The organism is Clostridium bowmanii (assembly GCF_018861315.1).
Classification (GTDB): Bacteria; Bacillota; Clostridia; order Clostridiales; family Clostridiaceae; genus Clostridium_AD; species Clostridium_AD bowmanii.
Window position 1 is genome coordinate 57,672 of sequence record NZ_JAHLDL010000014.1, and the last position, 57,671, is coordinate 115,342.

Sequence of the window (57,671 nt, forward strand, 5' to 3'; positions counted from 1 at the left end):
GAATTCATCTAGTTTCGGATGTAAAAGTGGTTCTCCTTTAACATGAAAATATATATATTCCGTATGAGGTTTTATTCCATCTAATATTTTGCTAAAGGTTTCTAAGGTCATAAACTCAGGAGGCCTTCGAGTTTGTGGACAAAAACTACAAGAAAGGTTACATGCATTAGTAATTTCTATATAAAATTTTTTGAATCTTTTCATTTGTCATACTCCAATCGTAAATAAACTTTAGATGGTTCACAGTAAATATATAAATAGTAACATGATGATTTTAACATAAAATCGTTATAGATTGTATATATAGAAATTAAAGATTATTATGTATTACAAGAAAATAAATATAATTATTGATTTTAATAAGGCTCTAAGTTTATATATGAATAATAATTTACTATAAAGCTAAAAATATAATAATTTTTAAATTACATTATAGTTAGTCTTTGCCATCCCTTTGGATGGCATTTTTACTTAACTTGGTGGCTACTTGATCCAGCCTTATAGCTCTTTAAAAATAGATTGAAAAACTCATTTATTACTTGTGAACTTTCAATCTCTCCATTTATTTTCAATGCTTCCATTGCGACTTCTATTGTGCATAAGTTACCATCTACCACACCTCGTCTCAAATCATAATTAGACTTGAAATTTGGCTCTAATGAAATGATTGGTAGTTTTTCTAGGTAAGCACTTCTTCTAAATATTTTTCGAGCCTCTTTCCAGGTACCATCTATAATAATAAATGCGGGTATTTTTCTTGTATTCTTATATTTAACTTTACGGCTTTTATTCTCATTATTTTCTATAGGAAAAAGTAAGAAAGGTTCATATATTTCATTATTTAAATTTGATATTAACGTCTCAGGTGTTTTTGTTCTTTCCCAAAGAAAAATTTCAGTGGAATTTGGATTAACTAGCTCTAATAGCCTTGCAGTATTAGAAGGTCTGTAAAGTTCTTTTTCCGTTGACAGAATCCAAATTTTCGCATCAGTTTTTATCTTAGGCGCACTATCACAAAGGCAATTTATAATTGGTAAGCCGCATGTGTTACAACTATCATATAGACTTGTTATTTGTTTTACTTTGTAAATTGAATTCATAGTTCAATCATTACCTTTCTTTAGTACATTTATATTTAAAATCTACTCGTGATTATCTCAATTTGAATAAAACAATAACTTACATTTGAGATCCGTAACCCATTCTATTAACAAGTCCTTGTATGGATAATAAATTTTCCTTTTGTTTTTTAATTCCCATACAAACTTTGTTGGCCTTCAATTTTAACTTTGTACCATCTTCCAAAGTGAAATACAGTTTTTTTCCTATTCCAAACATCCAATTAGATACTTTTGTTGATTTAACATATGACCTTGGTACAATGCTAGAACCATTTGGTTTGCCTGACATACTCAAATTTATTAGTACTAACTCGTCTTCATTAAGACCCACAATATAAGATTTATTTGCTAATCCCGCCAGGCTTCCAAGAAGCATTGTCTTGGTAAAGTTAGCAGTTATAACACAATAAAAATAGTAGTAGGGTTTTAGTTTGTACCCCGTGCATTCAGATAACATTGCTTCAATCTTTTCATCATTTAACATATATAATTCTCCTTTATATTTTTTAGTGTTTAAAGTTAATAACAGGATTTTAGTTAAATCTATTACTTTGTAACCACTGTTTTGCAAAATCAACCCCTATTTTCATAGGAAACAACTTACATTGGGCCTTACCAACATTACCAAGTATTACGTTGTCTGTTGCTTGCAATGCCTTGCCTAGCTTCTTAAAATCATCATCAGAATTATAATCGAAATCTTCAAACCACTTCCAAGTTCTTTTATTATTTTCTATAATTGCCGCCCCCATTTTTGTTGTTGGCATTTTTTTATTTAGTGCTTCTGCAAGATGAAAGCATGTACAAGAATCATATCCTACTCCTAGTAAAAGTACTTTTGCTTTTAAATTATACATTTTACCTAAGGGGGATTCCATTCCAAATTGAGGTGTCAATTTATGATTATTTGTAATATCCTTGGCGAATTTTCCTTGAGATGCAAATGATACCTGTGGGTGATTGTACCTATATACCTCAGGTAAGGTTCTGAATAATTCAGCAACACTACCCATTCCCCTAGTTTGTGTGAGATTTACATCAAAGGCTGGCATGCTATCATATATTGGTTGTAACCATTCATTAGGAACTGGTGGATTTTCCCATTCTGCTGGATCAGAGATTTCTCCGCTATGAGCAGGCATTATTAATGTTCCATTCTCATTAAGAACTTGCCGAAGTGCAATTATAACTGCTACAACAATTGTAATAACTGCTACAAACATCATATTATAGTGATGGCTTCTTGCTGCTTCTTCAGATGCCCATTTTACTTGTGCCATATTAAAGATCATAAATATAAACATAGAAATAATACTTATTGCCACATGTATTAATAATGATTTTAGATTGTTTTTTACCAAGAAAAGCTCCCCCTAAACAATTAATTTTTAATCAAAGAAATTTTTGCTATAATGAGAAAAATTTTAATTTTATATAACTGTATTCAATTTTTCAGATGGATTAGCTATGGTCAGTCCAAATTCATAGGAATGAATAAGTTCAATACACTTTCTGGTGTTCCCCAGTTTTTCTTCTAAGTGAATGTATGGATCACTCATTGCCCCAGTTCCTATCATACACTTCTTTCTTTTCCTTCGGAGCCCATCCTCTAAAACCTTTGGTGCATTAAGCTTTACTGCTATATCTTCAAAATCATGATGCAGCTGATAGCATTTGCTCCTTGAATCGCAATAAATACAGCCATGAGTACAGCCACGGTATATATTATTCCATTTTGAGCTGATAAGATACCTTTTACCTCTGTTTCATGCATAATGTTCTCCTTGTTGCTGAAATAATTTTTGTTAAATATACTTATTATAGGTACTGTTTAATACCGTAACATACTACTTTAGAATGGCATCTCAGGAAAACAATTTACTTGAATATTTTCACTACCACAATTAGCATATGCCATGACGATTTTCGCCTTGAAATTCCATTTTATATAGAACTATTCTACAAATAGTAAAAAAATCCTTTGTAATTCTCCAAAAGAGATATGCTTTAATGAGATAGCGAGCATTCAAAGTCATTATGCCCCGAGATAAAGGTGACATCTTAAAATCTGCTCAGTATAAAGAATAGATAGAAGGTTTTATAATTAAAACAGAACATAACAATACTTATCTTCATAATATACATAACGTATTTATATTATGGAGGGAATGTTTTGAAAAAATTAAATTCTGAAAGTTTAAACGTTAATTTTGGAATTGGGACAAGTAAGACAGAACCAATTATTCCTAGAAAATATACCCTTACTCATTCAGATATTACTGGAGAGTTATTTTTGACTATTGAAGCAAGATATGATTATGAGAAAATCACTGATATGAGGGATGAAGTGCTAGCAGAGTGGACTATGACCAGTGAAGATTATGCTTTGATGGTTTATGTTATGGTAGATAATGAAAAGAACCCAGTAATGTCAGCTATCCGTAATGATATCTTTGTAAAAGAGCTCCCCTTAGCATTAGAGGCAATTGTTTATGGTGATAGGGAGCTTTTAAAGACTAACCGACATTTATACAAAGCACCTATTTATGTTAAATTTAATTCGGCTTATCCTGTGTTTAATCGTCTAGAGCTATGGGGCACACTTTCAGATTATAAGTAAAAATTGTATTCTCAAGAAAGCAGTCTTGAAATGCGTAGGAAATAATTTAATTCATCATCCATATAGCATAATTTAAAACTCCAGCAAAGGATACCCAGGCTATATAAGGAATCATAAGATAAGCAGATGGTTTATCTATCCTATAAAATTCAAAAGTAGTTAAAAGAATGAATACTAATAATAGAAGTAATTCTAAGAAAGCTATTGCATATAGTCTAAATCTGAAAAATACAATGGACCAAAGAAAGTTTAAAAATAGCTGAGAACAATATAAAATTAATGCTTTTGATACATCTTCCCCTGCTTTGCCTTTCATCCAAGTCCGATAAGCAGCTACACCCATTAAAAAGAATAGTATTGTCCATACTACAGGAAAAACTAAGCCGGGGGGTGAAAAGGGTGGTTTATTGAAATTTTTATAATCACTAGAGGCGGTCATACTCAAAAATCCACTTAAAAAACCTACACCTTGCGTCAGTAGAATGCTAATAATAAGAGCGATAATGTTTTTTTCTCCGTTTACTTTGAAAATATTAAACATAATTATCTTCCTTTCTAATAATATTTTAATAGAGTTCTTAGTCGAAAAAATATTATAACTATATATTTTATAATATATTTATTTAGGAGCGATTTTATACCTAAAGGGTTTTGGTAATTGGTGAAGTGTGTCACTCTTTTGTATTATAAAAACTAGGCATAGAAAAAGTGTTGCTCTAAGATATATTAAAATCTAACTTAGAGCAACACTTTATTTTTTAGAATTCTTTGTAGCAGTTCTAGGTGGTTTTACAGTTTTCCATCTTTTTAATTTACAAGTATTTCTTGTTAAGAATTTTGCCACAAATTTGGGAAGCTTCATTTCTATTATTTTATTAGTTACCATTTCTTTCATTTCAATTACAGTTATATCAGGTAAAGTAAATTCACCATTTTCATAGCAATGAAGGCAATACATTTCATTTAAGCTACCATCAGCTTCAGTTCCTGCATATTTTTCATCCTTATTTAAAGGCATTCCACAACTTTGACAATTAACATATTTCTTCATAATAGTTCACACTCCATCTCTAATATATAAATTGAATTTTTAATTACATTTTAACCTATAATATGTAACTTGAACATATAAATTCATAGAATTTTATGATTTATTAGAAAATAAGCTACATATCAAACCATCCTTTACGTTTAAACCAAAAAAACATCTCTATTGCAATAATAGCCATGATTAATAAAATTACTAAATAACCATATTTCCAAGTAAGTTCAGGCATGATTTCAAAATTCATACCGTAAACCCCGACGATAAACGTTAAGGGTATAAATATACTCGATATTACAGTTAAAAACATCATATGTTTATTCATTCGAGATGAATTAATGGACAAGTAATTATCACGCATATCAGAGGTTAATTCCCTATTAGAAGCTATCATATCCGATAGTTTAACTAAGTGATCATAAATATCAGAAAAATATAATTTATGTTCATGGAATCCTATTAGCCTTTCAGAGTTTGTTATTCTATATAATAAATCACGCATAGAATTTATAGTTCTACGCATCTTTAACAAGTCGCTCCGGATCTCAAAAATTTCATCCATAAGGCTTCGAATATGCTTTCTTGAAGCGTTATTTTCGATTTCATCTAATTTGTCTTGAATTTTATTAATAGCGGGGAAGAAGTAATCAACTATATTATCTAATATTTTATGGGCAATATAAGAAGGACCTTTATCCCAATTTTTGTTATCTGTTTTTACACTTTTCCAAGCTTCATCTAGTTCATTTAATTCAGTACTATGATAAGAAACGATGTACGAATTGTCTACAAAGAGCGAGATTTCTAATGGATCTAAAGTATCTTGATTTAGCGCATTAAGCACAAAATAATTATAATTATCATAATAATCTAGCTTTGGGTTATTGAATGAAAAAACACAATCTTCTATGGATAACTGATGAAAATGAAAATGGGTAGATAATAAGGATATTTCCTCTTCAGTAGGATTATTAAAATCCATCCAATACCACAGTATGTTATCTTTTGATAAATCCTCTAAAGGTAAATCATAAACTATCTTTAAATCTTTTGTAATGGCTATTACGCGAATCAAATAAATCCATCCTTTCTATAGTGCTTTTATTACTAATACAAATATTTATACATATTAAAACTGAATTTTTTAGTTATGAGATAATAAGCACATAATTAATTCATGACAATTTAATTATAATACAATAAGTACTAAAAACAATTAAAATATTAAACCAATAAATAATTTTAGAAACATAGTAAATACTAAGAAGTATGGAAAGATAAAACTCAATTATAATAAAATTTATAAAGATAGTTATAAAATACTTTTATCTTGACATATACTATAAAAATATATATACTTTGACTATCAAACTATTTGAAAATCAAAGCAAAGGGAGAGGATAATTATGAAGTTACCTCCTTTAAAAATTGGAGAATTAATAGCACGTGTTCCTATAATTCAAGGTGGTATGGGCGTGGGAGTGTCTCTTTCCTCATTAGCATCAGCAGTTGCAAATGAAGGTGGAATTGGGATAATATCTACTGCTCAAATTGGGTATAGGGAAAAAGACTTTGGAACTAATGCAAAGCAGGCAAACAAAAGAGCATTAAGAAATGAAATTATAAAAGCTAGAGAGTTAAGTCCTAAAGGTGTTATAGGAATAAATATTATGGTAGCTATGAATAATTATGAAGAATTAACAACAGTTGCTTTAGAAGAAGGCATAGATATAATAATATCTGGTGCAGGCCTTGCACTTAATTTACCTAAAATAGCTAAAGGATTTAAAACGAAACTTGCGCCTATAGTATCCTCAGCAAAGGCAGCTACAGTTATATCAAAAATGTGGGATAGAAAAGATCAATGCGCCGCAGATTTAATTGTTGTAGAAGGGCCAGAAGCTGGTGGACATCTTGGTTTTTCTATGGAGTCACTTATAGAAAACAAAGCTCAAGACCTATTGGACATAGTTAAAGAAGTTATTGAAGCAATTAAGCCTTTTGAAGAAAAGTATAATAAAAAAATCCCAGTAGTAGCTGCTGGTGGAATTTATACTGGAGCTGATATTGCAGAACTTATAAAAATTGGTGCTGCAGGGGTACAAATGGCTACTAGATTTGTTGCCACTGATGAATGTGATGCTAGTTTAGCATTTAAAATGGCATATATTAATTCGAAAAAAGAAGATATAAAGATAGTAAAAAGCCCTGTAGGCATGCCTGGAAGAGCTATTAATAATAAATTTATGAAGAGTGTTCAGGAAAATGGTTGTAAGGTAGATAAATGCTATTTATGTATTAAAGACTGTGATCCAAGACAAACCCCTTATTGTATTACAGAAGCGCTCATACAAGCAGTAAAAGGCAACTTAGACAGGGGACTTATTTTTGTAGGAAGTAACGCGGCAAAGGTAGATAAGATTGTTTCTGTTAAAGAACTTATGAGTGAACTTGTGGCAGAAGCAGAAATTAACCTTTAACAATATATCTGCAGAGAGAGATTAAAATTTTGAATAATTGGGAATGTTCTTATGTTTGAAGTGAAAATATTGACAAATAACTGGTACACAGATATACTTTGATTATCAAAGTATATGAAAATCAAAGTATAGGAAATGGTGATAAACATGAGTAAATGTGTTGGAGTTGTCAATGAACTTCTAGTAGAAACCTTTAATGACATAATGCAAATAGAACAGAAGGCTCTTAAAGAAGGGGTACTTAATGATCTATCAATAACAGAAATTCACACTATTGATGCTATAGGAATGTACCAATTTAGAACTATGACACAAGTATCCCAGAATCTTAAAATAACTTTAGGTACTCTTACTACAGCTGTAAGCAAACTTCTGAGAAAAGGTTATGTAGATAGAAAAAGAGGCGAAGAAGATAGAAGATCAGTAATGATTGCTCTTACTAGAAAAGGAAAACTGGCCTATAGAATACATGAAAAATTTCATTCACATATGGTGCTCGCAACTATAGACGGTCTTAATGATGAAGAAGAAGAGATATTAATAAAATCTCTTGAAAAATTAAATAATTTCTTTAAAGAAAAATATAAATTAGAAGGTTAATGAAAGGAGCGCTAGTAATGAATGAGGTACAAATAATTGGTACAGGAAGTTATGCTCCTCTAAACATAATGACTAATAAGCAGTTATCAGAAATTGTAGAGACTTCTGATGAATGGATAATTTCAAGAACTGGTATCAAGCAAAGACATATATCACAAGGGGAGAATACTTCAGATTTAGCTACAGAGGCTGCATTAGAAGCATTAAAAGATGCTAATATTAAAGCCGAAGATATAGATTTGATAATTCTTGCAAGCACATCGCCAGATCAATTTGTTCCAGCTACTGCATGCATAGTTCAAGGTAATATAGGTGCTGTTAATGCTATGGCCTTTGACATATCAGCAGCTTGCACAGGGTTTATATTTGGACTTAATATAGCAATGCAATTTTTAAAAACAGGTAACCGAAAAAGAGCCTTAATAATAGGTGCTGAGGTATTATCAAAGATCGTTGATTGGACAGATAGAAATACTTGCATACTCTTTGGAGATGGTGCAGGAGCAGCAGTGCTTGAAGCAGGAAGCACTAGAGGAGTTATTTCTGTGGATTCAGCTTCAGAAGGACAAAAGTCTCATTTTTTAACTTGTCCAACTGTAGATGTAAAAAATACTTTTACAAGTGGAAATGAAGATTTTAAAGCAACAATAAGTATGGACGGCAAGGAGATTTTTAAGTTTGCAGTAAATACGATAGTGAAAAGCATAAATAAAATTTTGACTGATAATAATTATACTTTAGAGGATATTAAGTATGTAGTTTGCCATCAAGCAAATTTCAGAATAATAGATTTTGTTGTTAAAAGATTGAAGGCTGATAAAAATAAGTTCTTTGTAAATTTAGATAAGTATGGAAATACTTCAGCAGCAAGTATAGCTATAGCATTAGATGAAATGAATAAAACAAATTTACTTACAGTTGGAGATAAGATTATACTTGTAGGCTTTGGCGGTGGATTAACCTACGGAGCTTCATTAATAGAATGGACAATTAACAAATAAAATATTAGGAGGAATTAATAATGGTATTTGAAAAAGTTAAAAAGGTAATAGTTGAGCAATTAGGAATAGATGAGGTAGAGGTTACAATGGAGGCAAATTTTGCAGATGATTTGGGAGTAGATTCTCTTGAAATATTTGAAATTGTAATGTCACTTGAGGAAGCTTTTGAGATTGAAATACCAAATGAAGATATAGAAAATATTAATGATGTAAAGGGAATTGTTAAATATATAGAAGCAAAACTTAAATAGTACAAATTGTGGGTTAGATGATTAGAGAGCTGAACTACTAAGTAAAATAAAATTTAGTTTTTTTCAGTATGTTAAAAAGTATATATTACAATAAGTGTAGTCCAGTAATATATACTTTTTTTCTATAATTATCTAGCCCTAACTATATGGGTTTAAGGAATCAAAGGAGGGGTAAAATGTTTAATTCTGTATTTTTTGAAGATTTAGGTATAAAGTATCCAATAATACAAGGCGGAATGGCTTGGGTTGCAGATAGTAGCTTAGCATCTGCAGTATCTAATGCAGGGGGTCTGGGTATTATAGCAGCAGCAAATGCGCCCACTGATTATATAAGAGATGAAATTAGAAAAGCAAAGAAGTTAACAGATAAACCTTTTGGTGTTAATATAATGCTACTCAGTGATAATGCAGAAGAAATTGCACATCTTGTATGTGAAGAAGGGGTTAAGGTAGTTACTACAGGGGCAGGGAATCCAGGTAAATACATGGAACTTTGGAAAGAACATGGGATTAAAGTAATACCAGTAGTAGCTTCTGTGGCACTGGCTAAGCGTATGGAGAGAGCAGGAGCGGATGCAGTTATTGCAGAAGGTTGTGAATCTGGAGGACATATTGGTGAACTTACAACTATGGCACTAGTTCCTCAAGTTGTTGATGGAGTTAATATTCCGGTAATAGCAGCAGGTGGCATAGGTGATGGACGTGGTGTGGCAGCAGCATTTATGCTTGGAGTGCAGGGAGTACAAGTTGGAACAAGGTTCTTAGTAGCAAATGAATGCACAATCCATGAAAATTATAAACATAAAGTAATATCTGCAAAGGATATAGATTCAGTGGTTACAGGAAGATCCACAGGCCATCCTATTAGAGTTTTAAAAAATAAGTTATCAAGACAATTTCAAAAGCTAGAGAAGGAAAATGCTCCAGTGGAGGCTTTAGAGGAACTGGGAAGAGGCTGTCTACCAAAAGCAGCAAGAGAAGGCGATATAGACATGGGATCAGTTATGGCAGGACAAATTGCAGGTCTTGTAAAAAAAGAACAAAGCTGCAAAGAAATTATTGAAGAGATGTTTACGCAGGCTGAGGAAACTATAAAAAAACTAAGATAAAAAATAATTATATTATTTCACATAGATGATAATAAGGGAGGAAAATTATGAGTAAAATTGCTTTTATTTTTCCGGGACAGGGAGCCCAATATATTGGAATGGGCAAGGAATTATTTGAGAATATAGAATCTTGCAAAAATATATTTAATATAGCAGATAAAGAGCTTGGTTTTAAATTAAGTGAAATGTGCTTTGAAGGTGAGCTGGAAGAGTTAAATATTACGGAGAATACTCAACCAGCTATTTTAACTACTAGTATTGCAGCTTTAATGGCATTAGCTCAGCGCGGAATAAAATGTGATGTAACTGCAGGGCTTAGCCTTGGAGAGTACTCAGCTCTTGTTTGTAGTGGAGTTATGGATTTTAAGGATGCTGTAAAGCTTGTAAAAAAACGTGGAAGATTTATGCAAGAAGCAGTGCCTGTAGGAATAGGAACCATGGCTGCTATCATAGGACTTAGTGCTGATTTAGTCCAGGAGGCTTGCAGTGAGGCAAGAAGTTCTGGAATAGTAGAAATCGCTAATTTAAATTGCCCAGGTCAAATAGTAATTGCCGGGGAAATAGCATCGGTAGAACTTGCATGTATGAATGCTTTGGAAAAAGGTGCAAAAAAAGCAATGCGTTTATCGGTAAGTGCACCTTTCCACACATCAATGTTAAAACCGGCAGCGGAAAAGTTAGAGATTGAACTTCAAAATATAAAACTAGATGATATCGCTATTCCAGTATTGACAAATGTTACTGGTGATTATATAAAGTCGAAAAATGATATAAAAGCTAATTTAAAAATTCAAGTTATGACTTCTGTCTTATGGGAGACAATTATAAGAAACATGATAAAAGATGGAGTGGATACCTTTGTAGAAATAGGACCGGGAAAGGTATTAAGTGGCTTTGTTAAAAAAATAGATAGAAAACTTACAGTAGTGAATGTAGAGGATATGGCGTCTTTAGAAAAAGCAGTACAAATACTCAAGCAGTAAAAGCTTCTTAAGAAGCAAGGTCGCTATAAAAGATGTAAAGGAGTACGGGTATATGTTAAAAGGAAAAACAGCAGTAGTTACAGGAGCTAGTCGTGGCATTGGAAGGGCGATAGCATTAAAGCTGGCAAAACTTGGAGCGAATATAGTTGTTAATTATAGAAATAGTATAGATGCGGTTCAGGAAGTAGTTAAAGAAATAGAAGCTTTAGGAGTTAAAGCTCTAGCGCTTCAGGCCGATATAAGTAGCTATAGTGATGTAGAGTTTATGATGAAAAAATGTATTGAAGAATTCGGAAGTTTAGATATTCTAGTTAATAATGCTGGTATAACAAAAGATGGCCTTTTGATGAGAATGAAGGAAGAAGACTTTGACAGTGTTATAGATATTAATCTAAAGGGCGCTTTTAATTGCACAAGGCATGTATCAGCCATAATGCTTAAACAAAGAAGTGGAAGGATAATAAATATATCCTCAGTATCTGGGCTTACAGGTAATGCTGGTCAAGTAAATTACTGCGCTGCTAAGGCAGGGATAATAGGCATGACTAAGGCCGTGGCTAGAGAATTTGGGGGTCGTGGAGTAACTTGTAATGCGGTAGCACCAGGATATATTCAAACAGACATGACTAAGGCTTTGCCTGCGAAAGTAAAGGATGTTATAATGAACACTATTCCACTAAAGAGACTTGGCATGCCAGAAGATGTAGCAAATGCAGTAGCATTTTTAGCCTCAGAGGAAGCGGCGTACATAACAGGTCAGGTTATAAATGTAGATGGCGGAATGGTAATGCAATAGAAAAAACAGTTAATATAGCACTTTTAGGTGACGAAGCACTTTTATGTGATTGTTCACTTCTAGGTGATAATTAAAGGAGGTTTTATTTTATGAAAAATAGAGTTGTTATAACAGGAATGGGAGCTGTTACTCCTATAGGAAATGATGTAGTGAATTTTTGGAATAATGTAAAACTAGGCACTTGTGGCATAGATATAATTAAGTCTTTTGATATTTCAGAATATAAATGTAAACTGGGTGCAGAAGTCAAAGACTTTGATGTAACTGTTGCACTAGACAAAAGAGAAGCTAGAAAAATGGATAAATACTGTCAGTATGCAATGGTTGCAGCTGATGAAGCAGTTAAAAATTCTGGACTTGATCTGCAAGCTATAGATAGTGAAAAATTAGCAGTAATAGTTGGATCAGGAATAGGCGGAATTGGAACTATTGAGAAAGAGCATGCAAAGCTTATGGAAAAAGGACCTAACAGAGTATCACCATATTTAATACCTATGATAATAGGCAATATGGCAGCTGGAAACATTGCAATAAAGTATGGTGCCAAAGGTATGTGCTCAAGTGTAGTTACCGCTTGCGCTACAGGAACTAATGCAATAGGAGATGCTTTTCACCTCATTCAAGATGGAAGAGCAGATATAATAATAGCTGGAGGAGCAGAAGGATCAATAACACCACTGGCACTTGCGGGGTTTACTTCTTTAACAGCTTTAACTAAAAGTGAAAATCCACTAAGAGCATCTATTCCTTTTGATAAAGAGAGATCTGGGTTTGTTATGGGAGAAGGAGCGGGTATAGTTATACTTGAATCTTTAGAGCATGCGAAAAAAAGAAATGCAAAAATATATGCTGAGATGAAGGGTTATGGTGCAACTTGCGATGCCTATCATATTACTTCACCATCACCAGATGGGGATGGTGCTGCAAGAGCAATGATAATGGCGCTTAAAGATGCAGATGTTAAGCCTTGTGAAGTATCATATATTAATGCACATGGAACAAGTACTCCATACAATGACAAGTTTGAAACTGTAGCTATAAAATCTGCTTTTGGACAATCTGCATATAAAATACCCATAAGTTCAACAAAATCTATGACTGGACACCTTCTTGGAGCATCAGGAGCAATAGAAGCTATAGTATGTATAAAAGCATTAGAAGAGGGTTTTATACCAGCTACTATAGGATATAGTGTCCCAGATGAAGATTGTGATTTAGATTACGTTCCAAACACTGGAAGAGTGCAGAAGCTTAAATATACAATGTCAAATTCACTAGGCTTTGGCGGTCACAATGCTTCAATATTACTTGAAAAATGGGATGGTAAATAATTATGGATTATAAAAATATTGAAGAGTTAATAAAGACTGTTAGTGATTCAGAGCTTACATCATTTGAAATTGAGACAGAGGGTATTAAAATAAAGATGGAGAAAAAAGAGAAGCAGGTAGTACTAGAAAGAGTGCCTGCACCTGTATCACCTGCTGAATCATTTGTTGGGGACTCATTGATTAGCAAAAATATAGCTACAAATCAAGTGCCAGCAGAAAATCTAGACAGCAAAATAGTTAGTGCTATTGAAAATGTAGCTGAGATAATACCAGAAGAAAATATATTTATAGTTAAATCACCTATTGTTGGTACTGTGTACTCTTCACCTAGCGCCGAATTACAAAATTTCGTAAAAATTGGTTCTCTTGTTAAAAAAGGAGACACTCTTTGTATATTAGAAGCTATGAAGCTTATGAATGAGATTGAAAGTGAAGTAGATGGAGAAGTTGTAGAGGTGTTAGTATCAAATGAAGATATGGTAGAGTACGGACAGCCATTATTTAAAATACGTAAAAAATAAATCCTAAAGTCAATTTAAAATATCAAGCGTCCATTGATTTAATTGTTAGAAAGGTGGAAGAATGTATATGGAAGATATAAAAGGTACTACTTTAAATATAAAACAAATACAAGAGATTATTCCTCATAGATATCCATTTTTATTTGTGGATAAAATAGAGGAATTAGAGCCAGGAAAAAGAGCTGTAGGATATAAGAATATTACTATGAATGAGTATTTCTTTCAAGGTCATTTTCCAGAGGAACCAATACTACCAGGAGTCATAATTATTGAAGCTCTAGCACAGGTTGGAGCAGTAGCACTTTTAAGTATGGAAGACTATAAAGGTAAGATTGCTTACTTTGGTGGTATAAATAAAGCTAGATTTAGAAAAAAAGTTGTTCCAGGAGATGTTCTAAGACTTGAAGTAGAAATAATAAAAATGAAGGGACCTGTTGGAATTGGAAAAGCAGTAGCTACAGTAAATGGAGCAAAGGTTGCAGAAGCCGAAATTACGTTTGCAGTAGGGATTGAATAATAATTTTGAGTGCAGGGAAGGTAAATAATATGTTTAAGAAGATATTAATTGCTAATAGAGGCGAAATAGCAGTAAGAATAATCAGGGCTTGTCATGAAATGGGTATTCAAACTGTGGCAGTGTATTCTGAGGCCGATAAAGCTGCCCTTCATATACAAATGGCAGATGAGGCTGTATGTATTGGACCTGCTAAATCTAAGGATAGTTATTTAAACATGCAAAATATTTTAAGTGCTACTGTGCTTACAGGTGCAGAAGCAATTCATCCGGGTTATGGGTTCTTATCTGAAAATAGTAAGTTTGCACAGATGTGTGAGGAGTGTAATATAAAATATATAGGGCCGAGTTCCGAGAATATCGATAATATGGGCAACAAGTTAAAGGCAAGAGAAATTATGATAAAAGCTGGAGTGCCAGTAGTGCTTGGATCAGATGGAGCCGTTGCCTCTGAAATAGATGCAATAAGTTCTGCGGAAAAAATAGGATACCCTGTAATGATAAAGGCTTCAGCAGGTGGAGGCGGACGTGGGATAAGAGTTGTTACAAAAGTAGAAGACCTTATACCTGCCTATAATACCGCAAGAGCAGAGTCGAAAACAGCTTTTGGTGATGACACGATGTACATGGAAAAATTCATTGAAGAGCCAAGACATATAGAGTTTCAAATACTTGCAGATGAGCATGGGAATGTTGTTCATCTTGGAGAACGTGATTGTTCTGTTCAAAGGCGGAATCAGAAGGTAATAGAAGAGGCGCCAGGAGCTGCAATGACGCAGAAACTTAGAAAACAGATGGGTGAGGTTGCGATTAAGGCGGCTAAATCTATTAATTATAAAAATGCTGGAACTATAGAGTTTTTATTAGATAAGCATGGAAAATATTATTTTATGGAGATGAATACACGTATACAGGTGGAGCATCCAATAACAGAAATGATAACTGGAGTAGATTTAGTTAAAGAACAGATAAACATTGCTTCGGGACAAGTGCTTACTTATAAACAGGAAGACATAAAAATTCAGGGGCATGCTATTGAATGTAGAATAAATGCAGAAAATCCTCATAGGAATTTTATGCCTTGTCCAGGTGAAATAAAATTACTTCATCTTCCTGGAGGAAATGGAGTAAGAATTGATAGTGCTGCATACCAAGGATATAAAATTCCTCCTACTTATGACTCTATGATAGGGAAGCTTATTGTTCATGGAAGAGATAGAAATGAGGCGCTATGTAAAATGAGAAGAGCTTTAGGAGAGTTTATAATAGAAGGTGTGGATACTAATATAGATTTCCAATTTAAAATAATAAATAATGAAAACTTTATCAAAGGCAAATTTGATACTAGTTTTATAAGTAAAGAATTTAAGAATCTTTAAAAAGTAGCTAAATGCATATATCCACTGTAGGTAGTGTAGTGTGTTTTTAGAAAGGGGTAATTATATGTTTGAGTTTAACCGTATATTTAAAAAGAGTAGATATATTGAGGTTAAAAACACAGAAAATGAAGATGGTGAAAAAAAACCCAATATTCCTTCAGGAATGTGGGTTAAATGTGAAACTTGCGGTAAGATACTTTACAGCAAGGATTTAGAAATCAGTATAATGACCTGTGAAAATTGTAGAACCCACTTCAGAATTGGTTCTAGAGAAAGAATAAATTACACCATAGACAGTGGAACTTTTATAGAATACGATAAGAATATGATTTCAGATAATCCTATAGATTTTGAAGGATATGAAAAAAAACTTAAAGAGTTAAGAGATAAAACATTATTAAATGAAGCTGTAATAACTGGAGAAGGAAAAATAAATGGTCAGGATACTATAATTGCAGTAATGGATAGTAATTTCATGATGGGAAGTATGGGATCTGTTGTTGGTGAAAAAATTACAAGGGCTATTGAAAAAGCTACGGAAACCAAAAAAACAATTATTATATTTACGGCCTCAGGGGGGGCTAGGATGCAGGAAGGCATATACTCTCTAATGCAAATGGCGAAAACTAGTGCAGCTATTGCAAGGCATAATAAAATGGGTGGCCTTTATATAACTGTTCTTACAGACCCAACTACCGGAGGAGTTACAGCGAGTTTTGCAATGCTTGGAGATATAATAATAGCTGAGCCTAATGCATTAATAGGTTTTGCAGGTAAAAGGGTTATTGAACAAACAATAAAAGAGCAATTGCCTGAGGGCTTTCAAAGGGCAGAATTTTTGCTCGCAAAGGGTTTTATAGATAAGGTGGTTGATAGAAAAGCTATGAAGGATACTTTAACGGAGATACTAAAAATTCATTCATAGTTAATAGTAACGCGTTGGGAGTGAAATTTTATGGTAACTTTACCTTTTGAAAAGCACATGTACGAACTTAAAAGTAAAATAGATGAATTAAAAAATTTAGCAACAGACCAAAACTTGGATTTAGAAAAAGAAATAAGACAGATGGAAGTTAAGCTCTATAATATGCAAAAAGAAGCCTATAAAAATTTAACTGCTTGGGATAAGGTAAGCATAGCAAGACTTGTGGAACGTCCTACTGCTCTTGATTATATAAACCTTATCTTTGACTCTTTTATTGAGCTACACGGAGATAGATATTATGGAGATGATTCTGCTATTGTAGGTGGAATTGCATATTTAAATGGTATTCCTGTAACTGTTATAGCTCAGCAAAAGGGAAATAACACAAAGGAAAACATAAAAAGAAACTTTGGTATGCCTAGTCCTGAAGGATATAGAAAAGCTTTAAGACTTATGAGACAGGCAGAAAAATTTAGCAGACCCGTTATTTGCCTTGTGGATACTCCAGGAGCATATTGTGGACTTGGTGCAGAAGAAAGAGGCCAAGGAGAAGCAATTGCTAGAAATCTTATGGAGATGTCAACACTAAAAACTCCAATAGTATCAATAGTTATAGGAGAGGGTGGAAGTGGTGGAGCTTTAGCCTTGGCAGTAGCAGATGAGGTCTGGATGCTAGAACATGCAATTTATTCTATTTTATCACCAGAGGGTTTTGCTTCTATATTATTTAAAGATGCCAGTAGATCTAAAGAAGCAGCTAATGTAATGAAAATAACAGCTCAAGATTTAATTGAATTTGGAATAATAGATAGAATTATAAAAGAACCGCTGGGTGGAGCCCATACTAACGTAGATGAGATGGCGGCAAGTATTAAACGTAATCTAGAGGAGTCAATTAATAGATTAATATGGGAACCTATAGAATCATTACTTACTAAGAGATACTACAAATTTAGAAAGATTGGCAAGGTTGTAGAATAATTAATAAGATTAAAGGTTGAATAAAAAGTTTAATTTTGAGGTGTTTAAGAAAAGTATATATACTTTTCTTTTTTTTGGTATTGAAGTGTATGTATAAATCATACATAATAGAGGGGAGAATAATATTTATGAGAAGGGTAAAGGGGAATTAAGTTATGAGTAAAACACTTAGTGATACAATTTTAGTAATAGATTCAGGATGCGATTTACCTTTAGATTATATAAGGCAAGAGAATATAGTACCCATAGGTTTAGTATGCAATTTTAAAGGTGAAGCAATAGAGGATGACTTTGGTAAAAATTTTATTCGTAAGGATTTTTATGATGCTTTAAGGCAAGGAGAAATGCCCACTACCTCACAGATAAATAGCCAAAGATATGAAGACGTTTTTAGAAAGTATGTTAAGGAAGGAAAGTCTATCATATATATTGTTATGTCTTCTGGAATATCAGGAACTATAAATAGTGCGAATTTAGCAAGAGAAACTATACGTGAAGAGTTCCCAGAGGCTAATATAAGTATAGTTGATAGTAAATGTGCAAGTCTTGGGCAAGGACTTTTAGTTTATTATGCTTATGAAATGTTAAAAAAAGGAAAATTAAAAGATGAAATAGTTACCTGGCTAGAGGAAAATAAACTTAGAATTAACCACTGGTTTACAGTTAATGATTTAAACCATTTAAAAAGAGGTGGGAGAATATCTAGTTCTGCTGCAACGGTTGGTACTTTGCTTAATATAAAACCTGTTTTGTTTATGAACAATGATGGGAGACTAATTCCTTTTTCTAAATGTAGAGGAAGAAAAAGGGCAATACACACCTTAGCTGAAAAATTTATAGAAAGAACAGATCCAAATGTAAAACAAGTTATTGCAATAGGCCATGGGGATTGTATTGACGATGCATTAGCTTTAGAGGCCTTGGTTCGCGAGAATGGAAATGTGGAAGACGTTATTTTAAACTATGTAGGAACAGCAATAGGATCTCATACAGGACCAGAAATACTAGGATTATATTTTATAGCAGATGAAAGATAGGGACCATTATATTGAGGGTAAGAATATCGCAATTATAATTTTATTTAATAAAGTAAAGGGAGATGCCAGCGAGACATCTCCCTTTAAAACTATTTTGTTTCTTTTCCTAATTTCTTAGATTCTTTAGAAACTCCTATTTCATTGGCAGTTTCCATTTTCATTTTAGATAATTCCTGTTTTGTTTTTGGGTTAGCCTTTTTATTATCTTTGCTGTTTTTATTATCTTTATGTGACATTGAATAAACCTCCTTGTATCGTTTAAGGGTAGTAAACAATTATTAATTGTTATTTCCCTTTTTATTTTACATTTCAATAATAATATAACCAAATTTATGATAAATATACAAAAAAATATGCTTTAGTAATAATTTAATAGATAGATTATTTTGATGATTTATTATTTATTTAAATGTACTATTTAATGATATAATTAGTATTATTTTGAAAAATTAGTTAGGAGGAAGTGTTTATATGAACAAAACAATAGGATTTATTGGCTGTGGGAATATGGCGAGAGCTATGATAGGTGGGATAGTAAAATCGAATTTAGTTTCTAGTGAAAAGGTAATAGCAAGTAATCCATCAGATAAGAGCTTAAATAAAGTAAAAGAAGAATATAATATTTTAGTAACTAAGGATAATGTAGAGGTAGCAAAGTATGCGGATATAGTAATACTGGCTATAAAGCCTGATAAGTATTTTCAGGTTATTGATGAAATAAAACCATATTTAAAGAAGAATGTAATTATAGTAACTATAGCTGCAGGGATAACACTAGAACATATGAGTAGTAAGTTGGGAGACGGGGCCAAGGTAATAAGAACTATGCCAAATACTCCTGCGCTTGTAGGCGAGGGAATGAGTGCACTGTGTGCTAATAATAATGTAACTAAAGAAGAATTACAAGAGGTAGTAGATATATTTGAAAGCTTTGGTAAAATAGAAATATTAGAGGAAAATCTTATTGATGTAGTTCCTGCGGTAAGCGGTTCATCTCCTGCCTACGTGTATATGTTTATTGAAGCATTAGGCGATGGCGCTGTGCTTCAAGGTATGCCAAGAGATAAAGCATATAGAATGGCAGCCCAAGCGGTGCTAGGGGCAGCTAAAATGGTGCTTGACACTGATCAGCATCCAGGAAAACTTAAAGATAATGTATGCTCACCAGGGGGATCTACTATAGCTGCAGTATATACTTTAGAAAAAAATAATTTTAGGGGCTCAGTAATTTCAGCTATGGAGAGTTGCACTGAAAAAGCAATTAAAATGGGAAAAAAATAATATTACATAACCCAAAATTTAGAGGTGTAATAAAATTATTACACCTCTAATATATTGAAAAGGCTATTTATTTTTTGCCATTTAATTGCTCTGCAATAATTCTTCCTAAATACTTACCGGTATTTTCCACTTCCACAATATCATTAGTATAAGTGCCTACTTCAAGTAGCACTGCATTATCACTTTTATTCTGACTATAAAAGTCTATCCCCCTATGATAAGCGAATATCGGGTGGTCTCTTAAAAGATTTGGATATAATTTATTTGATATTCCTATCATAGAATCGATTAATTTCTTCTGCTTAACGTATCTAGGGTTTGCATCTGTTACTACAAACTGAAACTTAGCAACATTTTCACCATTTATTTTAGTCGTAACTAAATTCTTATTATCTACACTATCTCGATGTATATCTATAATTAAATCAAAATTTCCATATTCCTTTAAATACTTATCTAAAGTAACTCCAGATTTTTTGTAGGCATTATTATAATCTCCTTTATCATGCACAGTCTTATCGTGCAAAACTGCAATTCCATATTTACTTTCTAGTTCCTCAGATATTACATCGCCTACAGCACATACACTTCTTGTTTGATCTAAACTATTGGTAGTTTTAAGCGTTTCCTTGTCTGAGGTGCGATAAGCTTCGCAGGTATGAGTATGATATATAAGCACTCTTGGACTAGTTTTATTTAGAGTTTGTTTTAACTTAGGATTATAGAGGTCGGAAGTAACATTAGGATCTTCAACTTTATCTTCAGATTTACTTACCTGCTTATCATCTAAGTTAAAGGGGTTAAGAATAAATGTTTTTATTTTTTCTATACCATTGCTATGATCGGCTACACTTATATCAATACTGTCTTCATTATTATCTAAATATGCAATCTCTTTTATTATTATTGATATAGGATTCGAAATGTCTATTCCTAAAAATGATAAAGCAGCTATTTTCATGCTATTTTCATTGCTTCTTGACTGAGCTTCTTTGTTTGAGCATTTAATTACAGATAATACATTATTAATGACATTAACATAAAAATAATTTAGATAGGTTCCTTCACTATTTGCATTTGCTCTTTTAGGTAAAATAACGCCGAATAAAAAAATAATGAGTAATGTGAAAATAGTTAAAAACATTCTACTATTATTATCTTTTTTAATAGTGTGCTTAGGCATAGTATTATTCATGCCTTTAAAACCTATACCTTCATTACTCATCTTATCCCCCCTAATGATACAAGATATTGCTAATAATATTTGTTTTTATATGATTCGTATTGATAGATTACAATTAGTTAGGTGAACTCTTTTGAGTACTCTTTAATGCAGAAACCAGTGCATTTATAGAAGCTTGAATATCACTGTCACTAGATTTATCATTTCCAACCTCAATAAGCGCTGAATTGTTGGATAAATCTTGATTGTAATAAGATATTCCAAAGGTATACAAGTATATGTCTGATTCAATTCCGTTTGTAGTTTTTATATTGGCCATTAGGCTGTCTACTAATTTCTTATTTGTTTTATAGTGAGGGCTCTTTTCAGTAAGGACAAAAAGTATTTTTCTTGCATTGGATTTGTCCTTTTCTGTTATTTCACGATGTATGTCTAATAAAATAGTATTTGAATATGACTTTACATTTTTTATTATTAAATCACGTGAAGTTTGATATGATTTATTATATTCTGTAGATGGGTCAATTTTTATGAAATGGCTATTAAAACCTTCTTTAACAAGCTTATCATTGAGTAAAGCACCTACATCAGTTACTTTCATTCCAGAGGGGTAACCTTCATCAGCGTGACTATTATAAATCACTATGTCAGATGAAAATGGTACTATAGGCTTTATGTTAGCATTTGATGATTTTTTTATAGTAGTTGTTGCTGCATTTGGTGTACTATTAACTGTAATTTTAGAAGGCACCAATGGTGTTTCCACTTTTGATACTGTAGCTTTAGTAATATTTTTATCTGAGCTTACATTTGAAGTGTTTAGTGCAATTCCCAGGCTTCCTATAATGATGACAACTAAAGTGCCAAGTAATATACCCTTAATATTTATTTTTTTATACTTTGAAATCATAGTAATCCTCCTTTTTATTTCCGAACTATTCATAACCATTGGAGTAGTCCCAACAAGTCTATTACTGCTGCAAGCCAGCTCCAATACTCTTATTAATGCATTTCCATATTCCAGGTGACCACCTTGATCTAAAAGTGAAATCACTCCACTATCACAGGAAAATTCACAGTCTTGTCTCATTCTATTAAAGCCATAGAGTAAAATTGGATTAAACCAGTGAAAAATCGATAACAAAGTTATAACCCAATTTATAAACAGGTCTTTGTTTTTCAAATGGGTTAATTCGTGCATTACTATATACTTAAATTCGTCATCACAAACATTAACCGCTACACTCAATGGAATTAATATCTTTGGTTTAATTAATCCACATAAGGAAGGACTGACTATTTTTGCAGAATATGATAATGCTACCTCAGTTCTTATATTCATAGTTTCCATGCAGTCATATAGAATTTTTTTATGCGCGCTAGTTACATTTTTTATAGACGTTCTAATGATTTTTCTAAGCTTTTGATGCCCTGCAAATAATATACCTAGTAATAAGGCAATCCCAAAGAGCCATATTGTACAAAATAATTCCTTAATATTATTTTTTGTGTTTGAAGGTATATTTATAGAACTCTTAATTACACTTTTATTTGAAGTCGCAGAAGCACTTATTGATATTGAATCTCGTAAATTAGAATTAACAAATTGCTCTGAAGAATTAATTTGTGTTTTCTGTGTGCTTTCATTTATTGTGGACTGCACATAATAATTTTTATATAGATTAGAAATATTTAAAGGTGTTTGTGGTCCAAGAGGGATAATTAATTTTATGAGCAATATTAACCACATATAATAATGATAAGTGGAATTTAATTTATTCCTAAATATTGTTTTAGTAAGTAATATCAATAGTACAATTACACTGCCAGTTAAAGATGAAAGTGTAATTATCTTAAAAATATTTAATAAATGCATACACATCAACCTTTCGTTTTTTTTGATTGTTCTAGTATGTTTTTTAATTCTGCAATATCTGTTTCAGATATTTCTTCAGATTGGGCGAAGGTTAAAAGCATAGATTTAATAGAACCATTAAATACCCTATTCACAAAGGACTTACTTTCTAATTTTATACACTCATCTTCTGATACCAAAGGAAAATAGAAATATTCATAACCTAATTTGTTAAATCCAATTACATTTTTATTTAATAATCTGTTTATCAGACTCTTAACTGTTGCTGGTTTCCACTGGGATTTATCTTTTAGCTGCTGTATAATATTGATTGATGAAATTTCACAATTACTCCATATTATTTTCATTACTTCCCATTCTGCATTTGATATTCTAGGGATTTCAGGCATTGTTATACCACCTTCCATTTAAATTACGGTTGTAATTTGTATTATTTCTATACTATATTCTTGAATATAGTAATTATTACATTTTTATTTAAATCCATACTTTATATTTTTTTAAATTATTATTTAGAATATTTATAAAAGGAACTAGAGTTCCTTTGCTATAAAGGAGAACAAAGTTTATACTTTGTTTATAATTTGTTTATGAAAAGTAGAGACATGCACCTTAAAATAGAACTAGGAAAGACTTTCCTGCTAAAAAGAAAATTAAAATAAAAAGGAGTTTTTATAAAATGAAATTAAATAAAAAATCTGCAATAATTATAAGCTTTGCGTTAGGTACGGTAATGTTTACAACAACAGCTATTGCTCAAGTAGTAGCTAAAAGTGGATATGACCAGCTTAAAGATTCTGTAAAATATACAGCAGAGAATTGCACAACTAAACTTTCAAATTATACTATGGATACATCATTTAGTCTTAAGGACAATGGCACTGTTATTTATTCAGGGAATTCTCTTAATAAAGTAGATGTAGCAAGTGGAGCTAAGGAAGATGTGTCAACTAGAATAGAGGGGTCAACTAAGTCAGAAAATTATAATTACTCTGACAAAAAAGGTTCTATAAATAAAAACAGTGAACAAAACATTTATTATGTAAGTGAATATGCAAGTCCGCTTGAAAATACAGCTACTAGCAATCCTTTTAAAGAAGAAGGAGCTGATGATATTGAAAAAATTGCAGATGCTCTTGTGGGCAATTTAAAAGATGCTGTTGTAGTAGCCGAAAATTCAGATGGAACAAAAACACTATCTGGTTCACTAAGTGAATCGCAAATACCAGCATTAATTAATGCAGTTGTCTCTTTTCAATCAAAGAATGAATTTGGTAATAGGTCTAATAATCCTAATGGAGAGAGTAGCTTGCCCAAAATAACAAAAGATGTATTTGTAAAAGAAGTTAAAGGAAATATGGTAACAACTAAAGAGGGCTTTATACAAAGTGTTCTCGGCAGCGGAATGATTTCTGGTAAAGATGAAAGTGGCACAGAACATAAACTAACCTTTGAGTTATTAGCAAAAATAACTAGTGTTAATTCAACTAAGGTTAGTAAACCTGATCTTACTGGTAAGAAAGTAGAGAAAAATGTACAACAAAATTACAGCAAAATAACTAATCCTGGAAAATATATAGGAAAATATAAAACTGATATCTTAATAGATAAAGGCGGAAAATTCGAGAAAATAGGTGAAAGATTCATAGATGTTACCACAGTAGATACCAAGAGTATTAGTGGAAGATTTTATGAAGAATATGCTGTGGGATATGAAGAATATGCAACAAACAAGAAGGACTTTAAATTTAATGCAAAATTTGAAAAAGATGGGTTAAATGCATCTATAAATGCTGCAAACTCTTCCAATAATGTGACCCAAGGTAATATATCTATAAACCCAGGTTCAGCAAAAATATACTTTAACACAGGTGAAAATACAAACGGAAATATGATTTTTGATGATCAATATAGTAAAATATTTAACTAATAATAAATAAGATTATTAGTATTAAAGGTAGGGACCTTATGATAACTTTTGCAACTATGAATCTATAGTTGTAAGAGTTATTAAATTAAATTTGGGGGTATACAAATGGAGAAAGCTATTGAAATTAAAAACCTTTCCAAGGTATATAAAAATGGAAGAGGTATAATGGATATCAATATTGACATACATAAAGGCGAAATTTTTGGGTTTCTAGGACCTAATGGTGCTGGTAAGACTACTGCTATGAAAGTTATGGCAGGACTTATAAAACCAGACAGTGGAGATGTTAGAATCTTAGGACATAGTATCACGCAGGAATATCAAAAGGCTATGGGAAAAGTAGGCTGCATTATTGAAACCGCAGAATCCTATCTTTATTTGACTGCCTTCGAGAATTTAAAACAAGTTTCAAGATATTATAAAAATGTTGATGATGCGAGAATAGATGAAGTACTAGAACTTACCGGAATGTTAAAATATAAAAGTGAAAAACCAAGAAAATTTTCTCTTGGAATGAAACAAAGACTAGGAATTGCTGCTGCTATTTTATCAAGGCCAGAAGTGATTATTTTAGATGAACCACTAAATGGGCTTGACGTTGAGGGCATGATTTCTATGAGGAATATAATAAAAGACTTAGTAGAAAAAGAAAATACTACATTTTTCATCTCTAGCCATCTTATTCACGATATTGAGCTTACCTGCACCAATATTGGAGTGCTATACAATGGGAAGATGCTTAATGTAGATACTATGAAAAATATATTAAATAATTATGCCACACTGGAAAATTATTTTGTTAGCGAGGTAGAAAGAAATGGTAGAATTTAAAGCTGCTTTAACAAATGAAGTCGAAAAATTGTATAAAAGAAAAAAAGTTTTAGTTGCTCTGACTATATCACTTATTTTCATCATAATAGGACAGTTATCTATGGTGGTACTACGATCTGGCTTTGGACTACGTGGGGTTTCTAGTATGGATTTTCCTATACTTGTGCTTTCAGTAGTTGTAAATACCATTCTGCCACTATTTACGGCGCTTGTTACTATAGAAAGTTTCTCAGGAGAATTTTCGCAAAATACTATGAAGATTGCACTTACTAGGCCTATCTCAAGACTTATGTTTTACAGCGCAAAGTTGACTGCCATTATGTTATTTATACTTTCTAACCTTTTATTTGTAATGATTTTTTCAATACTTGCTGGTTGCCTTTTTAATGCAAATTCATTTACTTTAGCAAGTCTTTTTAAAATCTTACTTTCTTATGCGGTAACACTAGTGCCTATGGTGATATTATCAATAATTATTGCATTTTTTACAATGATAATTAGAAGTGGAATAGGGGTGTTTTTTCTGTCCATTTTTGTTTTTGTTACACTTAAAGGACTAGGAATTCTTTTTTATAGATATGCTGGAGTATTTATTACATCTATGATGAGCTGGTATACACTATTTCTTATGGAGACTATTCCTACTTTTAAAATATTTCTTCAGTTTATGATGATGCTCAGTTATGCTATAATATTTTTTACAGCAGGATATTACTTATTTGATAAAAAAGAATTTTAAGGGTAGTACTTAAACGAATTTAATGGATTTCTGGGGTGATGCAGTTGAATATAAAAAAGCGGTTAATTCTATCTAATACTATAACTATAGTGATTCCATTCGTTGTTACAATTATAGCATCTTTCTTATTTGTTTTTGTTTGTTCAACGATTTTTAATAAGGATGTAAGTTATGATAATTTTAAAAAATTTATGTTTATAAAAACGGAGCTGTCTAATACTAAAAGTACTATATGGAAACAAAATTCTGAGGATATGGAAGATCCAGTCTATCAGAAGTATTTGTATCAAAAGCTGTCCAATATAGATGGAGAGCTCATAATTCTTAAAAACAATACTGTTATTTTCACATCTAAGGATATAAATAAAATAGATATAGAAAAATGTTTATTAGAATCTAAAGTTAAATCCCAAAGAAAAGTAGTTGAAATTGATACTTTAGACTACATAGTTGAAGTAGCACCACTTAGGTTCAAGGATGAAGCTTTAGGAAGTGCCATACTATTGGCACCAACTTTTGAGTATGCAGGTATTCTTGAAAAACTTATTATATTTATCATTGGGGTATTCCTTATTACTTTTATAGGAGTTAACATATTTATGTCCTATCTATTTTCAAAAAGAATAATAAAGCCCTTGTCACTTTTAAAGGCAGCGGTTGGAGATATTAGTAAGGGGGATTTAAGTCTGGAAATAATTGAAGCTGGAGACCAAGAAATTGTGGATTTATGCGCTGATTTTGAAAAGATGAGAATACAACTTAAGGATGCTGTTAGTTTGAAAAAAAAGTATGATGATAATAGGACAATGTTAGTTTCTAGTATATCCCATGATCTTAAAACACCTTTAACTTCGATAAAAGGCTATGTTAAAGGTGTTTTAGATGGAGTGGCAAATACCCCTGAAAAAGCAGAACGATATTTAAAGACTGTTTATTCTAAAGCGGAGGGTATGGATGTTATGATTAATGATTTGCTTTTATACTCCAAATTAGATTTGAGTCAGCTTCCTTTTAACTTTGAAAAAACAGATATTATAGATTACTTTAATTACTGTATTCATGAAAGTACAATTGAACTTGAAAAATTTAATATAAAAATTTCTTTGATAAATGACTTGAAAGGATCAAAATACATTAAGATTGATAGAGAGAGACTTATGAGGGTTATACTAAATATTATTGATAATGCTCGTAAATATATGGATAAAGAGAAAGGCGAAATTACTATACTGCTTAGGGAAACTAATTCTAGTATCATTATTGAAATAAGAGATAACGGCTGCGGCATTGATAATAATGATGCAAATAAAATTTTTGACAGGTTTTATAGAGCAGATTCTGCAAGGAGTGAAGCTAAGGGGAGCGGACTTGGGCTTGCCATTGCAAAACAAATTGTAGAGGGACACAAGGGCAAAATATGGGCTATAAGTCATGAAAGCAAGGGTACAAGTATTTTGATATCATTCGGAAAAATATCAGAAGGGTAGAGGATTAATATGAAGAGAATTTTAATAGTCGAAGATGATGAAAGTATTGCTGAACTTGAAAAAGACTATCTAGAGATTGAGGGATTTGAAGTTAAAATATGTAACAATGGTGTGGATGGGTTAAATGCATTAAAAACAAACAAATTTGACTTGTTAATTCTTGATGCTATGCTTCCTAAAATTGATGGATATACTATTCTGCGTAGTCTTAAAGATGACAAGGACATTCCGGTTTTGATGGTTTCTGCAAAGAAAGAGGATATTGATAAAATAAAGGGGCTCAGTCTTGGTGCGGATGACTATATTACAAAGCCATTTAATCCCAGTGAATTAGTTGCTAGAGTTAAGTCACATCTTCGAAATTATGAAAGAATAAAAAATAAATTTAAGAGTGGAGCCCCCAATAGCACAGTTATAATAAGAGGTCTGGAAATAAGAAAAGATTGCAGGCAGGTATTTATGAATGGTGTTGAAATAAATTTAACACAAAAGGAATTTGAGCTATTACTGTATTTAGCTGAAAACCCTAATAGAGTATTTAGCAAAGAGGAATTATTTGAAAAAATTTGGGGATTTGATGCTATAGGAGATACTGCAACCGTTACAGTACATATTGGTAGAGTTAGAGAGAAAATTGAGGTATCTACATCTGTTCCTCAATATATTGAAACCGTTTGGGGAACTGGGTACAGGCTTAGGGTATAAAACATACTCTAAACCTGTACCCATTAATTTTCATTCACTATTATTTAAAAATTTATAAAATCTATTGACTTACGAACAAACGTTCGCTATAATATAAATATAGTATTAAAAGTAAAAATACCTGTAAAGTATTTTAAATATATAGATATTGTATTTTATAGTAGCTTGAATTTACAGAGAAGCTGTATTTTTAAAAGTACCACTTTAGTGGATTATTTAACTGGGGGTAAAACAATATGGAAACAAAGGATTTATGGGTTAAGATAAATTATTCGCAAGAGGGTAGTGATAGTTTATCAATAGCATATACTGCGAGTACTGATAAGGTAAATCATTCTTCTAAGTATTTAATTTGCGGGGGAAGGTACAATAAAAATGGTGGAACTATAATGTTTAAGGCCAAAAATATGGAAGAAGCCACGGAAATAGCTAATAATAATTTAGTAGCTAATGCAGGTACTAATAAATATGAGTATCTTAAAAGAATTATATAATCAATGGTATATAGTAAAGCAAGTTAATTAATGATTTTTAATATTATAGAGGATATTCTGAAGTATCAGAATATCCTCTATAATATTAAATGACAAATTCAATATTTTCGATTACAATATCTAACTGTTTTATCAATGAAACAGTTTCACCAATCTCTTGTGTATTGACAGTGGTTCCTTTCTTTATAATTTTAACTTGAGGTCTTAAAGCAAAGTTAGGGAATATACCTGTTACCACGCCTATATCACCAGTACTTAGTCTTACCAGTGTTCCAGGTGGGTAAGGAACAACTGCCTTTGAAAATGCTTTAACCATTTCATAATCAAATTGAGTATCACCATGGGAAAGTATGTATTCTACAGCATCATTAGGATTCATGGCTTTTCGATATGGACGGTCTGAAGTAAGCGCATCATAAACATCTGCAATAGCAACAATTCTCGCAAATCTGTTTATAGATTTATTCTTTATATTTTCTGGATATCCGCATCCATTCATTTTTTCATGGTGTTGAAGCGCCACGATTCTAGAGGGGGCAGATATATCTAAGCAACCTTTTAAATAATCGTAGCCTTTTGTAGTATGTTCTTTTATTATTTCAAATTCTTCATTTGTTAAGGGGCCGGGCTTTAGTACTATATCTATTGGAATAAGAACTTTACCTATGTCATGTATTAATGCACCCATGCATAAAGTGTAAAGATCATTTTGATTTAGCTGTAATTGAACACCTAACACTAGAGATATTACAGCTACATTTACACTATGCTGATAGGTGTAATTATCCATACTTTTAATGTCTACTAAACTAATCATTACATTTTTCTTACTTATAATTTCGTCAATTATATCTCTGGCAATACTTCCTATAGATTCAAAATAGGCATGGTTTTCTTTCGCAAATTTTTTTTCGTTGAAATTTATATTATTTGAATATAAATTATATTTTTCAAAACTATAGAAGGTTTCTTTTATAGCTTTTATAGCATTTTGACGTAATTCAGGTTTTATAACATCCTCAATTATAATTTCACTATACTCATCACTAATGTATATAGAACAAATTCGTAAACGTTTAATTCGTATTAAAAAAATTTCGGTTAGTACAACACCTTCTCTTAATAAAATTCGTCCATCATTATCAAATATAGTTTTGGCCAAATAATTTCCTGGTTTTGCAAATTCAATTGGTACAAGCCGCATAAAATATCACACCCTCAACATAAATAATTAAGTCACTTAAATGTATTTTACACTATTTAGACTGAAAATTACACTATTAATTACAAATAGAATACATAAAATATATTTAAAACAAAAAATGTATTTTATAGTAAAAATATATACAATACTGTTTTAAATATGAAATAAATGTATTTATAAAAATAATACATTTATTGTATAAAATGGTATAATATTGATTATAACTAATTTTCATTTAATTAATTTGTAAAGTGGTGATATATTATGAAAAAATCAAGTCAAATACTAATAATTATATGCATCTTTGTAGCTTCGGTTATCAGTACATTAATTATTAACATCCAAGGTGATAATTATAAAATTAGCAAAAACCAGGATATTAAAAAGCAAGAGATTAAAGAGAATTCAACTACAAGTGAAAATTTAGAATACAAGGAGGCAAACATTGTAGCGGTAGGCGATATAATAGTTCATGAAGACCAGCTAAAAGCACAATTAAATGAGAATACGGGGGAATACAATTTTTATAATAATTTTAAATATGTAAAGTCACATATAATTTCGGCGGACATTGCTCTTGCAAATTTAGAAACTACATTAGCTGGAGAAAAGAATAAATATACAGGATATCCCACCTTTAATTCGCCTAGCAGCTTAGCAGATGCAATGGTAGACAGTGGCTTTGATATTTTGTCTATAGTTAATAATCATACTATAGATAGGGGTAGTGCGGGTGTTTTTAGCACTATGTCAGAGATTCAAAAGAGAAGCCTTAAAGAAATTGGAGCAAGGGAAAATGTAGATAAAAAGCCCTACCTAATACAAGATGTAAAAGGGATAAAAATGGGCTTTATAAGCTATAGTTATGAAACACCAAGAAAGGGAGCAAGTAAGACATTAAACGCAATAGAAATTCCTAGTGATGTTGTAAATCTATTAAATACTTTTAGTTATGAACATATTGATGAAGATCTAAATAAAATAAAAATACAAATTGATGAAATGAAAAGTGCGGGAGCTGAGGCAATTGTATTTTTCATTCATTGGGGAAATGAATACGAGAGAGTACCTAATGTTCATCAAAAGAGTATTGCAAGGGCACTATGTGATTATGGAGTAGATGTAATTTTAGGAAGTCATCCACATGTAGTTCAAACTATGGAATTTATAACTTCTGAAAAAACAGGTAAAAGATCCTTGGTTGTATACTCAATGGGTAATTTTATTTCCAATCAGCAATATGAAAGAACAAATAATAGATACACTGAGGATGGGGTTATTGTAAATATACAAATTAAGAAGAGTAAATTATCTAAGGATATCACAATAAGCGATGTTTCCTATATACCTACTTGGGTACACAGATATACTGATAATAATAAGTTCGTTTATGAAGTTTTACCCTTAACGGATGCACTAGCAAGCAAAGGTAAATATAATCTTAATGAGAGCCAATCGGCATGGAGAGCTGAAAATTCTGAGAAGAGTACCAGAATGCTAATGGGGGGCAGTAAGGAAATATTAGAGGCAGGCGCAAAAGAAGTTATGAATTAAATAGCGCATTTGTAATTGTATGTTAAGTTAATTGCGGTGGCGGGTTTATCATATTTGTTCACGTTTCTAAGTTATCTTAGGGTGAATTATAAATAAAAGTTAGAATAAGGTTGAATACTTGCAATTATAAACTATAATTAAGGGTGAGAATATCAATATAGCATAAAATCTTGAAATTTGTAATTGCTTAGAAATAAGCATATTTAATAGTATATAAAAATAAATGTAGTTGAAATTGATATTTTGAATAATTTTAATTGGGAGGAAATATAATGACTAGTTTAACACGAAATGATATTTGTTGGTGTGGCAGTGGTAAAAAATATAAAAAATGTCACATGGATCAGGATATATTTATAAGTAATATAGAACAAAAAGTAGGTTATAAAATACCTAGGGATATCATGAAAACAGAGGAACAAATAGATGGTATAAGAAAATGTTGTAAACTAACCCATGAGGTACTTGACATGGTTGGGGAGAAAATAAAAGTTGGAATAACTACAAATGAGATAAATACTTGGGTGCATGAGTATACTGTTGAGCATAATGCATATCCAGCACCACTGGGCTATGGTGGTTTCCCTAAGAGTGTATGTACGTCAATAAATGATGTAATATGCCATGGCATACCTGATGACACGGTTTTAAAAGATGGTGATATAGTTAATGTAGATGTGACTTGCATACTAGATGGCTATTATGGGGATGCCAATAGAATGTTTATAATAGGAGAAGGTTCTAAAGAAGCGATAGATTTAGTCCGTGTATCAAAGGAATGTTTAGAACTCGGCATGGAGCAGGTAAAACCTTACAATACTCTTGGAGATATAGGAAATGCCATTCAAGAGCATGCAGAGAGCCTTGGATATTCTGTAGTATATGATTATGGCGGACATGGAGTTGGGGTTGAGTTTCATGAAGAACCTTTTGTACCTCATATAGGCAAAAAGGGAGAAGGCATGATAATATTACCTAATATGACCTTTACCATTGAGCCAATGATCAATATTGGCGGTCCAGAAACTGATGTACTTGAAGATGATTGGACAGCGGTTACAGCAGATGGTTCATTATCATCTCAATGGGAACATACCATACTTGTTACTGAAACTGGATATGAAATACTAACATAATTCAGCATTACATATTAAAACACCTCCGTTATTGGAGGTGTTTTTAGTATATTTATGGGTGCTAAATTCGTTATATGAAAAAACATTTGCTAACAAATGTTTTTAGTAGCAAAGAAGAATATATGTTTGAGCGAGGCAGCGAGTTTATATTTTTTAGCGGAGTGAATGCATTAGTCGTATTGCAATACGCGTAATATATACTTTTTTTCTTTTTTATTCATGTAACAATATCATTGTAAATGTTGTTTTAGTATTGATATTTGACGTTATATAATAAAAAAAGATAAAGTACATAGTAATTTGGTATAATGATAGATAAGTACAAATTTTAAAGAGATTATAAAATATAGAAAAAAATAGAATGTTTTTATTTTAATTTATAATGAAATACAAGGAATATGTTATATGTTAGCTTAGTCCATTAGATGTATTTTTTGAATTAATGTAAATATTTAATTGATATTGAGGAAGTGATTGAAATGGAGATTATTAATAATAGGTACAGAGTAGTGAGATGTATAAAACAAAACAGAGTAGTTTCCAGTTATGCAGTTAATGACATAATAAAAAATTATGATACTATACAATTAAATATTCTTAATTCAGAATATTTGCAAAAGGGATTAATAGAATTCTATACCAAACAGTTTATGAGCTTAACTAACCTGACCTGTGAAAATATGATATCAGTGTATGATTTTGATTTAGTTAATCTTTTAGATAATAAAAAATTGAACGATAAAGTGTATTTTTATACAAATGAATACGTGCAAAATAACACTAGTATTTTGGATATTGCAGGGCACATGGGAAGTGAAGAATTATTAGATTTATTTATAGAGATTTGCCAGAGTATAAATTATATTCATTTAAAAGGTTTTATTTATGGAAATATTAATTTATCTAATATTATAGCTTCAAATACAGCTTTTAATAAAAAAATTTCTATTAAATTCAAAGATTTCGCAACAGTTGAACTTGAAAATCAGGAGTTCTGGAAGAATGAAAATAAGGTGGATTATTTTAAGGCACCAGAAATATTACGTGGGGAAATATGTAGTGTTTTTAGCGATATATATTCTCTGGGAATATTATTATTTGTTATGTATATGAAAAATAGAGATTATAACATCTCTGTTAATGATGAAATTAAATCTTTCGATGATGTAAAACTTGAAGAAATATTTAATAGTAATGAAGATTTCAATGTGAATTTTAAAAAGATTATTGAAAAAATGACTTATAGTGATGCAGACAAAAGATATAGATGTATTTCAGAACTAGTAATGGATATAAATACTATTTTTAATAAACAGTATGTACCACATAGAAAAGAAGAAATAGAAAAATTGAATTTCAATTTGAAAATGATAGGCAGAGATGAAGAAGTTAATAAAATTATGGACATTTACCAATCTATTAAAAATAAAAATAATTATAACTCTACTATTTTAATCCATGGAGAATCAGGTATTGGTAAAACTCGTTTTCTTGATTCGCTAAAATATCTTTTTTCTTTAAAAAAAGTAAATGTTTATAGCAGCTTTATTTTAGATGCATCTACTAAAGATAGTAATAAGGCTTTTATAGATATATTAAAGCAATTTATTTCTGAATGTCCAGGGGAAGTGTTAGAAAGATATGAGTCGGAATTAGTTAAATTTATACCTGAACTAGGTGGTAAAAAAAACATAGTTCCATCTGAACCATTAAGTGGTGATAAAGAAAAATTTAGACTTATACATTCAGCAACTGGATTTATAGAAGAGTGTATAAAAAGTAAGCCTATAGTTATAATTATTGATAATTTTCACTTAGCAGATGATTTTACTATAGAACTAATGGAATATCTTATAAGAAAAACATTATCCAATAAAAATATAATGGCCATATTATCCTATTGTGATGGAGAGTGTTTAGTAAATAAGAAATTTATAGAATTTACAAAAAATATAGCTCATAATAGTGGCGAAACAAATGTTTTTTTAAAAGAACTAGGTCAAAAAGAAGTAGGGAAGATGATTCAAAACATTTTATGTATGCCTAAGATACCCTATAAATTTGCAGATAGTATATACGAAAAGACAAAGGGAAATCCATTATTTGTGCAAGAAATTATAAAAAGTTTTTTTAATGAAAAGTATATTTATGTAGATAGTGAAGAGGGAAATTGGAGTAGGGATTATGAATATTCTAAATTCATAGTACCAACAGATATGCATGGTGTATTATTAAACCAAGTTAAAGAAATGGGAGAAATGAATTACAATATTTTAACAGTAATATCAATATTTAATAGTGCTGTGTCTTTAGAAGTAATTAAGAGCTTTATTAAAAATGATAATAATGATTTAGAGAAAGCTATCGAAGGGCTTATTTCCTCAGGAATATTATGTAAAAAAATAGAGGACAGAGGCTTTGTTTTTGATTTTTACAATAAATTTCTTAAAAGCCTTATGTATGAGAAAATCAGGTCTGATGATAGAAAGGTTATGCATAGGTTAGCCTCAGTAGCAATTGAAAGTCAATATAAAGAGGGTGGAACAGAATATGTTGACGAATTGATTTATCATTTAGAAAAATCGAATCAAGAGGGAAAAATTATTGATTATTGCATTGAAAATGCTGAAAAAATGAAACTTCTAAAAAACAGAAGTGATGCAATAAAGAATTTAACTAAAGCTGAATCTATATTAGACTATTCTTTTGATTCAATTAAAAACATAAAGCTTATTATGGATCTTGCCAATTTACACGAACAAGAAGGACATATTGATTTAGCTATAAAATACTATTTATCAATAGGAAAGTATAAGCAGCATGCAGCGCTATATAAATATATAATAGATAGCTTAATTAAAGTAGCAAAAGTATATTTAAATAAAAATGATATAGATAGTACTGTATATTATATTGAAGAAATTCAGGTTATGCTTTCCAAAGTAGATTATGTTTCAGGGATGCTCAGATGTGAAGGAATCCTAGCTGCTGTATATGACATAAAGCAGGATTATAAAAGCGTACAAACTATCTGCAACACTTGTTTAGAGCTTTGCACTGGGGAATATGAAGAACTGAAAACTAAATTTTACAACTATAAGGGCTTATATTATTTAAGAAGTGGTAGAGCTGACAAGGCATTGAAGATTTTTGAAGAAAATATAGAAGTATGTAATAGATATAATAATATTAGGGGGATAATAAAATCTTTAAATAGAATAGGGGTTATTTATGGGGATTATTATCAAGATGATAATAAAGCCATAAAATATTTTATAAAGATGAAGGATATCTGTGAAAAAAATAATATGAGCTCAGAGGTCGTACTTGCTTTGATAAACATAGGTGCTACATATTTTTCAATGGAACAGTATGAAATATCTTTACAGTATTTTATGGAGACACTAGAAACATGCAAAAAGTATGATGATGAATTCCATGTTTTTTATTGTTATAGTTCAATTTGTAGTGCAAATTTAAAATTGGGTTATTATGACAATGCATATAAATATTATAAACTTTGCCTTAAAGAACTAGATGATTATCCAAATCAAGGAAAAGAAATAGGTGAATTTTACTTAGGAGCTTCCCAGATTAACTATAAGTTTGGGGATTTGAATAAGGCCCAATTTTATATAAATAAGACATTAGATATATATGGTTATGATGAATGTATTTTTAAATGGAATGCACAGGTTTTAAATGAATATATAAAATTTCATTTAGAAGAAAATGATGAAAAACTAATTGAAAATCTCGGAAATATTATAACTATAGCAGGTAAAATAGCCTCATTGAGTAGCAGACTTAACATATTCTACGAGGTAGTAATTTATTTATATGAAAATGACAAACAAGAATATGCGCCTGTTTTTCTTAGTGAAATTAAAAAAATTGATATTGATTTAAAAGATAGTAGAGTTTACGTTAAAAAATTATATGTTGATGGGTTAATTGAAAAGAAGAAGAAGAATATTAAATTTTTCAATGAAGCCTTAGAATATTCGAAAAAATACAAAGAATTAGATATATATTGGAGAATATACACTTCAATGGGGGATTACTATTTTGATAAAAAAGATTATTTGTATGCAGTAATTTACTATTTTGAGGCTTGCGGTATATTAAAGGATATAATTCTTAATCTACCAGTAGAATATAGATTAACTTATGTTAACCTAAATAATGCATTGAGGCCTTTCAATAAATTTTTAATCATTAATAATTATTATAAGAGTAATAAAGATAGTTCAATGCTAGAATTTGAACCAGTTAATGTAAGTGATGAAGGTGGGTTATTGGATTTATTGGAGCAGGTAAATCATAAAGATATTTTAAAAAATAAAAACTTCATAAAGTCTATAAAAAAAATATATTCTTCTTCCCTTCAAGAAGATATTCATGACATAAGTGATGTGCTAGAAAATTTACAAGGGGATAATTCGAAAAACTTAGAGCTTATACTGGATTATTTATCCTATATAACCCTAGCAACAAGGGGAACTATTATTATAAATGATGATGACAAGGATAAAGAGTATAAAGTTATTGCATCTAGTGATAGAAGATATGAGTTGCCACAAGACCAAGAAGGATTATCTAAAATTCTAAGTGTGCAGACACCAGTTCTAGTAACGGACTATTCTCTAGAGAGAAATATAAATGGCCATATAAATAATATTCATAATAATTTAAAAGCTTTTATTTGTATTCCTATTGTTATGGAAAACACCAATGAAAAAGGGTTTATTAAAAATGAAAGAAGAAAAAACATGCAGGATGGTAAGCATGTAATTGGATATGTATATATAGAATCGCAAAGGGAATTAAATAATCTTAATAAGGATAGCATGAAAAAATGTATGGAGCTTAGCAAAGTTATAGGTATAATAATTGAAAAATACAAGTTTAAATTAAGTGCGTCTATTGATAAATTGACAGGAACTCTTACTAGAAAATATTTAGAGGAGGCCCTATGCGAACAAATTGAAGTATCCAGCCAAACAAGCAGTGAATTTTCTCTTATTATGTATGATTTAGATCATTTTAAATTAGTAAATGATAAGTTTGGACATCGCACAGGAGATTATGTATTAAAAAGGGTTTGTGATGTTGTTATGAGCAATTTAAGAGAAACGGATATTGTAGGTAGATATGGTGGCGAAGAGTTTATTGTCATTCTTCCAGGGACGGGTATTTGTGATGCCCAGCTTATAGCTGAAAAACTACGTCGCAAAATTGAAGAAGAAAAAATACTAGACAATAGGCGAGATGTGACAGTAAGCTTGGGGGTTGCCACCTACCCCCTTCATGGTGAGTGGCAAGAGGAATTAGTTGAGCGAGTTGATCAATCCCTATATGTGGCAAAGGAGCAAGGAAGAAATAGGTATGCTGTTTGGAACAGTGAATATTCCAAAAAGGCTAAAAGAACAGATAAACTTACTGGAATAATATCTGGAAATGCGATTCAAGATCATAGAAATGTACTTGCCATGATAGAATTAATTGAGCTTATAAATATAAAGGGCGAAAGAGAAGATAAAATATATAGCTTACTAGGGAGAATTATTGAAATCACAGAAGCACAAAAGGGCACTTTGTTTATTATGGACAATGAGGAAATTAAAGATAAATACTCAAGAAAGATTTTCAGAAATGAATGGATGGATATAGATGCCTATAATGAAAAAATAATAAAATTTGTAATTAATAGTAAACAGGGAGTATGCAAGATAGATTGGGATACAATAACTGAGTATGATACAGTTACAGGTGTTCCAAATTGGCAGTCGGTTATAGCTATCCCATTGATTCAAGATGATGTAGTAAAAGCAGTATTATACTTAACAGAATCAACGGTTACAAAAGAGTTTGGATTTGAGGACTTTAATTTTGTAAATACTTTGGGAAAGATAATAGTTCAAATACTATAGTATAGACAGAATAAAAATGAGGAAATATAGATATACGAAAGTATTCATGTTGTTAGTAGTATGGAATAAAGTGGTGTATAATGATTATTAAATGATAGTTGTCACCCAGGTGGCAAGTTTGGTATCGGTAGGCATCGTTCATGTGGCATATGGCAAGTTCAAGTTTTAGGAGATGAAACACATAATAAGTGTTTCATATTTTCAAAGGAAATATAAGGAGGAGAAAAAAATGAAGTTTACCATTGGCAATATATATCATGGCTTTAAATTAATCCAGGAGAAAAAAATAGAAGAGTTAAATTCAGTTACAAGAGTATTCGAACATGAAAAAAGTGGAGCTAGACTAATGCATTTAGAAAATGATGATGATAACAAAGTGTTTTCTATTGGATTTAGAACCCCACCCAAAAATAGTAATGGACTTCCACATATTCTTGAGCATTCAGTACTTTGTGGATCAAGAAAATTTCCAACAAAGGAACCCTTTGTTGAACTCATAAAGGGTTCTTTAAATACATTTTTAAATGCTATGACTTTTTCTGACAAAACAATATATCCTCTAGCTAGTAAAAATGAGAAAGATTTTTTTAACCTTATGGATGTATATTTAGATGCAGTTTTTTATCCTAATATTTATTCTAAACGGGAAATATTAATGCAAGAGGGCTGGCATTATGAATTAGAAAAAAAGGAAGATAAACTAACTTATAAAGGTGTAGTTTATAATGAAATGAAGGGTGCTTTTTCGTCTCCTGAGGGGTGCCTTATGCGTAAGGTTCAAGAATCCCTATTTCCAGAAACCTCTTATGGTGTAGAATCCGGTGGAGATCCAGAGTTTATACCAGATTTGACTCATGAGGAGTTTTTAGAGTTTCATAAAAAATATTATCATCCTTCAAATAGTTATATATTCCTATATGGAGATGGAGATATTGATAAAGAGCTACAATTTATTAGTGAAAAATATTTAAATGATTTTGATAAAATTTACGTAGATTCAGCTATTGACCTTCAAAAACCGTTTAGCAGTATGAAAGAACTCAAAATAGAATATCCTATTTCATCAGATGATGATGAGAAAGACAAAAGCTTCTTGAGTATGAACTTTGTATGCGGGGATAATATTAGTAAGCCAGAACATCATTTGGCTTTTGAAATTTTAGAATATTTATTGCTAGAAAGTGCAGCAGCACCTTTGAAAAGAGCGCTTGTAGAAGCAGACCTTGGAAAAGATGTATTTGGAAGCTTTGATAATAGCATCTTGCAACCAATGTTTAGTATAGTAGTAAAAAACTCTAATGAAAGCCAAAAAGAAAAATTCAAGGAAGTTGTGTTTACAACACTAAAGAATTTAGTTAAAGAAGGCTTAGATAAAAAGCTAATAGAAGCATGTATAAATATTACGGAATTTAAGTTAAGGGAAGCTGATTTAGGAGGTTTTCCAAAAGGATTATTCTATTATATAACTAGTATGGACAGTTGGCTTTATGATAAAGATCCAACTATGCATTTAGAATATGAAAATTATTTAAGCAAAATAAAAGCTGCATTAACAACTAATTATTTTGAAAAACTTATAGAGGAGTACCTAATAAATAATGCACATAGTTCATTTGTTATTTTGAATGGTAAAAAGGGCCTAGCAGAGCAAAAGACAAGGGCAGTAGAAGAAAAGCTAGCTAAGTATAAGGCGAGTCTTTCAGAAAAACAAATAGATGAAATAATAAAAGGGACGAAAGCTCTTAAAGAGAGACAAATGACACCAGATACTGTGGAAGTACTTGAAACCATACCACTACTTGAACTTTCAGATATTGAAGTTCCGGTAGAACACTTACCTTTAAAGGAAATGGATGAGAAGGGAGTAAAGGTATTATCTCATAATATATTTACTAATAAAATAGCCTATATAAATGTGTTATTTGATGCTAAAAAAGTGGATATTAAGTTATTACCTTATGTAACCTTGCTATCAACTCTTTTAGGAAGAGTAAGTACTCAGAATACTAATTATTCCGATTTATCTAATGAAATTAATATCCATACAGGTGGAATTCATTTTACAACGGAGATATATGGAGATAATAAGAATTTTGAAAAATACAGTCCAAAGCTCGTAGTAAAAACTAAAGCATTAGTTCCAAAACTTCCTAAACTATTTGATCTTATGGCAGAGATAATTAATACCACTGTATTTGATGATAAGAAGCGTTTGAAGGAACTAGTACAGCAACTAAAATCAAGGCAAGAAATGAAAATCCTTGATAGAGGGCATATGGCAGCAGCTGGAAGACTCACTTCCTACTTTTCTCCAGCTTCAGCTTATATAGAAAAAACTTCAGGAATATCTTTTTATGAATTTATAAGTGAAATCGAAAGAGACTTTGATAATAGAGCCGAAGAAATCATTGAAAACTTAAAAAAGGTATCAAAGCTTATATTTAACAAGAACAATCTTATGATAAGTGTTACAGGAGAAGATGATGTATATACTGCTTTCGCTGTGGAATTACCTAAGATTATAAGCATATTGGGAGAAGAAAAATTGCCAGATGCAGAGTATAATTTTGATCTTAATAAAAACAATGAAGGATTATTATCTTCATCAGATGTTCAGTATGTAGCTAAAGGCTATAACTTCATTAAGCAGGGTTATTCTTATTCAGGTAAGATGTTAGTGCTTAAAACTATAGCAAGTTTAGACTATTTATGGAATAGAGTACGTGTGCAAGGTGGAGCCTATGGTGGTTTTGCAAACTTAGCTAGGAGTGGTAACATAGTCTTTGTATCTTATAGAGATCCTAATGTGAAAGAGACATTAGCGGCTTATGATGGAATATGTGACTATATAGGAAGTTTTGAAGCTTCAGAAAGGGAAATGACCAAATATATTATAGGAACAATAAGTGAGCTTGATTCACCTTTATCACCTTCTATGAAGGGTGAGCGGGCTACAGCATATTATATAAGAGGTATTACTGAGTCACAAAGACAAATGGAAAGAGATGAGGTATTAAGCACAAAGGCAGAGGATATTAAGTCTTTTAAATCACTATTAGATGACATTATAAAAGAAAATTGTTTTTGCGTACTGGGAAATGAGACAAAACTTAAAGAGAGTAAAGACATATTCACCAGTTTAGTAAATGTATTTAAATAATAAAAAGGTGCCCTGGGGCGCCTTTTTTGCAATGTGTCACCAACTGGAGTAATAGTTTAATGTAAAGGAGGATGTGTATGGCTATTAAGGCGCTTTTCACATACAACTATGGTAGGGAGAAAATTAAAGATATAGAATCTTTTGGCTATGATATAAAAGTAGTCAAAGAGGAAGATTTAATTTACAGTGATGAACTTTCCAATGTAGAAGTTTTAATTTGTTATGATCCATTTAAAACCTTAGACATAGAAAAAATGAAAAACCTAAAATGGGTTCAATTATCTAGCATAGGAATTGATCAACTGCCGGTGGAGTATGTTAAAGATACTTCTATCATAATTAGTAACAATAAAGGTGGCTACAGTATACCTATGGGGGAATGGATTGTATTAAAAACCCTAGAGCTTTTTAAAAATAGTAAGAAGCTATACGAAAATCAAACTAATAGAAAATGGAAAATAGATACAAGCATTATGGAGTTATACGGTAAAACTATAGGGTTTATAGGAACAGGTAGTATAGCAATGGAAGCAGCTAAAAGATTCCAAGGATTTGGTGTAAATCTAGTGGGTGTAAATACAAATGGTAGAGATATTCAATATTTCAATAAATGTTATGCTATGCGCGAGCTTGACGAAATGCTTAAATTATGTGATGTAGTTGTGGGTACTATACCCTATACAAAAACTACCCATCATTTAATTAATGAAGATAGATTTATTGAAATGAAACCAGGGTCTTTTTTCATAAATGTAGCTAGAGGTAGTATTGTGGATGAAGTTTCTCTAATTAAAAACTTGAAAAGTGGTAAACTAGCAGGGGCTGCTTTAGATGTGTTTGAACAAGAGCCTTTAAAAGAGCATAACCCATTATGGGATCTAAATAATGTTATACTAACTTCTCATAGTTCATGGATCTCAGAGATGAGAAATGAGAGAAGGTTTGATCTTATCTATAGTAATATGAAAAAATATGTACAAGGTGAAGAGTTAATAAATGTAGTAAATTTAAAAAAAGGGTACTAAAATATTACGTGGGACTAGTGGCATTTATTTGAAACTTGCCACGTGGGTGGAACCAGAAGGAGGAAGTTATGAAAGCAGAAATATTAGCAGTAGGAACGGAAATATTATTAGGTGATATAGTAAATACGAATTCACAATATCTTGCTAAGAGACTTGCGGATTTAGGCATATCAGTTTATCATCAGTCAGTAGTTGGAGACAATCCACAAAGGTTATTGGAGGCATACAGACTAGCTTTTAGTAGAGCTGACTTAGTTATAGCTACTGGGGGACTTGGACCTACAAAGGATGATTTAACAAAGGAAGTAGCTTTTGAGTATTTTGGGAAACAAAGTGTAGTTCATAAGCCCTCTTTAGAAATTATTGAAAATTATTTTAAATTTATGAATAGACCAATGGTTAAAAGTAATGTTAAACAGGCATATTTTCCAGTAGATGCAGTGATTCTTCCTAATAATAACGGTACAGCACCAGGATGCATAATTGAGGAAAATGGAAAAATGGTTGCACTTTTACCTGGACCACCTAGAGAAATGAAGCCTATGTTTGAGGAGACTGTAGTTCCTTATCTTCAAAAGTATCAGCAGGGTGTACTAGTTTCAAAGGTGCTTAGAGTTATTGGAGTAGGAGAGAGCAGTGCTGAAGAATTGATTGAAGATATATTAGATAATCAAAGCAATCCAACTGTAGCACCTTATGCTAAAGATGGAGAAATGATTTTTAGAATAACAGCAAAGGCCAATACGCAGGAGCAAGGGGTAAAGCTCATGGAGCCTATGGAAGCCATAATACGGAGTAGACTAGGCAGTAATATTTATGGAGAAGGGGATACAACCTTAGAAAATGTACTTGGAGGGATGCTTATAGATAAAAAGCTAACCATATCCACTGCTGAATCCTGTACAGGAGGTATGGTTGCAACAAAGCTTATAAATTACCCAGGAATATCTTCTGTGTTTATGGATGGAGCCGTGACCTATAGCAATGAAGCTAAAATGAGTAGACTAGGAGTTTCCAAAGAAACCTTAGATAAGTATGGTGCAGTAAGTAGTGAGGTGGCGGCAGAGATGGCACAAGGTATAGCAAAAACTGCAGGCACTGATATTGGGATTTCTACCACAGGAATTGCAGGCCCAGATGGTGGAAGCGACGAAAAACCAGTAGGACTTGTGTATGTAGGTCTATATATGAAGGATGAAGTTAAAACAAAAATGTTTAAATTATCTGGTGATAGGCAGAAAATAAGAGAAAGAGCAACTATGCAGCTTTTAGATTGGGTTAGAAGAGAACTATTATAAATTACAATTGTAAGCTATATTGGCTGCTACTCACATGTTAATGAAAGGCACATATCAAAATTGATATGTGCCTTAAATAATAACTAAACTAATTTAGTTTAGTTATATATGTTACTTCTATGAATTTATAAGTTTTATCTAGTAGTAACGGGTGGAACAAAAACTCTTGCTGCCATTTCTGTATCTAGGAGATAAAGACTTGTAGGGTCAGTTTTAATTCTTTGGAGTCTTTTTATTATGCGACTAAAGTTAGCTTCTTCCTCTACTTGCTCATCAATAAACCATTTAAGTAAGCTTATTGTAGCATGTTCTCTCTCCTGCGTAGCAATATCAGTAAGATTATAGATTTTGCTAGTTACAATTTTTTCATGAGCATAGGATATTTCAAAAGCATCAAGAAGTGATTTATAATCATTTTGAGGGTCTGGCATGCCTTCTAATACTATCCTTCCATTCATTTCATTTACATAATTATAAAATTTCATAGCATGAAATTTTTCTTCTTCAGCTTGAACTTTGAAGAAATTAGCAAAGCCATCAAAATCCTCTGCGGCACAGTAAGCAGCCATAGCTAAATAAAGGTGTGCAGAATAAAATTCGAAGTTTATTTGCTTGTTTATTTCATAGAGTAATTTTTCGCTTATCATAATAATCCTCCTCGTGTTCCTTTTGGCACAAAATAATAATTATGCCCTTTAAAACGTGTATTTTAAATAGTATATAATACTGTTTGGTATTAATAATTATTTCTAATTAATTATTAATATTAAAGAATAACTTTATTATACACCTAATAAATTACACTGTATATATTATTAGCAAATGTTCAAAATATATTAATATATTTCTTTTAGAAGGAAAATTTAAGGAAGCAATCTTTCTAAATTTATAATCCCAGCACCTTGCATATATTTTGGAGAATTTATTAAACTGGAGGAGACCTTTAGTAAGGCCAGAGTATCTTTGAAAGATAAATTATTATTGTTTTCATAGAGTAGAGCGCATATTCCACTTATAAAAGCAGCTGAACATGAAGTTCCTGTGTAGGTGGTATAGAGATTAGTGATATGAGCAGGGTAAAGCTTCATACCGCTTTTTTCAGAAACAAATTTTGTGTCTGATATCAAAGAACAAATATCAACACAGGCAGAAATTAAATTTGGCTTATCCTGTTTTTTAAAAGGACCACAGGAAGAATAGTCATATATTTTTGGAATCCCTATACTATCATAGCCACCTACAGTTATACAATTACTAAGGGTTGCTATGCCTCTTATGGAACTTTTAATATTTTTATTACTTCCACTAGGTAGGATTACTACCAGGCCCTTTGAAATTGCAACGTCAAAGAGTTTTGAAAACAATGAAAGAACGAATTCATCAGTTTCCATAGTTTCAAAAGGAAGGAGAAGAATCTTAATATTAAAGTCAGTGCACTCGTTAATTAAAGTATCTATTGAAAATAAAATATCAGATATAAAGCCCTTTCCTAATTTATTAAAGGCCTTAATCATATAAATATGGCTAGAACTCGCAACCCCTTTGTACATACCTTTTGATCCATAGCCACTCCCACAAATTAATCCACTCATAAAGGTGCCATGACCATTATCATCATAAGGATAGATTGAATTGTTAACAACATCCACAAATTTTTTAATCTTATTTACAGGATTCAATAAATCAGAATGCGGATACACACCACTATCAACTATTCCAATGCCAATGCCCTTTCCAGTGAGGTCATAGTTAGTTTGAAAGGATATACCATTAGAGGCCAAGATGCTATTACCACATAAATATGCATAACAATCAAAAGCTATATACGATACCTGTGGATATTCTAGTAATCTATCAATAGCAACAGAGGTTAAAATAGCACAAATACAGTTTACTCCTGGAATATGCCTTAGAATATCACATTTTAAGGATTTAATCTTATCTATGGTTTTGCTTTCAAGGGATTTGCAGTATATTATTACCCTATAGTTTTCATATAGGTTACTTATCAAAGCATGTCTCAAACTGGGATCTAATTTGTTTTTAAAGGAAAACATGTATGCCCCCTAATGTATTGTTACATTATTATAGTATATGTATCTTTTTAAAATATGTTAACAATATTTATGAATTGAAGATAATAAGTAATTTAGAAGGGCATGATTTAACAAAAAAGTATATATTACTAAAATAAAATTCAGCAATATATACTTTTTTAAGGGTTTCAATAATAAGAATTATAATTCTTATTATTCATATTCTATTAGTGAAAACATATCCTTGCACATGCTAAAGAAAGCATTAGCAATAGGGGTTAGGGTGCGTTTTGAGTTGATAATCAAATACAGATTTCTTTTTAATAGTAAATCTGTAATTTTACTAATCTTTATTTTACTACTATCAATATAATCAAAAGATATTTTCTCGGAAATAATAGATACTCCTGTTCCTAGTTTTACAAATTGAAGAAGGTTGTCCAACGTGTTCACTTCACAAAATACGTTTAACAAATCGGGATTTATACCTTTTGATTCAAGCGCTGCATCAAGGGTATTTCTAGTTGCTGAATTTTTCTCTCTGATTATAAATTTGTATTTCAATAAATCCTTTAAAGTTATTTCATCAGGAACATTCATATCAGTACTAGATATTAAAACTAAATTATCTTCCGTAAGTTTATAACTTTTAATTTTACAATTTTTTATTGTGGTGCCAACTATTGCAATTTCGCAGTGAAGATCTAAAATTTCTTTTATTATATTTCCAGAACTTTGTTCCGTAATATTAAAACGAACATCTGGGTAAAGATGGCTGAAATTTTTTATAAGGTCTGGAACTAATGAGTTACATGGAGTAGTGCTAGCTGATAAATTTAAATTTCCAGATATTACAGTATTAAAATTAGAAATATTAGAAATAGCATTATTACGGGTATTTACTATATTAATTGCATATTCTAAAAAAGATTTACCGGCAGGTGTTAAGTAAACTTCTTTAGAAGTTCTGTCAAAAAGTTGAACATTTAATTCTCTTTCTAAACTAGCTATGTGAGAACTTATTGTGGGTTGAGATAAAAAAATTGTACTAGCAGCTCTCGAGAAACTTTTAAACCTGGCTACACTAATGAAAGCTTCAATCTGTTTGAAATCCATAAGGGTCCTCCTTGCATATTCAATATATATAAATATTAGTTCTTTTTAAAGTTTAACATGAATGATTTTCATCTATAATTATGGGGGTATTTATAGTTAATTTCAATAGGCAAGTTAAAAAAATAACACTGATAAAAAATAGAAAGAGCTTATTACCCTTTCCACTTAAATACTACTATACCTGCAATCATTATGCCAATGCCTATAAACTTAGATAAGGCGAACTTAATTTGATCAGCACCAAACATTCCAAAGCTATCAATTATACTAGCTGTTAAAAGTTGTGCAACTAATATTGTTGCAATGGAGTAAGTTGGTCCTAGGTTTGTTATACCCTGCATAACAGAAAATATAATTATAGAACCTAGGACACCTCCTAGTAAATATAACTTATTTACATCTTTTATAGCTTTAAAATTACCATTACCAACTACAAGGAGTATTATTAAGGTGAGAATTAATGCAGTTCCTTGAACGAAAGCATTAGTTTCCCAAAGCCCAATTTTTTCACTAACCCTTGTATTAAAAACCCCTTGAAAACTCATACAGATGCCTGCAATTATAGAAAATATTAACCCCAATTACAATCACACTCCTCTAGGTTAGTTTACCCAGAATGTGATGTAATATTAAAAAAATAGTTATAAGATATTAAGTAATGATGATTTAATATCCATTATCTTGCCTTTCATGATTAATGTTGTTTTTATATAAATATGCATTTTCAATATCTTCTTTGGAAAATCCTAAATTTTCACCTAAGCACAAGAAATTCTGAAAAATGTTAAGATAGTTGTCCAATGAAGAACAAATTACAAAGTCTGAAATATTTATATATAAATCTAAAAATTGCTCGGATAATTCACCATCAATGTGTTTTACATTTAAAGTAATATCTTCGAAGCTTTTTTCTAAGCCAATGCTTAAAATAAAATGTATACAATCTACATACTCCTCAAGAATTACATCATTACTTGAGGGCTGTTTTGTACTCCAAAATTTAAAACAACGAGTTTCGTTTGCTAGTTCGCCCAGTTCTACTTGAAGAGATAGTACTTTTTTCCGTAATAACGGAATTCCAGCAAGGGAATGTTCTGATTCAATTCGTTTATCTAAAGCATCTTGCATTTCAAACAATTTTTGTAAGTTCATTTTTAGACCGCCTTTTCATTGGATTATGCATTTTCATTTTACAAAGTGTATTTTTTAACTACCATTTCATCATTATTATTTATAGGCTTCCATAATTCGATAGAACTAACCCTTATAGTTTTTGGGAAACTTTCATCCTTAGCTAGATGGCAAGCGGCTAAATATTCACTATCAGACCATTCTCTATCAGCAAAATTAGTATTAGCTAGTGAAATATGTAAATTCCAATTTTCAATATGTTCCCTTACCACAAATCCTTGTGAATTTAAAATAGAGTTTATGTTTTTAGATAATTCATACACCGTACCTTTATTTTGAATATTTAAGTTTACAGATTTATATGGAGGATCAAAACAAATTACACCATTTAATTCAACTTCAAACTCAGCATAGTCTAAAAGGATATCATTTAAAGAAACATTCAAATTCTCAAGGTCTGGATCAGTTATTATTTCTAGAGTTATATGAAGTTTAGGTAAATCTGTAGTAGGGCTATATAGACTATACTTTTCACAAATTGACTTTTGAAATAATTCTATATATTTGTAGGAAACTTTATCAAATAATCCAACTAAGTAGTAAATCATTTTTATCACCCTTAAATTTATAACATATTTTATGGATTCTAGTATTCTCTTAGATTGTAAGTTTTAACTACCATTTCTTTTTTATTACTAACCTGTTTCCATAATTCAAACCTAGTAACCTTTGCAAATTTAAAAAAATCATCCTTATCTAAAGTAGAATCAATACAAATTGATCCTCCATTATATGATTTTTTAATGATGTGATTGGCATTAGCCAGTAAAATACGTAAATCAATATTGTCGTCTTCACTTTTAACATTGAACCCATGTAAATCTAAGGTATCTGTAATAGTTCTTGCTAAACGATAAATATACCCTTTATCTTCAATCTTAAGATTAACTTGACTAAAATTTTCACTTAAATTAATAGCATTATTTATGTTAACCTTGAAATTTTTATAAGGAACCATGATTTTAGAAATAACCACATCTAATTTTTCTAAATCCGGGTTAGTTATAGAACTTATACATATATAAAGATTAGGGGAACTTTTGTATAGTTTATATTTTCTACAAATATCTCTTTGTATATTTTGTATTATAGTATTAGATCCGTCATCAAATAAAGCAACTAAAAAATATTTCATATTCTTCCTCCGAATAAAATTAATAACCAAGAATGGTTAACATTATTTTGATTAAATTATAACTATATTATAACATAATTTTTGAGTTTTGTATTTTCTATGTAAATTTATGTATAAGCATTTTTAGCATAATTAATATCATTTAAGTTAATAATAATTTTGTAATAAATTTAAGGAGGTGCTTTTCACATGGAACATAATGATAGTATAGGTTGTACAGTAGATGAATGCAAATTCCATTGTCATGATGATAACTATTGTACTTTAAACAAAATCGAAGTTATAAAACATGAAAGTGTTGCTAAAACACCAGAATGCACAGATTGCGCAAGTTTTAAAATGTCATAATAATATAAAAACCACCTGCTTTTTTAGCGGGTGGTTTTTATATTCTATATTTATTTTATAACTATTATTTCATATAACTCTAATACCCCCATTGCCTTTCTCTGCGTAAAATAACATACATACTTAATAAATTACTTTAGCCTAATAATCCGCTGGCTGTTAACCCTATCAATATTAACAAAAAAACAAAAATGAAAAAATACCATTTTACATTTTCAAAATAAATGTTAGAATATAATCTAGGTATGGTATAATATATGCGTATATAAAAATAAAAATAATTTAATATATAAGATATAGTGAGGATGATACAAATATGGATAGATTGGTTATTAACGGAGGTCAACCCCTACTTGGTCAAGTAGAAATAAGCGGTGCAAAAAATGCAGCAGTAGCAATTTTACCAATAGCAATAATTGCAAGTAAGGGTAGATGTATAATTGAAAATATTCCAGATATAGAAGATGTAAACTGTATCGAAAGAATATTGGAGAGTTTAGGTTGTAAAATTAAAAGAGAAAAAGATTCAGTTTCTATAGATAGTACAAACATAAATAGCATGGATGCTAATTCAGAAGATGTAAGAGCAATGAGAGCATCATATTATTTGATTGGTGCTCTTTTAGCTAGATTTAAAAGAGCTAAGGTAGACCTTCCAGGGGGATGTCCTATAGGGGTAAGACCTATAGATCAACATATAAAAGGGTTTGAGGCACTTGGAGCAACTGTAACTATTGAGAATGGTGCTGTAAATGTTGAGGCAGATAGACTAATTGGAACTAGCATTTATTTTGATGTAGTCAGTGTTGGTGCAACAATAAATGTGATGGCTGCTGCAACACTTGCAGAAGGTACAACTATTTTAGAAAATTCTGCGAAAGAACCTCATGTAGTTGACGTAGCTAACTTCTTAAACTCTATGGGAGCTAATGTTAAAGGCGCAGGTACTGATGTTATAAGGATTATAGGTGTAAAAGAATTAACAGGATGTACTTATAGTGTAATTCCAGATCAAATTGAGGCGGGTACCTTTATGATAGCAGCTGCTGCTTGTGGTGGAGAAGTAACTGTAAATAATGTTATCCCAAAACATCTTGAATCAATTTCTGCAAAACTTATGGAAATGGGAGCAGAAGTACATGAAGGTGGAGACAGTGTTACGGTTAAAGCTAGTGGAAGACTTAAGGCTGTAAATATTAAGACCTTGCCTTACCCTGGATTTCCAACGGATGTACAACAACCGATGAATACATTGTTATGTGTTTCGGAGGGCAGAAGCATAATAAATGAAAGCATCTGGGAAGCTAGATTTAAACATGTGGATGAATTAAAAAAAATGGGGGCTTCCATAAAAGTTGAAGGAAGTGTTGCTACAGTAGATGGTGTCGATAAACTTATTGGAGCTGTGGTAATAGCATCAGATTTAAGAGCTGGAGCAGCATTAGTTATTGCCGGGCTTATAGCAGAAGGTACTACTGAAATTTTAGGCATAGAACATATTGATAGAGGATATCCAAATATTGAAGAAAAGTTCAGGAGTATAGGTGCAGATATAAGTAGAGTTAAGGCATAACAATTTAAAATTAAAGGAGACAATTATGATTTTTTGTCCATTATATAGTGGGAGTAGTGGAAATAGCGTATTTGTAGCTTCACAAGACACAAAAATTTTAGTGGATGTTGGTATGCCAGGGAAAAGTATTGAAAGTGCGCTTAAACATATTAATCAAAATCCTAATGATATTGATGGTATTTTTATTACTCACGAGCATTCTGATCACATAAAAGGTGCGGGAATTGTTTCTAGAAGATATAACATACCAATATATGCAAATGAAGACACTTGGAAAGCTATGGAAAGTAAAATAGGCAATATAAAGGAACATAATATAAAAATTATTAATAGTAATTTTGTGGATATAAATGATATGCATATAGTAAACTATAATATATCACATGATGCTGCAGCACCTATAGGATATGCTTTTTATAGTGGAAACAAGAAGGCTTGCATAGCTACAGATTTAGGCTATTTTTCTGATGAAGTAAAGAATATAATAAAAGATGCAGATGTAATACTACTGGAGAGTAATCATGATGTTGAAATGGTGAAGTTTGGGCCATATCCTTATCCTTTAAAAAGAAGAATATTAAGTGATGTGGGTCATTTATCAAACGATGCATGTGGGAAAGCAATAGTAGATATAATTAATGATAAGCAAAAGCATATTATTCTAGGTCATTTAAGTAAAACAAATAATTTCCCTGATTTAGCCTATCAGACAGTAATTAATATACTTAAAGATAATTATATTGAAATCGGTAGGGACATTTCTTTGAATTTAGCTAGAAGGGACATGCCAAGTGATGTAATTGATTTTTAAAGGAGAGGTCAAATATGAAAAAAGCAATAAAAATATTATTATGTTCATTGCTAATTATTTCAACGGTATCATTTTTTGGGTGTGAAAAAAAAGATCAAAAGAGTGTTACAAATAAAGAAAAACTTGAAAATCTAACACTTCCCCTAGAAAAAGATGACTTCATCCAAGTAGGCATTTATTTTGATGGTACTAAAGATGGTTCTAATGCACAAGTAGTTAAAGAAGAGAGAATTATTAATAAAGAAGAGCTTATTGGGGAAATTATTATGCAAGAACTTATAAAAGGACCTAGTATAAAAAGTGGGCTAAAACCAATACTATCTAAAGAAACTAGGCTATTAAGTTTCTCTATTAAAGACAGTATTGCCTATGTTAATTTAAGTAAAGAAGCAAAAATAACTATGTCAGTTGCAAAAGAAAAAAGCTGCTTAGAAGGTATAGCTACGTCACTTACTCAATTGCCATCTGTAGAAAAAGTTAAAATAACAATGGAAAATAAGGATGTAGATACTTTAGGTGGAAACTTTAATATATCCAAGCCCTTTAATAAAGGGGAAATAGTATCTATCAAAAAATAGGGATTTAGCTTTAAAAAGTGCTAAAAATGCATTTTATTTAAGAGTTTTAAACATAAATGTTGAAAATTAATGAAATATTTATTATAATAACGTTATATAACAAAATACATTATCATTCGAAGGAGACTAGAGCATGAGTTTATATAAAGAGTGGACAGATATGGTGGTTGACTATGTTAAACGTAGAGGAGAGCCTGCATTTTGGCAAGAATACGGGGAAGTAGAAAAACGCATATACACTAAATTATTATCAAACCATAAAGACGAAGTTAAGGGTACCATAGAAGAACTTGCAAAACATTTTGATGTATCTACAATTTATTTTATGGGATTTACTGATGGAATAAACGACAGTCTTTTAGAAACTATAGTACTAGAAGAAACTGAGGCAGGTACTGAGGTAGACTTTAAGATAGACTATGAAAAACTTTATTTTAATATGCTAGACGCAAAAGCAGATTATCTGTATGAGCTTCCTCAATGGGAAGGGATTTTTTCTAAAGAAAAAAGAAAAGAAATTCAAAAAACTTATAAAGATTCAAAAACAGTAGTTAATACTGAGAAGATTGGAAGAAATGACTTATGTCCTTGCGGAAGTGGAAAAAAATATAAAAAATGTTGTGGGAAATAGAGTTTGTTGTAATCATAACTATTTAGCCACTATTTTAAGCAACCTTCATGATAGAAGTAAATTAAAATTATTTTAATAGTTGAATGATTACAAACAAGTTATAAAAAGTAAAACCTTACACTCTTTGTGTAAGGTTTTACTTTTTTTGTAATATAATAAATCAAGAGAGCAAAATACATAAAAAGTATATTGACCAAGGTGGTCAATAATGATATAATAACATTATTGAAATACTATAATAACATTTAAACAATAATAAACTAGGAAGTGTGGTGAAATTATGTTTTCAAAGTTTTTAAATTTAAAGACCGAAAAGCAAGAGAGAATATTACAGGCAGCAATAAAAGAATTTGCAGATAAAGGCTTTGAAAGTGCATCCACAAATGAGATTGTAAAAGAAGCTGGGATATCAAAGGGAATTTTATTTCATTATTTTCAAAACAAGAAAAAGCTATTTTTATTTGTGTTTGATTACTGCGTGGAAGTTTGTATGGATGAGTTTTTTGAAAAAGTTGATGAAAAACAAAGTGATATTTTTGAGAAATTACGTCAAATAGCATCATTTAAACTGGAGCTCTTGAACAAATATCCTAGTATTTTTAAATTTATTGAAAGTGCCATAGGTGAGGAATGTAGTGAGGTAAAAAGTGAAATAGAAGAAAGAAAGAAAGAACTTGCTGAGAGTAACTATAGTAAAGTATTTAATAATATTGATAAAACAAAATTTCGTGAGGGTGTTGATGTAAATAGGGCCATCAATATTATAATGTGGACACTTGACGGGTTTGGAACAAGCGAACTTAAAAAGGCAAAAGCATCTGCAGCTAAACAGATGGACTATGAAAAAGTTTTTCATGAGATGGATAGTTATATAGATATATTTAAAAATAGCTTTTATAAATAGTAATAAAGCTTCCAAAAACACCTTTAAGTGAGTACAAAAAAATTACATGGGAGGTTAAAAAATGAATGTTATTGAAATTAAGAATTTGACCAAAAGTTATGGTAAGGCAAGAGGAATTACAGATGTGAGTTTTAATGTGAAACAAGGAGAGATTTTTGGGTTTATTGGACCTAATGGTGCTGGAAAATCAACAACAATAAGAACACTATTATCACTAATTTATCCCACCAGTGGTAGTGCTATGATTTTTGGAATGGACTGTGTAAAATATGGTCCTAAGATAAAGGAGAAAATAGGATATTTACCTTCAGAGGTTTTCTATTATGACAATATGAAAGTTATAGACCTTCTAAAGTATTCAGCAAGTTTCTACAAGAAAGATTGTAGCAAGAGAATTACAGAACTATCTGAGATAATGGATCTTGATCTTAATAAGAAAATCGATGATTTATCATATGGTAATAAAAAGAAGGTTGGCATTGTCCAAGGACTGCTTCATTCACCTAAACTTATTATACTTGATGAGCCTACAAGTGGACTTGACCCACTTATGCAACAAAAGTTTTTTGATCTTCTGGAGGAGGAGAATAGAAAAGGTGCGACCATTTTACTTTCTTCTCATATTTTAAGTGAGGTCCAGAGGTTATGTGATCGTGTTGCCATTATTAAAGAGGGTAAAATCATAAAGGTTGAAAAAATTAGTACTCTACAAGAAAGTAACCATAAAAAATTTAAAATTGAAGTTAAATCAAAAATAGAAGATAATTACTTTAACATAAGTGGGGTAAGCGCTTTGGAAATAAAAGGTAATATAATAAGCTTTTTATTTAGAGGCAATATTAATTTTATTATGAAAAAAATTTCGGAAATAGAAATCAATAATCTTTGGATTGAAGAGCCAGATCTTGAAGAGATTTTTATGCATTACTATGAAAAGGAGGACTAAGAGCTATGAATATGTATCTACACGAACTTAAGGCTTATAGAAAATCAACCATCATATGGACGTGTTCCTTAGTTGCGCTAGTTGTGGTTTTCTTATCAATGTATCCTGCTTTTTCAAAGGAAGCAGAAGCATTTAAAAAGTTAATGGAAGGATTTCCAGAGCCAGTAAGAAAAGCATTTGGACTATCTGTAGAGAGTATGTCCTCTATTTTAGGCTTTTACTCCTATATATTTTTATATTTAACACTTTGTGGTGCAATTCAAGCTATGAACCTAGGAACCTCACTTGTATCAAAGGAAGTGCAGGGCAAAACAGCAGATTTTCTTTTAACGAAACCAGTTACTCGTAGGAATATTATGACATCAAAGCTAATAGCTGCATTAACATGCCTAGTAATTACAAATGTAGTCTACCTAGTGGTTGCTAGTTTTATGGCTTCTATTGTAAAAACAGGTGATTATAGCTATAAGATATTCTTTATGCTTTCTATTACATTGTTTTTCATCCAGCTTATGTTTCTATCACTGGGGGGGTTAATTTCTGTGGTGGCTTCCAAGATAAAATCTGTGTTACCTATTTCTTTAGGCACAGTATTTACATTTTTTATTATTGGAATGTTTTCATCAACTACGGGGGATACTGCTATGCGTTATATTACTCCCTTTAAATATTTTGACACAAACTATATTATGAAAAATTCTAGTTATGAGAGTTCATATATTGTTATTGAAATAGTGTTTATTATTATAGCAATTTATGCCAGTTATTTTGTATATGACAAAAGAGATGTCCACATCGTTTAAAGATATTTAAGCACAGAAGGTTACGATTAAAGGATTACTAATAGTTGAAAGCTATTTAGGGTTTAATAAGGAATATACGGAGGTTAGTTTATGAATATATTTATTGTAGAGATGAAGGCCCATAGGAAAAGTCTTATTATATGGACTTTTGGTATAATATTTATGGTTGGAGCTGGCATGGGAAAATTTGCAGCATTATCAACCTCAGGCCAATCTATGAACGAGCTATTGGCTCAGATGCCAAAATCTATGCTAGCCATGCTTGGTATAGGTACTCTAGATTTATCAAAGGCTAGTGGTTATTATGGAATGCTTTTTTTATACTTAGTGCTTATGGCAACGATTCATGCTGTTATGCTAGGCGCTGATATAATTTCAAAGGAAGAAAGAGATAAAACCGCAGAGTTTTTACTTGTAAAACCTATTTCAAGAAATAAAGTCATAACATCAAAACTGTTAGCAGGTACAGTGAATATTTTAATATTTAATATTGTAACTTTGGTTTCTTCAATAATTATTGTAGGAAAATATAGCAAAGGTGAATCGGTGAGTGCAGACATTGTAGTTCTCATGGTTGGAATGCTTATTCTGCAACTTATGTTTATGCTTATTGGTACAGCCATAGCCGCTGCATGCAAAAATTCAAGGTCTGCTACAGCTATTTCTACAGGGGTGATATTAATTACCTTTATATTATCAATAGCAATAGACATAGACAGTAAGATTAAAAATTTAAAATATCTTACGCCATTTAAATACTATGAGGCTAAAGATTTGATGTTTGGAGGTGGCCTTCAATGGAGTTTTGTAATTTTATCAATTATAATTATTTCAGTAATGATCTGTATCACATATGTATTTTATAAAAAAAGAGATTTGAGTATTTAGTAATCTGGAAAAAACGTTTATAGCATGGGGTTTTGAACCATGCTATTTGTTTTTAGCTTATAATGGTATATTATATGTGTGATAATCACATTATAAGTAAACTAAAAAACAATAAGCTTTAAGGATAATTCTAAAGTGATGTTTCACTTTAGTGTATTATTAAGGTTCGAGGATATAGATA

At 31.0% G+C, this 57,671-nt stretch carries 56 protein-coding genes and 1 pseudogene (1 of these 57 only partly in view); 37 read left to right on the plus strand and 20 right to left on the minus strand.

What is annotated here, in order from left to right; all coding sequences use genetic code 11:
• The 5 genes and pseudogenes from KPL51_RS11190 to KPL51_RS11210 form a co-directional block, all read right to left on the minus strand.
• Positions 1–204: the beginning of a radical SAM/SPASM domain-containing protein gene (locus tag KPL51_RS11190; protein WP_216161059.1), read on the minus strand. 684 nt of this gene lie to the left of the window's left edge; only the first 204 of its 888 coding nucleotides appear in the window; the start codon lies at positions 202–204; its stop codon lies off the left edge, out of view.
• A 263-nt stretch (positions 205–467) separates the two neighbouring features.
• The gene (locus KPL51_RS11195) at positions 468–1,100 is read right to left on the minus strand and encodes a tRNA-uridine aminocarboxypropyltransferase (RefSeq protein ID WP_216161062.1); all 633 of its coding nucleotides are present in this window, start codon (positions 1,098–1,100) and stop codon (positions 468–470) included.
• 79 nt (positions 1,101–1,179) lie between these two features.
• Complete coding sequence (locus KPL51_RS11200) at positions 1,180–1,605, minus strand: hypothetical protein (RefSeq protein ID WP_216161066.1); 426 nt, start codon at positions 1,603–1,605, stop codon at positions 1,180–1,182.
• Positions 1,606–1,654: 49 nt separating this feature from the next.
• Complete coding sequence (locus KPL51_RS11205) at positions 1,655–2,482, minus strand: AAC(3) family N-acetyltransferase (RefSeq protein WP_216161069.1); 828 nt, start codon at positions 2,480–2,482, stop codon at positions 1,655–1,657.
• Between the two features lie 84 nt (positions 2,483–2,566).
• Positions 2,567–2,895, minus strand: a pseudogene (locus tag KPL51_RS11210) (radical SAM protein); the annotation flags it as partial.
• A 399-nt stretch (positions 2,896–3,294) separates the two neighbouring features.
• On the opposite strand from KPL51_RS11210, the gene KPL51_RS11215 reads away from it, so the two are divergent.
• Positions 3,295–3,741, plus strand: a complete 447-nt coding sequence (locus tag KPL51_RS11215) for a staygreen family protein (RefSeq protein ID WP_216161072.1) — start codon at positions 3,295–3,297, stop codon at positions 3,739–3,741.
• A 46-nt stretch (positions 3,742–3,787) separates the two neighbouring features.
• Here the strand turns inward: KPL51_RS11215 and KPL51_RS11220 are convergent, their stop codons facing one another.
• The 3 genes from KPL51_RS11220 to corA all read right to left on the minus strand — a co-directional run bounded on the left by KPL51_RS11220 (position 3,788) and on the right by corA (position 5,861).
• On the minus strand, positions 3,788–4,282 hold the full coding sequence (locus tag KPL51_RS11220; RefSeq protein WP_216161075.1) for a TspO/MBR family protein: 495 nt from the start codon (positions 4,280–4,282) through the stop codon (positions 3,788–3,790).
• A 210-nt stretch (positions 4,283–4,492) separates the two neighbouring features.
• Entirely contained in the window at positions 4,493–4,792 is a 300-nt protein-coding gene (locus KPL51_RS11225) for a zinc ribbon domain-containing protein (RefSeq protein WP_216161080.1), read from the minus strand.
• A 115-nt stretch (positions 4,793–4,907) separates the two neighbouring features.
• Positions 4,908–5,861: a magnesium/cobalt transporter CorA gene (corA, locus tag KPL51_RS11230; protein ID WP_216161083.1), complete on the minus strand. Its 954-nt coding sequence runs from the start codon at positions 5,859–5,861 to the stop codon at positions 4,908–4,910.
• 331 nt (positions 5,862–6,192) lie between these two features.
• Between corA and KPL51_RS11235 the strand changes: the two genes are divergently transcribed.
• From KPL51_RS11235 to KPL51_RS11300, 14 genes are all read left to right on the plus strand, one after another.
• Positions 6,193–7,266, plus strand: a complete 1,074-nt coding sequence (locus tag KPL51_RS11235) for an NAD(P)H-dependent flavin oxidoreductase (RefSeq protein ID WP_216161086.1) — start codon at positions 6,193–6,195, stop codon at positions 7,264–7,266.
• 147 nt (positions 7,267–7,413) lie between these two features.
• Entirely contained in the window at positions 7,414–7,866 is a 453-nt protein-coding gene (locus KPL51_RS11240) for a MarR family winged helix-turn-helix transcriptional regulator (RefSeq protein WP_216161089.1), read from the plus strand.
• 17 nt (positions 7,867–7,883) lie between these two features.
• Positions 7,884–8,867 (plus strand): beta-ketoacyl-ACP synthase III, encoded by a 984-nt coding sequence (locus KPL51_RS11245; RefSeq protein ID WP_216161092.1) that lies wholly within the window; start codon positions 7,884–7,886, stop codon positions 8,865–8,867.
• 20 nt (positions 8,868–8,887) lie between these two features.
• Entirely contained in the window at positions 8,888–9,118 is a 231-nt protein-coding gene (gene acpP / locus KPL51_RS11250; protein WP_216161095.1) for an acyl carrier protein, read from the plus strand.
• Between the two features lie 176 nt (positions 9,119–9,294).
• Positions 9,295–10,227 carry an enoyl-[acyl-carrier-protein] reductase FabK gene (gene fabK, locus KPL51_RS11255; protein WP_216161098.1) on the plus strand — a complete coding sequence of 311 codons (933 nt, stop codon included), beginning with the start codon at positions 9,295–9,297 and terminating at the stop codon, positions 10,225–10,227.
• 47 nt (positions 10,228–10,274) lie between these two features.
• On the plus strand, positions 10,275–11,210 hold the full coding sequence (fabD, locus tag KPL51_RS11260; RefSeq protein WP_216161101.1) for an ACP S-malonyltransferase: 936 nt from the start codon (positions 10,275–10,277) through the stop codon (positions 11,208–11,210).
• A 52-nt stretch (positions 11,211–11,262) separates the two neighbouring features.
• Positions 11,263–12,006, plus strand: coding sequence for a 3-oxoacyl-[acyl-carrier-protein] reductase (gene fabG / locus KPL51_RS11265; protein ID WP_216161105.1), 744 nt, complete (start codon positions 11,263–11,265; stop codon positions 12,004–12,006).
• An 89-nt stretch (positions 12,007–12,095) separates the two neighbouring features.
• On the plus strand, positions 12,096–13,337 hold the full coding sequence (fabF, locus tag KPL51_RS11270; RefSeq protein WP_216161109.1) for a beta-ketoacyl-ACP synthase II: 1,242 nt from the start codon (positions 12,096–12,098) through the stop codon (positions 13,335–13,337).
• A gap of 2 nt (positions 13,338–13,339) precedes the next feature.
• A complete protein-coding gene (gene accB / locus KPL51_RS11275; RefSeq protein ID WP_216161112.1) occupies positions 13,340–13,858 on the plus strand; it encodes an acetyl-CoA carboxylase biotin carboxyl carrier protein in 519 nt (172 codons plus the stop codon).
• A 67-nt stretch (positions 13,859–13,925) separates the two neighbouring features.
• On the plus strand, positions 13,926–14,375 hold the full coding sequence (gene fabZ, locus KPL51_RS11280) for a 3-hydroxyacyl-ACP dehydratase FabZ (RefSeq protein WP_216161115.1): 450 nt from the start codon (positions 13,926–13,928) through the stop codon (positions 14,373–14,375).
• A 29-nt stretch (positions 14,376–14,404) separates the two neighbouring features.
• Complete coding sequence (locus tag KPL51_RS11285) at positions 14,405–15,751, plus strand: acetyl-CoA carboxylase biotin carboxylase subunit (protein WP_216161118.1); 1,347 nt, start codon at positions 14,405–14,407, stop codon at positions 15,749–15,751.
• Between the two features lie 64 nt (positions 15,752–15,815).
• Complete coding sequence (gene accD, locus KPL51_RS11290) at positions 15,816–16,676, plus strand: acetyl-CoA carboxylase, carboxyltransferase subunit beta (RefSeq protein ID WP_216161121.1); 861 nt, start codon at positions 15,816–15,818, stop codon at positions 16,674–16,676.
• A gap of 30 nt (positions 16,677–16,706) precedes the next feature.
• Positions 16,707–17,657: an acetyl-CoA carboxylase carboxyltransferase subunit alpha gene (locus KPL51_RS11295; RefSeq protein WP_216161124.1), complete on the plus strand. Its 951-nt coding sequence runs from the start codon at positions 16,707–16,709 to the stop codon at positions 17,655–17,657.
• A 155-nt stretch (positions 17,658–17,812) separates the two neighbouring features.
• On the plus strand, positions 17,813–18,694 hold the full coding sequence (locus KPL51_RS11300; protein WP_216161127.1) for a DegV family protein: 882 nt from the start codon (positions 17,813–17,815) through the stop codon (positions 18,692–18,694).
• 89 nt (positions 18,695–18,783) lie between these two features.
• Here KPL51_RS11300 and KPL51_RS11305 read toward each other — a convergent pair whose 3' ends face one another.
• Positions 18,784–18,930 (minus strand): small, acid-soluble spore protein, alpha/beta type, encoded by a 147-nt coding sequence (locus KPL51_RS11305; RefSeq protein ID WP_216161130.1) that lies wholly within the window; start codon positions 18,928–18,930, stop codon positions 18,784–18,786.
• 235 nt (positions 18,931–19,165) lie between these two features.
• Here KPL51_RS11305 and proC point away from each other — a divergent pair, with 235 nt between their 5' ends.
• A complete protein-coding gene (gene proC / locus KPL51_RS11310) occupies positions 19,166–19,975 on the plus strand; it encodes a pyrroline-5-carboxylate reductase (RefSeq protein ID WP_216161133.1) in 810 nt (269 codons plus the stop codon).
• Positions 19,976–20,042: 67 nt separating this feature from the next.
• On the opposite strand, the gene KPL51_RS11315 is transcribed toward proC, so the two are convergent.
• From KPL51_RS11315 to KPL51_RS11325, 3 genes are all read right to left on the minus strand, one after another.
• Positions 20,043–21,200 carry a stage II sporulation protein P gene (locus KPL51_RS11315; RefSeq protein ID WP_216161136.1) on the minus strand — a complete coding sequence of 386 codons (1,158 nt, stop codon included), beginning with the start codon at positions 21,198–21,200 and terminating at the stop codon, positions 20,043–20,045.
• 73 nt (positions 21,201–21,273) lie between these two features.
• The gene (locus KPL51_RS11320; protein WP_216161139.1) at positions 21,274–23,034 is read right to left on the minus strand and encodes a M56 family metallopeptidase; all 1,761 of its coding nucleotides are present in this window, start codon (positions 23,032–23,034) and stop codon (positions 21,274–21,276) included.
• Positions 23,035–23,039: 5 nt separating this feature from the next.
• Positions 23,040–23,423 (minus strand): BlaI/MecI/CopY family transcriptional regulator, encoded by a 384-nt coding sequence (locus KPL51_RS11325; RefSeq protein WP_216161142.1) that lies wholly within the window; start codon positions 23,421–23,423, stop codon positions 23,040–23,042.
• A 290-nt stretch (positions 23,424–23,713) separates the two neighbouring features.
• Between KPL51_RS11325 and KPL51_RS11330 the strand changes: the two genes are divergently transcribed.
• The 6 genes from KPL51_RS11330 (at position 23,714) to KPL51_RS11355 (ending at position 29,220) form a co-directional block, all read left to right on the plus strand.
• Complete coding sequence (locus KPL51_RS11330; RefSeq protein WP_224854141.1) at positions 23,714–24,964, plus strand: hypothetical protein; 1,251 nt, start codon at positions 23,714–23,716, stop codon at positions 24,962–24,964.
• Between the two features lie 105 nt (positions 24,965–25,069).
• Positions 25,070–25,795 (plus strand): ABC transporter ATP-binding protein, encoded by a 726-nt coding sequence (locus KPL51_RS11335; protein WP_216161145.1) that lies wholly within the window; start codon positions 25,070–25,072, stop codon positions 25,793–25,795.
• Positions 25,782–26,534, plus strand: coding sequence for an ABC transporter permease (locus tag KPL51_RS11340; RefSeq protein ID WP_216161148.1), 753 nt, complete (start codon positions 25,782–25,784; stop codon positions 26,532–26,534). The genes KPL51_RS11335 and KPL51_RS11340 overlap by 14 nt, the downstream gene beginning before the upstream one ends.
• 44 nt (positions 26,535–26,578) lie before the next feature.
• Complete coding sequence (locus KPL51_RS11345; protein WP_216161151.1) at positions 26,579–28,021, plus strand: sensor histidine kinase; 1,443 nt, start codon at positions 26,579–26,581, stop codon at positions 28,019–28,021.
• Between the two features lie 9 nt (positions 28,022–28,030).
• Entirely contained in the window at positions 28,031–28,726 is a 696-nt protein-coding gene (locus tag KPL51_RS11350; protein WP_216161154.1) for a response regulator transcription factor, read from the plus strand.
• 236 nt (positions 28,727–28,962) lie between these two features.
• Entirely contained in the window at positions 28,963–29,220 is a 258-nt protein-coding gene (locus tag KPL51_RS11355) for a hypothetical protein (protein WP_216161157.1), read from the plus strand.
• 85 nt (positions 29,221–29,305) lie between these two features.
• On the opposite strand, the gene KPL51_RS11360 is transcribed toward KPL51_RS11355, so the two are convergent.
• Complete coding sequence (locus KPL51_RS11360) at positions 29,306–30,424, minus strand: HD-GYP domain-containing protein (protein ID WP_216161160.1); 1,119 nt, start codon at positions 30,422–30,424, stop codon at positions 29,306–29,308.
• 264 nt (positions 30,425–30,688) lie between these two features.
• Between KPL51_RS11360 and KPL51_RS11365 the strand changes: the two genes are divergently transcribed.
• The 6 genes from KPL51_RS11365 (at position 30,689) to KPL51_RS11390 (ending at position 44,530) form a co-directional block, all read left to right on the plus strand.
• Positions 30,689–31,978 carry a CapA family protein gene (locus KPL51_RS11365; protein ID WP_216161163.1) on the plus strand — a complete coding sequence of 430 codons (1,290 nt, stop codon included), beginning with the start codon at positions 30,689–30,691 and terminating at the stop codon, positions 31,976–31,978.
• A gap of 272 nt (positions 31,979–32,250) precedes the next feature.
• Positions 32,251–33,114, plus strand: coding sequence for a methionyl aminopeptidase (locus tag KPL51_RS11370; RefSeq protein ID WP_216161167.1), 864 nt, complete (start codon positions 32,251–32,253; stop codon positions 33,112–33,114).
• A 479-nt stretch (positions 33,115–33,593) separates the two neighbouring features.
• Positions 33,594–39,047, plus strand: a complete 5,454-nt coding sequence (locus tag KPL51_RS11375) for a diguanylate cyclase (RefSeq protein ID WP_216161169.1) — start codon at positions 33,594–33,596, stop codon at positions 39,045–39,047.
• Positions 39,048–39,276: 229 nt separating this feature from the next.
• The gene (locus KPL51_RS11380) at positions 39,277–42,207 is read left to right on the plus strand and encodes an insulinase family protein (protein WP_216161172.1); all 2,931 of its coding nucleotides are present in this window, start codon (positions 39,277–39,279) and stop codon (positions 42,205–42,207) included.
• 77 nt (positions 42,208–42,284) lie between these two features.
• Positions 42,285–43,232, plus strand: a complete 948-nt coding sequence (locus tag KPL51_RS11385; RefSeq protein WP_216161174.1) for a phosphoglycerate dehydrogenase — start codon at positions 42,285–42,287, stop codon at positions 43,230–43,232.
• Positions 43,233–43,300: 68 nt separating this feature from the next.
• Positions 43,301–44,530, plus strand: a complete 1,230-nt coding sequence (locus KPL51_RS11390) for a competence/damage-inducible protein A (RefSeq protein ID WP_216161177.1) — start codon at positions 43,301–43,303, stop codon at positions 44,528–44,530.
• Between the two features lie 134 nt (positions 44,531–44,664).
• Here KPL51_RS11390 and KPL51_RS11395 read toward each other — a convergent pair whose 3' ends face one another.
• The 7 genes from KPL51_RS11395 to KPL51_RS11425 form a co-directional block, all read right to left on the minus strand.
• Positions 44,665–45,177: a ferritin gene (locus tag KPL51_RS11395; RefSeq protein WP_216161181.1), complete on the minus strand. Its 513-nt coding sequence runs from the start codon at positions 45,175–45,177 to the stop codon at positions 44,665–44,667.
• 216 nt (positions 45,178–45,393) lie between these two features.
• Complete coding sequence (locus tag KPL51_RS11400) at positions 45,394–46,587, minus strand: S8 family serine peptidase (protein WP_216161184.1); 1,194 nt, start codon at positions 46,585–46,587, stop codon at positions 45,394–45,396.
• Between the two features lie 192 nt (positions 46,588–46,779).
• Positions 46,780–47,682 carry a selenium metabolism-associated LysR family transcriptional regulator gene (locus tag KPL51_RS11405; protein ID WP_216161187.1) on the minus strand — a complete coding sequence of 301 codons (903 nt, stop codon included), beginning with the start codon at positions 47,680–47,682 and terminating at the stop codon, positions 46,780–46,782.
• A 152-nt stretch (positions 47,683–47,834) separates the two neighbouring features.
• Positions 47,835–48,227 carry a DMT family transporter gene (locus KPL51_RS11410; RefSeq protein WP_216161251.1) on the minus strand — a complete coding sequence of 131 codons (393 nt, stop codon included), beginning with the start codon at positions 48,225–48,227 and terminating at the stop codon, positions 47,835–47,837.
• Positions 48,228–48,348: 121 nt separating this feature from the next.
• Positions 48,349–48,834, minus strand: a complete 486-nt coding sequence (locus tag KPL51_RS11415) for a dUTP diphosphatase (protein WP_216161190.1) — start codon at positions 48,832–48,834, stop codon at positions 48,349–48,351.
• Between the two features lie 38 nt (positions 48,835–48,872).
• Entirely contained in the window at positions 48,873–49,421 is a 549-nt protein-coding gene (locus KPL51_RS11420; protein WP_216161193.1) for a 2'-5' RNA ligase family protein, read from the minus strand.
• A gap of 38 nt (positions 49,422–49,459) precedes the next feature.
• Positions 49,460–50,008: a hypothetical protein gene (locus KPL51_RS11425; protein WP_216161196.1), complete on the minus strand. Its 549-nt coding sequence runs from the start codon at positions 50,006–50,008 to the stop codon at positions 49,460–49,462.
• Positions 50,009–50,197: 189 nt separating this feature from the next.
• On the opposite strand from KPL51_RS11425, the gene KPL51_RS11430 reads away from it, so the two are divergent.
• The 9 genes from KPL51_RS11430 to KPL51_RS11470 all read left to right on the plus strand — a co-directional run bounded on the left by KPL51_RS11430 (position 50,198) and on the right by KPL51_RS11470 (position 57,490).
• On the plus strand, positions 50,198–50,356 hold the full coding sequence (locus tag KPL51_RS11430; RefSeq protein WP_216161199.1) for a DUF1540 domain-containing protein: 159 nt from the start codon (positions 50,198–50,200) through the stop codon (positions 50,354–50,356).
• Positions 50,357–50,672: 316 nt separating this feature from the next.
• Positions 50,673–51,929, plus strand: a complete 1,257-nt coding sequence (gene murA, locus KPL51_RS11435; protein WP_216161202.1) for a UDP-N-acetylglucosamine 1-carboxyvinyltransferase — start codon at positions 50,673–50,675, stop codon at positions 51,927–51,929.
• Between the two features lie 25 nt (positions 51,930–51,954).
• Positions 51,955–52,740, plus strand: a complete 786-nt coding sequence (locus KPL51_RS11440; RefSeq protein ID WP_216161205.1) for an MBL fold metallo-hydrolase — start codon at positions 51,955–51,957, stop codon at positions 52,738–52,740.
• A gap of 14 nt (positions 52,741–52,754) precedes the next feature.
• Complete coding sequence (locus KPL51_RS11445) at positions 52,755–53,318, plus strand: GerMN domain-containing protein (RefSeq protein WP_216161209.1); 564 nt, start codon at positions 52,755–52,757, stop codon at positions 53,316–53,318.
• 133 nt (positions 53,319–53,451) lie between these two features.
• A complete protein-coding gene (locus KPL51_RS11450; RefSeq protein WP_216161212.1) occupies positions 53,452–53,949 on the plus strand; it encodes an SEC-C metal-binding domain-containing protein in 498 nt (165 codons plus the stop codon).
• Between the two features lie 280 nt (positions 53,950–54,229).
• Positions 54,230–54,853: a TetR/AcrR family transcriptional regulator gene (locus tag KPL51_RS11455; RefSeq protein WP_216161216.1), complete on the plus strand. Its 624-nt coding sequence runs from the start codon at positions 54,230–54,232 to the stop codon at positions 54,851–54,853.
• A gap of 61 nt (positions 54,854–54,914) precedes the next feature.
• Positions 54,915–55,799, plus strand: a complete 885-nt coding sequence (locus tag KPL51_RS11460) for an ABC transporter ATP-binding protein (RefSeq protein ID WP_216161219.1) — start codon at positions 54,915–54,917, stop codon at positions 55,797–55,799.
• A 5-nt stretch (positions 55,800–55,804) separates the two neighbouring features.
• Positions 55,805–56,602, plus strand: coding sequence for an ABC transporter permease subunit (locus tag KPL51_RS11465; protein ID WP_216161222.1), 798 nt, complete (start codon positions 55,805–55,807; stop codon positions 56,600–56,602).
• A gap of 90 nt (positions 56,603–56,692) precedes the next feature.
• Positions 56,693–57,490, plus strand: a complete 798-nt coding sequence (locus KPL51_RS11470; RefSeq protein ID WP_216161225.1) for a DUF2705 family protein — start codon at positions 56,693–56,695, stop codon at positions 57,488–57,490.
• Positions 57,491–57,671: the final 181 nt, after the last annotated feature.

Coding starts and splice junctions, on each gene's coding strand:
- KPL51_RS11195 (WP_216161062.1), bottom strand. CDS start 1,100: ATGAATTCAATTTACAAAGTAAAACAAATAACAAGTCTATATGATAGT.
- KPL51_RS11200 (WP_216161066.1), bottom strand. CDS start 1,605: ATGTTAAATGATGAAAAGATTGAAGCAATGTTATCTGAATGCACGGGG.
- KPL51_RS11220 (WP_216161075.1), bottom strand. CDS start 4,282: ATGTTTAATATTTTCAAAGTAAACGGAGAAAAAAACATTATCGCTCTT.
- KPL51_RS11225 (WP_216161080.1), bottom strand. CDS start 4,792: ATGAAGAAATATGTTAATTGTCAAAGTTGTGGAATGCCTTTAAATAAG.
- KPL51_RS11235 (WP_216161086.1), top strand. CDS start 6,193: ATGAAGTTACCTCCTTTAAAAATTGGAGAATTAATAGCACGTGTTCCT.
- KPL51_RS11240 (WP_216161089.1), top strand. CDS start 7,414: ATGAGTAAATGTGTTGGAGTTGTCAATGAACTTCTAGTAGAAACCTTT.
- KPL51_RS11245 (WP_216161092.1), top strand. CDS start 7,884: ATGAATGAGGTACAAATAATTGGTACAGGAAGTTATGCTCCTCTAAAC.
- acpP (WP_216161095.1), top strand. CDS start 8,888: ATGGTATTTGAAAAAGTTAAAAAGGTAATAGTTGAGCAATTAGGAATA.
- fabK (WP_216161098.1), top strand. CDS start 9,295: ATGTTTAATTCTGTATTTTTTGAAGATTTAGGTATAAAGTATCCAATA.
- fabD (WP_216161101.1), top strand. CDS start 10,275: ATGAGTAAAATTGCTTTTATTTTTCCGGGACAGGGAGCCCAATATATT.
- fabG (WP_216161105.1), top strand. CDS start 11,263: ATGTTAAAAGGAAAAACAGCAGTAGTTACAGGAGCTAGTCGTGGCATT.
- fabF (WP_216161109.1), top strand. CDS start 12,096: ATGAAAAATAGAGTTGTTATAACAGGAATGGGAGCTGTTACTCCTATA.
- accB (WP_216161112.1), top strand. CDS start 13,340: ATGGATTATAAAAATATTGAAGAGTTAATAAAGACTGTTAGTGATTCA.
- fabZ (WP_216161115.1), top strand. CDS start 13,926: ATGGAAGATATAAAAGGTACTACTTTAAATATAAAACAAATACAAGAG.
- KPL51_RS11285 (WP_216161118.1), top strand. CDS start 14,405: ATGTTTAAGAAGATATTAATTGCTAATAGAGGCGAAATAGCAGTAAGA.
- accD (WP_216161121.1), top strand. CDS start 15,816: ATGTTTGAGTTTAACCGTATATTTAAAAAGAGTAGATATATTGAGGTT.
- KPL51_RS11295 (WP_216161124.1), top strand. CDS start 16,707: ATGGTAACTTTACCTTTTGAAAAGCACATGTACGAACTTAAAAGTAAA.
- KPL51_RS11300 (WP_216161127.1), top strand. CDS start 17,813: ATGAGTAAAACACTTAGTGATACAATTTTAGTAATAGATTCAGGATGC.
- KPL51_RS11305 (WP_216161130.1), bottom strand. CDS start 18,930: ATGTCACATAAAGATAATAAAAACAGCAAAGATAATAAAAAGGCTAAC.
- proC (WP_216161133.1), top strand. CDS start 19,166: ATGAACAAAACAATAGGATTTATTGGCTGTGGGAATATGGCGAGAGCT.
- KPL51_RS11315 (WP_216161136.1), bottom strand. CDS start 21,200: ATGAGTAATGAAGGTATAGGTTTTAAAGGCATGAATAATACTATGCCT.
- KPL51_RS11320 (WP_216161139.1), bottom strand. CDS start 23,034: ATGCATTTATTAAATATTTTTAAGATAATTACACTTTCATCTTTAACT.
- KPL51_RS11325 (WP_216161142.1), bottom strand. CDS start 23,423: ATGCCTGAAATCCCTAGAATATCAAATGCAGAATGGGAAGTAATGAAA.
- KPL51_RS11330 (WP_224854141.1), top strand. CDS start 23,714: ATGAAATTAAATAAAAAATCTGCAATAATTATAAGCTTTGCGTTAGGT.
- KPL51_RS11335 (WP_216161145.1), top strand. CDS start 25,070: ATGGAGAAAGCTATTGAAATTAAAAACCTTTCCAAGGTATATAAAAAT.
- KPL51_RS11340 (WP_216161148.1), top strand. CDS start 25,782: ATGGTAGAATTTAAAGCTGCTTTAACAAATGAAGTCGAAAAATTGTAT.
- KPL51_RS11350 (WP_216161154.1), top strand. CDS start 28,031: ATGAAGAGAATTTTAATAGTCGAAGATGATGAAAGTATTGCTGAACTT.
- KPL51_RS11355 (WP_216161157.1), top strand. CDS start 28,963: ATGGAAACAAAGGATTTATGGGTTAAGATAAATTATTCGCAAGAGGGT.
- KPL51_RS11360 (WP_216161160.1), bottom strand. CDS start 30,424: ATGCGGCTTGTACCAATTGAATTTGCAAAACCAGGAAATTATTTGGCC.
- KPL51_RS11365 (WP_216161163.1), top strand. CDS start 30,689: ATGAAAAAATCAAGTCAAATACTAATAATTATATGCATCTTTGTAGCT.
- KPL51_RS11370 (WP_216161167.1), top strand. CDS start 32,251: ATGACTAGTTTAACACGAAATGATATTTGTTGGTGTGGCAGTGGTAAA.
- KPL51_RS11375 (WP_216161169.1), top strand. CDS start 33,594: ATGGAGATTATTAATAATAGGTACAGAGTAGTGAGATGTATAAAACAA.
- KPL51_RS11380 (WP_216161172.1), top strand. CDS start 39,277: ATGAAGTTTACCATTGGCAATATATATCATGGCTTTAAATTAATCCAG.
- KPL51_RS11385 (WP_216161174.1), top strand. CDS start 42,285: ATGGCTATTAAGGCGCTTTTCACATACAACTATGGTAGGGAGAAAATT.
- KPL51_RS11390 (WP_216161177.1), top strand. CDS start 43,301: ATGAAAGCAGAAATATTAGCAGTAGGAACGGAAATATTATTAGGTGAT.
- KPL51_RS11395 (WP_216161181.1), bottom strand. CDS start 45,177: ATGATAAGCGAAAAATTACTCTATGAAATAAACAAGCAAATAAACTTC.
- KPL51_RS11400 (WP_216161184.1), bottom strand. CDS start 46,587: ATGTTTTCCTTTAAAAACAAATTAGATCCCAGTTTGAGACATGCTTTG.
- KPL51_RS11405 (WP_216161187.1), bottom strand. CDS start 47,682: ATGGATTTCAAACAGATTGAAGCTTTCATTAGTGTAGCCAGGTTTAAA.
- KPL51_RS11410 (WP_216161251.1), bottom strand. CDS start 48,227: ATGAGTTTTCAAGGGGTTTTTAATACAAGGGTTAGTGAAAAAATTGGG.
- KPL51_RS11415 (WP_216161190.1), bottom strand. CDS start 48,834: ATGAACTTACAAAAATTGTTTGAAATGCAAGATGCTTTAGATAAACGA.
- KPL51_RS11420 (WP_216161193.1), bottom strand. CDS start 49,421: ATGATTTACTACTTAGTTGGATTATTTGATAAAGTTTCCTACAAATAT.
- KPL51_RS11425 (WP_216161196.1), bottom strand. CDS start 50,008: ATGAAATATTTTTTAGTTGCTTTATTTGATGACGGATCTAATACTATA.
- KPL51_RS11430 (WP_216161199.1), top strand. CDS start 50,198: ATGGAACATAATGATAGTATAGGTTGTACAGTAGATGAATGCAAATTC.
- murA (WP_216161202.1), top strand. CDS start 50,673: ATGGATAGATTGGTTATTAACGGAGGTCAACCCCTACTTGGTCAAGTA.
- KPL51_RS11440 (WP_216161205.1), top strand. CDS start 51,955: ATGATTTTTTGTCCATTATATAGTGGGAGTAGTGGAAATAGCGTATTT.
- KPL51_RS11445 (WP_216161209.1), top strand. CDS start 52,755: ATGAAAAAAGCAATAAAAATATTATTATGTTCATTGCTAATTATTTCA.
- KPL51_RS11450 (WP_216161212.1), top strand. CDS start 53,452: ATGAGTTTATATAAAGAGTGGACAGATATGGTGGTTGACTATGTTAAA.
- KPL51_RS11455 (WP_216161216.1), top strand. CDS start 54,230: ATGTTTTCAAAGTTTTTAAATTTAAAGACCGAAAAGCAAGAGAGAATA.
- KPL51_RS11460 (WP_216161219.1), top strand. CDS start 54,915: ATGAATGTTATTGAAATTAAGAATTTGACCAAAAGTTATGGTAAGGCA.
- KPL51_RS11465 (WP_216161222.1), top strand. CDS start 55,805: ATGAATATGTATCTACACGAACTTAAGGCTTATAGAAAATCAACCATC.
- KPL51_RS11470 (WP_216161225.1), top strand. CDS start 56,693: ATGAATATATTTATTGTAGAGATGAAGGCCCATAGGAAAAGTCTTATT.